Source organism: Plantibacter sp. 2H11-2, from assembly GCF_050031945.1.
GTDB lineage: Bacteria > Actinomycetota > Actinomycetes > Actinomycetales > Microbacteriaceae > Plantibacter > Plantibacter auratus.
The window spans coordinates 112304-167871 of the sequence record NZ_JBNBBL010000005.1 but is presented as its reverse complement, the minus strand read 5'-3'; the positions used below and the strand labels follow the sequence as shown (position 1 = coordinate 167871).

56 protein-coding genes and 1 pseudogene (2 of these 57 running past the window's edge) are annotated in these 55568 nt (G+C 70.2%); 26 read left to right on the top strand and 31 right to left on the bottom strand.

Annotated elements, in window-relative coordinates; all coding sequences use genetic code 11:
- Window positions 1-285: the 5' portion of a winged helix-turn-helix transcriptional regulator gene (locus ACQG07_RS11940; protein ID WP_064294176.1), read on the bottom strand. It extends 87 nt beyond the left edge of the window; only the first 285 of its 372 coding nucleotides appear in the window; the start codon lies at window positions 283-285; the stop codon falls past the left edge of the window.
- 116 nt (window positions 286-401) lie between these two features.
- On the opposite strand from ACQG07_RS11940, the gene ACQG07_RS11935 reads away from it, so the two are divergent.
- The 5 genes from ACQG07_RS11935 (at window position 402) to ACQG07_RS11915 (ending at window position 5817) form a co-directional block, all read left to right on the top strand.
- Window positions 402-1259, top strand: a complete 858-nt coding sequence (locus ACQG07_RS11935) for an SDR family oxidoreductase (protein ID WP_426738398.1) — start codon at window positions 402-404, stop codon at window positions 1257-1259.
- 212 nt (window positions 1260-1471) lie between these two features.
- Window positions 1472-3175, top strand: coding sequence for an amidohydrolase (locus tag ACQG07_RS11930; RefSeq protein WP_426738397.1), 1704 nt, complete (start codon window positions 1472-1474; stop codon window positions 3173-3175).
- Window position 3176: 1 nt separating this feature from the next.
- Entirely contained in the window at window positions 3177-4070 is an 894-nt protein-coding gene (locus tag ACQG07_RS11925; RefSeq protein WP_192018789.1) for an ABC transporter substrate-binding protein, read from the top strand.
- A gap of 2 nt (window positions 4071-4072) precedes the next feature.
- Window positions 4073-5044 carry an amino acid ABC transporter permease gene (locus ACQG07_RS11920; RefSeq protein WP_079705041.1) on the top strand — a complete coding sequence of 324 codons (972 nt, stop codon included), beginning with the start codon at window positions 4073-4075 and terminating at the stop codon, window positions 5042-5044.
- Window positions 5041-5817, top strand: coding sequence for an amino acid ABC transporter ATP-binding protein (locus ACQG07_RS11915; RefSeq protein ID WP_274598595.1), 777 nt, complete (start codon window positions 5041-5043; stop codon window positions 5815-5817). The genes ACQG07_RS11920 and ACQG07_RS11915 overlap by 4 nt, the downstream gene beginning before the upstream one ends.
- Before the next feature lie 75 nt (window positions 5818-5892).
- On the opposite strand, the gene ACQG07_RS11910 is transcribed toward ACQG07_RS11915, so the two are convergent.
- The 6 genes from ACQG07_RS11910 to ACQG07_RS11885 all read right to left on the bottom strand — a co-directional run bounded on the left by ACQG07_RS11910 (window position 5893) and on the right by ACQG07_RS11885 (window position 8541).
- Window positions 5893-6111, bottom strand: coding sequence for a hypothetical protein (locus tag ACQG07_RS11910; RefSeq protein ID WP_064294172.1), 219 nt, complete (start codon window positions 6109-6111; stop codon window positions 5893-5895).
- Between the two features lie 151 nt (window positions 6112-6262).
- Window positions 6263-6886 (bottom strand): hypothetical protein, encoded by a 624-nt coding sequence (locus ACQG07_RS11905; RefSeq protein WP_426738396.1) that lies wholly within the window; start codon window positions 6884-6886, stop codon window positions 6263-6265.
- Complete coding sequence (locus ACQG07_RS11900; protein WP_137242342.1) at window positions 6883-7488, bottom strand: DUF6286 domain-containing protein; 606 nt, start codon at window positions 7486-7488, stop codon at window positions 6883-6885. Before ACQG07_RS11900 ends, ACQG07_RS11905 begins: the two co-directional genes overlap by 4 nt.
- Window positions 7485-7898 (bottom strand): hypothetical protein, encoded by a 414-nt coding sequence (locus ACQG07_RS11895; protein WP_124768637.1) that lies wholly within the window; start codon window positions 7896-7898, stop codon window positions 7485-7487. The genes ACQG07_RS11900 and ACQG07_RS11895 overlap by 4 nt, the downstream gene beginning before the upstream one ends.
- Window positions 7895-8086, bottom strand: a complete 192-nt coding sequence (locus ACQG07_RS11890; RefSeq protein WP_056008790.1) for a DUF2273 domain-containing protein — start codon at window positions 8084-8086, stop codon at window positions 7895-7897. Before ACQG07_RS11890 ends, ACQG07_RS11895 begins: the two co-directional genes overlap by 4 nt.
- A complete protein-coding gene (locus tag ACQG07_RS11885; RefSeq protein ID WP_079001390.1) occupies window positions 8083-8541 on the bottom strand; it encodes an Asp23/Gls24 family envelope stress response protein in 459 nt (152 codons plus the stop codon). Before ACQG07_RS11885 ends, ACQG07_RS11890 begins: the two co-directional genes overlap by 4 nt.
- 241 nt (window positions 8542-8782) lie before the next feature.
- Between ACQG07_RS11885 and purL the strand changes: the two genes are divergently transcribed.
- Window positions 8783-11116, top strand: coding sequence for a phosphoribosylformylglycinamidine synthase subunit PurL (gene purL / locus ACQG07_RS11880; protein WP_079705037.1), 2334 nt, complete (start codon window positions 8783-8785; stop codon window positions 11114-11116).
- Between the two features lie 264 nt (window positions 11117-11380).
- Here purL and ACQG07_RS11875 read toward each other — a convergent pair whose 3' ends face one another.
- On the bottom strand, window positions 11381-11821 hold the full coding sequence (locus ACQG07_RS11875) for an FCD domain-containing protein (RefSeq protein WP_192004513.1): 441 nt from the start codon (window positions 11819-11821) through the stop codon (window positions 11381-11383).
- Window positions 11822-12002: 181 nt separating this feature from the next.
- Here ACQG07_RS11875 and ACQG07_RS11870 point away from each other — a divergent pair, with 181 nt between their 5' ends.
- Together ACQG07_RS11870 and pnuC are read left to right on the top strand one after the other, a co-directional pair.
- The gene (locus ACQG07_RS11870; protein ID WP_426738395.1) at window positions 12003-12689 is read left to right on the top strand and encodes a GntR family transcriptional regulator; all 687 of its coding nucleotides are present in this window, start codon (window positions 12003-12005) and stop codon (window positions 12687-12689) included.
- Window positions 12690-12826: 137 nt separating this feature from the next.
- Window positions 12827-13492, top strand: coding sequence for a nicotinamide riboside transporter PnuC (pnuC, locus tag ACQG07_RS11865; protein WP_229940466.1), 666 nt, complete (start codon window positions 12827-12829; stop codon window positions 13490-13492).
- Here the strand turns inward: pnuC and ACQG07_RS11860 are convergent.
- The gene (locus ACQG07_RS11860; RefSeq protein WP_426738394.1) at window positions 13423-14757 is read right to left on the bottom strand and encodes a sensor histidine kinase; all 1335 of its coding nucleotides are present in this window, start codon (window positions 14755-14757) and stop codon (window positions 13423-13425) included. The genes pnuC and ACQG07_RS11860 overlap by 70 nt on opposite strands.
- Window positions 14757-15419: a response regulator transcription factor gene (locus ACQG07_RS11855; RefSeq protein WP_079705033.1), complete on the bottom strand. Its 663-nt coding sequence runs from the start codon at window positions 15417-15419 to the stop codon at window positions 14757-14759. The genes ACQG07_RS11860 and ACQG07_RS11855 overlap by 1 nt, the downstream gene beginning before the upstream one ends.
- 190 nt (window positions 15420-15609) lie before the next feature.
- Here ACQG07_RS11855 and ACQG07_RS11850 point away from each other — a divergent pair, with 190 nt between their 5' ends.
- The 5 genes from ACQG07_RS11850 to ACQG07_RS11830 all read left to right on the top strand — a co-directional run bounded on the left by ACQG07_RS11850 (window position 15610) and on the right by ACQG07_RS11830 (window position 19676).
- Window positions 15610-16137 (top strand): hypothetical protein, encoded by a 528-nt coding sequence (locus ACQG07_RS11850; RefSeq protein ID WP_274499361.1) that lies wholly within the window; start codon window positions 15610-15612, stop codon window positions 16135-16137.
- Entirely contained in the window at window positions 16134-17198 is a 1065-nt protein-coding gene (locus tag ACQG07_RS11845) for a peptidoglycan-binding protein (protein ID WP_426738393.1), read from the top strand. Before ACQG07_RS11850 ends, ACQG07_RS11845 begins: the two co-directional genes overlap by 4 nt.
- Window positions 17195-17926, top strand: a complete 732-nt coding sequence (locus tag ACQG07_RS11840) for an ABC transporter ATP-binding protein (RefSeq protein ID WP_240043950.1) — start codon at window positions 17195-17197, stop codon at window positions 17924-17926. Before ACQG07_RS11845 ends, ACQG07_RS11840 begins: the two co-directional genes overlap by 4 nt.
- Entirely contained in the window at window positions 17923-19134 is a 1212-nt protein-coding gene (locus ACQG07_RS11835; protein ID WP_426738392.1) for an ABC transporter permease, read from the top strand. The genes ACQG07_RS11840 and ACQG07_RS11835 overlap by 4 nt, the downstream gene beginning before the upstream one ends.
- Window positions 19135-19220: 86 nt before the next feature.
- Window positions 19221-19676 carry a VOC family protein gene (locus ACQG07_RS11830; protein ID WP_426738391.1) on the top strand — a complete coding sequence of 152 codons (456 nt, stop codon included), beginning with the start codon at window positions 19221-19223 and terminating at the stop codon, window positions 19674-19676.
- Between the two features lie 2 nt (window positions 19677-19678).
- Here ACQG07_RS11830 and ACQG07_RS11825 read toward each other — a convergent pair whose 3' ends face one another.
- On the bottom strand, window positions 19679-20365 hold the full coding sequence (locus ACQG07_RS11825) for a TetR/AcrR family transcriptional regulator (RefSeq protein WP_137242351.1): 687 nt from the start codon (window positions 20363-20365) through the stop codon (window positions 19679-19681).
- A 151-nt stretch (window positions 20366-20516) separates the two neighbouring features.
- Here ACQG07_RS11825 and ACQG07_RS11820 point away from each other — a divergent pair, with 151 nt between their 5' ends.
- The 3 genes from ACQG07_RS11820 to ACQG07_RS11810 are packed head-to-tail and all read left to right on the top strand — an operon-like array spanning window position 20517 to window position 25577.
- Complete coding sequence (locus tag ACQG07_RS11820) at window positions 20517-23363, top strand: MMPL family transporter (RefSeq protein WP_426738390.1); 2847 nt, start codon at window positions 20517-20519, stop codon at window positions 23361-23363.
- On the top strand, window positions 23360-25402 hold the full coding sequence (locus ACQG07_RS11815; protein ID WP_426738389.1) for a YhgE/Pip family protein: 2043 nt from the start codon (window positions 23360-23362) through the stop codon (window positions 25400-25402). The genes ACQG07_RS11820 and ACQG07_RS11815 overlap by 4 nt, the downstream gene beginning before the upstream one ends.
- A 34-nt stretch (window positions 25403-25436) precedes the next feature.
- Window positions 25437-25577 (top strand): hypothetical protein, encoded by a 141-nt coding sequence (locus tag ACQG07_RS11810; RefSeq protein ID WP_162852291.1) that lies wholly within the window; start codon window positions 25437-25439, stop codon window positions 25575-25577.
- 194 nt (window positions 25578-25771) lie between these two features.
- Here ACQG07_RS11810 and ACQG07_RS11805 read toward each other — a convergent pair whose 3' ends face one another.
- The 5 genes from ACQG07_RS11805 to ACQG07_RS11785 all read right to left on the bottom strand — a co-directional run bounded on the left by ACQG07_RS11805 (window position 25772) and on the right by ACQG07_RS11785 (window position 31374).
- Window positions 25772-26764 (bottom strand): NADP-dependent oxidoreductase, encoded by a 993-nt coding sequence (locus ACQG07_RS11805; RefSeq protein WP_085511877.1) that lies wholly within the window; start codon window positions 26762-26764, stop codon window positions 25772-25774.
- A 146-nt stretch (window positions 26765-26910) separates the two neighbouring features.
- Window positions 26911-27747: a carbohydrate ABC transporter permease gene (locus ACQG07_RS11800; protein WP_192004504.1), complete on the bottom strand. Its 837-nt coding sequence runs from the start codon at window positions 27745-27747 to the stop codon at window positions 26911-26913.
- The gene (locus tag ACQG07_RS11795) at window positions 27744-28724 is read right to left on the bottom strand and encodes a carbohydrate ABC transporter permease (RefSeq protein WP_079705023.1); all 981 of its coding nucleotides are present in this window, start codon (window positions 28722-28724) and stop codon (window positions 27744-27746) included. Before ACQG07_RS11795 ends, ACQG07_RS11800 begins: the two co-directional genes overlap by 4 nt.
- Before the next feature lie 6 nt (window positions 28725-28730).
- Entirely contained in the window at window positions 28731-30029 is a 1299-nt protein-coding gene (locus ACQG07_RS11790; protein WP_064294151.1) for an ABC transporter substrate-binding protein, read from the bottom strand.
- Window positions 30030-30141: 112 nt separating this feature from the next.
- A complete protein-coding gene (locus tag ACQG07_RS11785; protein ID WP_426738388.1) occupies window positions 30142-31374 on the bottom strand; it encodes an aminotransferase class V-fold PLP-dependent enzyme in 1233 nt (410 codons plus the stop codon).
- A gap of 237 nt (window positions 31375-31611) precedes the next feature.
- Here ACQG07_RS11785 and ACQG07_RS11780 point away from each other — a divergent pair, with 237 nt between their 5' ends.
- On the top strand, window positions 31612-32304 hold the full coding sequence (locus ACQG07_RS11780) for a FadR/GntR family transcriptional regulator (RefSeq protein ID WP_079705021.1): 693 nt from the start codon (window positions 31612-31614) through the stop codon (window positions 32302-32304).
- Between the two features lie 186 nt (window positions 32305-32490).
- On the opposite strand, the gene ACQG07_RS11775 is transcribed toward ACQG07_RS11780, so the two are convergent.
- The 3 genes from ACQG07_RS11775 to aztA form a co-directional block, all read right to left on the bottom strand.
- Complete coding sequence (locus tag ACQG07_RS11775) at window positions 32491-33432, bottom strand: SDR family NAD(P)-dependent oxidoreductase (protein ID WP_426738387.1); 942 nt, start codon at window positions 33430-33432, stop codon at window positions 32491-32493.
- Window positions 33433-33709: 277 nt separating this feature from the next.
- Window positions 33710-34054 (bottom strand): chorismate mutase, encoded by a 345-nt coding sequence (locus tag ACQG07_RS11770; RefSeq protein ID WP_064296108.1) that lies wholly within the window; start codon window positions 34052-34054, stop codon window positions 33710-33712.
- A 61-nt stretch (window positions 34055-34115) separates the two neighbouring features.
- Complete coding sequence (gene aztA, locus ACQG07_RS11765; RefSeq protein ID WP_426738386.1) at window positions 34116-34808, bottom strand: zinc ABC transporter ATP-binding protein AztA; 693 nt, start codon at window positions 34806-34808, stop codon at window positions 34116-34118.
- Window positions 34809-34858: 50 nt separating this feature from the next.
- Here aztA and aztB point away from each other — a divergent pair, with 50 nt between their 5' ends.
- From aztB to aztD, 4 genes are read left to right on the top strand one after another with little or no spacing between them, the layout of a single operon-like run.
- Complete coding sequence (gene aztB, locus ACQG07_RS11760) at window positions 34859-35857, top strand: zinc ABC transporter permease AztB (RefSeq protein ID WP_426738385.1); 999 nt, start codon at window positions 34859-34861, stop codon at window positions 35855-35857.
- Complete coding sequence (locus ACQG07_RS11755) at window positions 35749-37074, top strand: hypothetical protein (protein WP_426738384.1); 1326 nt, start codon at window positions 35749-35751, stop codon at window positions 37072-37074. Before aztB ends, ACQG07_RS11755 begins: the two co-directional genes overlap by 109 nt.
- 2 nt (window positions 37075-37076) lie before the next feature.
- Entirely contained in the window at window positions 37077-38009 is a 933-nt protein-coding gene (aztC, locus tag ACQG07_RS11750) for a zinc ABC transporter substrate-binding protein AztC (protein WP_426738383.1), read from the top strand.
- Window positions 38010-38037: 28 nt separating this feature from the next.
- Window positions 38038-39285: a zinc metallochaperone AztD gene (gene aztD, locus ACQG07_RS11745; RefSeq protein ID WP_192004497.1), complete on the top strand. Its 1248-nt coding sequence runs from the start codon at window positions 38038-38040 to the stop codon at window positions 39283-39285.
- Between the two features lie 85 nt (window positions 39286-39370).
- Here aztD and ACQG07_RS11740 read toward each other — a convergent pair whose 3' ends face one another.
- The 3 genes and pseudogenes from ACQG07_RS11740 to ACQG07_RS11730 form a co-directional block, all read right to left on the bottom strand.
- Entirely contained in the window at window positions 39371-40765 is a 1395-nt protein-coding gene (locus ACQG07_RS11740; protein WP_426738382.1) for an FtsX-like permease family protein, read from the bottom strand.
- A 200-nt stretch (window positions 40766-40965) separates the two neighbouring features.
- Window positions 40966-41661, bottom strand: a pseudogene (locus ACQG07_RS11735) (ABC transporter ATP-binding protein); the annotation flags it as partial.
- Between the two features lie 102 nt (window positions 41662-41763).
- Window positions 41764-42078 carry a hypothetical protein gene (locus tag ACQG07_RS11730; protein ID WP_426738381.1) on the bottom strand — a complete coding sequence of 105 codons (315 nt, stop codon included), beginning with the start codon at window positions 42076-42078 and terminating at the stop codon, window positions 41764-41766.
- Window positions 42079-42205: 127 nt separating this feature from the next.
- On the opposite strand from ACQG07_RS11730, the gene ACQG07_RS11725 reads away from it, so the two are divergent.
- A complete protein-coding gene (locus ACQG07_RS11725; protein WP_124768621.1) occupies window positions 42206-43360 on the top strand; it encodes an AI-2E family transporter in 1155 nt (384 codons plus the stop codon).
- Between the two features lie 66 nt (window positions 43361-43426).
- Here the strand turns inward: ACQG07_RS11725 and ACQG07_RS11720 are convergent, their stop codons facing one another.
- The 8 genes from ACQG07_RS11720 to ACQG07_RS11685 all read right to left on the bottom strand — a co-directional run bounded on the left by ACQG07_RS11720 (window position 43427) and on the right by ACQG07_RS11685 (window position 51092).
- On the bottom strand, window positions 43427-44524 hold the full coding sequence (locus ACQG07_RS11720; RefSeq protein ID WP_426738380.1) for an ABC transporter ATP-binding protein: 1098 nt from the start codon (window positions 44522-44524) through the stop codon (window positions 43427-43429).
- Window positions 44521-45333 (bottom strand): ABC transporter permease, encoded by an 813-nt coding sequence (locus ACQG07_RS11715; RefSeq protein WP_426738379.1) that lies wholly within the window; start codon window positions 45331-45333, stop codon window positions 44521-44523. Before ACQG07_RS11715 ends, ACQG07_RS11720 begins: the two co-directional genes overlap by 4 nt.
- Window positions 45330-46298 (bottom strand): ABC transporter permease, encoded by a 969-nt coding sequence (locus ACQG07_RS11710; RefSeq protein WP_426738378.1) that lies wholly within the window; start codon window positions 46296-46298, stop codon window positions 45330-45332. Before ACQG07_RS11710 ends, ACQG07_RS11715 begins: the two co-directional genes overlap by 4 nt.
- Window positions 46298-47407: an ABC transporter substrate-binding protein gene (locus tag ACQG07_RS11705; protein ID WP_079705012.1), complete on the bottom strand. Its 1110-nt coding sequence runs from the start codon at window positions 47405-47407 to the stop codon at window positions 46298-46300. The genes ACQG07_RS11710 and ACQG07_RS11705 overlap by 1 nt, the downstream gene beginning before the upstream one ends.
- A gap of 231 nt (window positions 47408-47638) precedes the next feature.
- The gene (locus tag ACQG07_RS11700; RefSeq protein ID WP_079705011.1) at window positions 47639-48271 is read right to left on the bottom strand and encodes a GNAT family N-acetyltransferase; all 633 of its coding nucleotides are present in this window, start codon (window positions 48269-48271) and stop codon (window positions 47639-47641) included.
- Window positions 48272-48320: 49 nt separating this feature from the next.
- Complete coding sequence (locus ACQG07_RS11695; RefSeq protein WP_274499344.1) at window positions 48321-49436, bottom strand: lactonase family protein; 1116 nt, start codon at window positions 49434-49436, stop codon at window positions 48321-48323.
- Between the two features lie 42 nt (window positions 49437-49478).
- The gene (locus ACQG07_RS11690; protein ID WP_079705009.1) at window positions 49479-49772 is read right to left on the bottom strand and encodes a winged helix-turn-helix transcriptional regulator; all 294 of its coding nucleotides are present in this window, start codon (window positions 49770-49772) and stop codon (window positions 49479-49481) included.
- Between the two features lie 33 nt (window positions 49773-49805).
- Entirely contained in the window at window positions 49806-51092 is a 1287-nt protein-coding gene (locus ACQG07_RS11685) for an adenylosuccinate synthase (protein ID WP_064295554.1), read from the bottom strand.
- 252 nt (window positions 51093-51344) lie between these two features.
- Between ACQG07_RS11685 and ACQG07_RS11680 the strand changes: the two genes are divergently transcribed.
- The gene (locus tag ACQG07_RS11680) at window positions 51345-52097 is read left to right on the top strand and encodes an HAD-IIB family hydrolase (protein WP_064295553.1); all 753 of its coding nucleotides are present in this window, start codon (window positions 51345-51347) and stop codon (window positions 52095-52097) included.
- Between the two features lie 120 nt (window positions 52098-52217).
- Here the strand turns inward: ACQG07_RS11680 and ACQG07_RS11675 are convergent, their stop codons facing one another.
- A complete protein-coding gene (locus ACQG07_RS11675; protein ID WP_064295552.1) occupies window positions 52218-52694 on the bottom strand; it encodes a DUF3151 domain-containing protein in 477 nt (158 codons plus the stop codon).
- A 125-nt stretch (window positions 52695-52819) separates the two neighbouring features.
- Between ACQG07_RS11675 and ACQG07_RS11670 the strand changes: the two genes are divergently transcribed.
- From ACQG07_RS11670 to ACQG07_RS11660, 3 genes are all read left to right on the top strand, one after another.
- Window positions 52820-53515 carry a TetR/AcrR family transcriptional regulator gene (locus ACQG07_RS11670; RefSeq protein WP_137242368.1) on the top strand — a complete coding sequence of 232 codons (696 nt, stop codon included), beginning with the start codon at window positions 52820-52822 and terminating at the stop codon, window positions 53513-53515.
- Window positions 53505-54161: a hypothetical protein gene (locus tag ACQG07_RS11665; protein WP_064295550.1), complete on the top strand. Its 657-nt coding sequence runs from the start codon at window positions 53505-53507 to the stop codon at window positions 54159-54161. The genes ACQG07_RS11670 and ACQG07_RS11665 overlap by 11 nt, the downstream gene beginning before the upstream one ends.
- Window positions 54162-54231: 70 nt before the next feature.
- Window positions 54232-55568 carry the 5' portion of a YhgE/Pip family protein gene (locus ACQG07_RS11660; RefSeq protein ID WP_079705006.1) on the top strand. Its footprint extends 541 nt past the window's final position, so only the first 1337 of its 1878 coding nucleotides appear in the window; it begins with the start codon at window positions 54232-54234; its stop codon lies beyond the right edge, outside the window.

Below are 55568 nucleotides of genomic sequence, written 5' to 3'. Positions count from 1 at the left end.
CAGGCTGTACTCGACGCGAGGCGGGATCTCGGGGTGCGCGACGCGGACGACGAGGCCGTCCTCCTCGAGCGTGCGGAGCGTCTGGGCCAGCATCTTCTCGCTGATGCCCTGGACCACCCGTCGCAGCTCACCCCAGCGATGGGTGCCGTCGGACAGCGCCAGGAGGACGAGGACGCCCCACTTGCTGGTCACGTGGTCGAGCACCGTGCGCGAGGGGCAGGCGGCAGGCAGGATGCCGTCGGTGAATCCGGGGCGTCTTCCCAGCTGCGTGTCTACGCTCGTCATGACTCATTCCTTACTTATTGGACAGTAGCTTACCTCAAAGTGGGTACTGCAGATCGGGAAGTAATGTGATCGGAAGCGGGTTCCTCCTCAGCGAACCCCATCGAAAGGACCCTCACATGTCTCTCGTCGTCACCGGAGCCACCGGCCAGCTCGGCCACCTCGTCGTCGAGCACCTGCTCGCCCGCGGCACCGACCCCGCCACCATCGTCGCCACCGGCCGCCGGACCGAGGCGCTCGCCGATCTCGCTGCGCAGGGCGTCCGCACCGCGAAGGTCGACTTCGCCGACCCGGCCACCCTCGACGCCGCCCTCGAGGCCGGCGACACGGTCCTGCTCGTCTCCAGCAGCGAGGTCGGCCAGCGCGTCGCCCAGCACGCCGCGGTCATCGACGCCGCCAAGCGCGTCGGCGTCGCCCGCCTCGTCTACACGAGCGCGCTCCGGGCCGACACCTCCCCGCTGATCCTCGCCCCCGAGCACAAGGCGACCGAGGAGCTCATCCACGCGTCCGGCCTCCCCTTCACCATCCTCCGCAATGGCTGGTACACCGAGAACTACGGCCAGTCCGTCGACCAGGCCAAGGCGACCGGATCGTTCGTCGGGAGCGTCGGCGACGGTCTCGTGTCGAGCGCGTCGCGTACCGACTACGCGGAGGCGGCCGCCGTCGTCCTCACCACCGACGGCCACGAGGGCAAGGCTTACGAGCTCGCCGGCGACGTCGCGTGGTCGCACAACGAGCTGGCGCAGGCGATCGGCGAGGTCGTCGGCCGCGAGGTCGCGTACCAGGACCTCTCCCCCGAGGACCACCTGACGGCCCTGCTGGCCGCCGGTCTCGATGAGGGCACCGCGGGATTCGTCGTCGCCCTCGACGGCAACACCCGTGACGGGCTCCTCGCCGACACGAGCGGCGACCTCGGTCGGCTGATCGGGCGTCCGACCACGCCCCTGATCGAAGGACTGCGCACGCTCGTCGCCTGAGCCGCGTCACACCTCCTGCAATCAGCCGGGCCCGGAGCACATGCTCCGGGCCCGTTCGCGTGCACTGACGCCACGGCTGGAGGAATCCGTTGCAGAAACGCGATCCGACGCACGAATCCGTCACCTCGATCCGGGTTATGCTCTCGATACCGCTAGCGCGCCGAGGATGACGCGCCGGCCAGACGGCACCACCGACGCTTCGAGCAGGTGATATGACGAGCAACGCGGACACGGTCTTCACCGGAGGCACCGTCTTCCGGAACGCCCTGCTCACGCCGCAGACCGGTGCCGTCGCCGTCTCCGACGGCCGGATCGTCGCCCTCGACGCCGACGCGCGCGCGGCGATCGGTCCCGACACCGAGATCGTGGACCTCCGAGGCGGTCTCCTGCTCCCCGGCTTCGTCGACGCGCACGTCCACCCCGTCGAGGCCGGACTCGAACAGCTCGCGTGCGACCTGTCGGCCGAGCGCACACCCGAGGGGTACCTCGCCACGATCGCCGCCTACGCCGAGGCCCACCCCGAGCGCCCGTGGGTCGTCGGCGGCGGCTGGCAACAGGCCGCCTTCCCCGGCGGCACCCCGCTCGCCGCTGACCTCGACCGGGTGGTGCCGGACCGCCCCGTCTTCCTCCAGAACCGCGACCACCACGGCGCCTGGGTGAACACCGCGGCACTCCGTCTCGCCGGCATCGACCACACCACACCGGACCCCGCTGACGGCCGGATCGAGCGGGACGCGGACGGCACCCCGAACGGCATGCTCCACGAGGGTGCCCGCTCGCTCGTGTCCCGGTTCGTCCCCGTCGACACCGATGAGGACGTCGCGGCCGCCCTCATCGCAGCTCAGCAGACCCTCCACGGCTTCGGCGTCACCGGCTGGCAGGATGCGATCGTCGGCGACTACGGCAGTCACACCGACACGAGCGACGCCTACCTGCAGGCGATGGCGGACGGGTCACTCACCAGCGACGTCGTGGGGGCGCTCTGGTGGGACCGGGATCGTGGACTCGAGCAGATCGACGAACTCATCGCACGCCGCGACGCGATCGCACGCCGCGCCGCAGCCCTCGGGACGACGACCGGGCGCTTCACGGCGGGCACCGTCAAGATCATGCAGGACGGCATCCCCGAGAACCGGACCGCCGCGATGATCGACCCCTACCTCCGCACCTGCCACTGCGGTGACACCGCGCCCGAGCGCGGCATCTCCTTCCTGGAGCCCGCGATCCTCGTCGAAGCGGTCACGAGGCTCGACGCCGCCGGATTCCAGGTCCACTTCCACGCGATCGGCGACCGGGCGGTCCGCGAGTGCCTCGACGCCCTCGAGGCCGCGCGGGAGCGCAACGGCGAGACCGACAACCGGCACCACATCGCGCACGTGCAGATCGTCCACCCCGACGACCTGCCGCGGTTCGCCCGACTCGGCGTCACGATGAACATGCAGGCGCTCTGGGCCACGTGGGAGCCCCAGATGGTCGAGCTGAACCTGCCCCTGCTCGGCGAGGATCGCGCCTCCTGGCAGTATCCGTTCGGCGATGCGGCACGACTCGGCACCCTGCTCTGCGCCGGATCGGACTGGCCCGTCACGACCCCCGACCCGTGGCAGGCCCTGCATGTGGCGGTCAACCGGACGCTCCCGGCCGACGATCCCGACCACCACCCCGAACCGCTCAACCCGGGACAGTCGCTGACGCTCGGGGCGGCGATCGCCGCGTACACGCACGGGTCCAACCGGATCGACCACCGCGACGACACCGGAGTGATCGAGGTCGGCGCCGTCGCAGACCTCGTCCTCGTCGATCGCGACCCGTTCGCCGGCCCCACCACCGAGATCGCGCACACCAGGACCGTCGGGACCTGGATCGCCGGACGCCGCGTCTTCACCTCCACCACCACATCAACCGAGCAAGGAACCTGACATGAAGAACCGATACCTGCTCCCGGCCGCACTCACGGCCGCCGCCGCGCTGCTGCTCACCGGCTGCGTCAACAACGAGGTCGCCACACCCGACGCCACCGGCTCAGCTGCCGCGGTGACCGTCGACAAGGCCGCCGAGGCACTGCTCCCCGACGACATCCGTCAAGCCGGCAAGCTCATCCTCGGCACCGACGCGACCTACGCGCCCAACGAGTTCAAGGACGCGAACGGCGACCCGATCGGTTGGGAGATCGAGCTCGCCGACGCGATGGCCGGCAAGCTCGGCCTCACCACCGACTACCAGGTTGCGAAGTTCGACAACATCATCCCGAGCATCACCGGTGGCAAGTACGACGTCGGGCTGTCGTCCTTCTTCGACACCAAGGAGCGTCAGCAGCAGGTCGACATGGTCGACTACTTCACGGCCGGGATCCAGTGGGCGACCCTCGCGGGCAAGTCCGTCGACCCCGACAACGCCTGTGGGCTGAAGGTCGCCGTCCAGAACGGCACGACGGAGGCCCTCGACGACGTCCCCGCCAAGTCACAGGCCTGCACGGACGCCGGCAAGCCCGCGATCGAGGCCCTCGGCTACGACACGCAGGACGAGGCGACGGCAGCGGTCACGCTCGGCCGCGCCGACGCGATGACCGCCGACTCCCCGGTCGTGCAGTACGCCGTCCAGCAGAGCGACGGGAAGCTCGAACTCTCCGGTGACGTCTACTCCACGTTCCTCTACGGCATGCCGATCGCCAAGGACCGTGGCGACCTCGGCAAGGCCCTCCAGGCCGCCCTGCAGTCCCTCATGGACGACGGCACCTACGGCTCGATCCTGAGCAAGTGGGGCGTCGAGTCCGGCGCCATCGACAAGATCGACATCAACGGCGCGACGAGCTGACCGTGAGCGACTCCAGAACCACCGGAACGGCGTCCGCGCCCCCGGTGCCGTTGAAGGTCGTCAAGCTCCGCCATCCCTGGCGGAACGTGTTCGCCGTCATCATCGTGCTGTTGCTCGTCGCTTTCGTGGTCGACGCGGCGACGCGACCGGCGTACGACTGGCCGGCCGTCGGCAAGTACGTCTTCGACCGGCGGATCACCATGGCAGCGCTCATCACGCTGCAGCTGACGGTGTACTCGATGATCGGCGCCATCGTCCTCGGCGTCGTGCTCGCGATCATGCGACTGTCGCCGAACCCGGTGCTCAAGGCCATCGCATGGGGCTTCGTCTGGCTGTTCCGCGGGACGCCGGTCTACGTGCAGCTGGTCTTCTGGGGCCTGCTCGCGACGATCTATCCGACGCTCAACATCGGCCTGCCGTTCCTCCCGCCGATCGCGCAGCTGCCGACGGACGCCGCGCTGAACACGTTCTGGATCGCCGTCATCGGGCTGGCGCTCAACGAGGCCGCCTACATGTCGGAGATCGTGCGCGCCGGTCTGCTGTCGGTGGACCGCGGGCAGGAGGAGGCGTCGACGGCGCTCGGGATGAGTTGGGCGCAGACGATGCGGCGGGTCATCCTGCCGCAGTCGATGCGGATCATCATCCCGCCGACGGGCAACGAGGTGATCTCGATGCTCAAGACCACCTCGCTCGTGACGGCCGTCCCGTTCACGCAGGAGCTCTACACGAGGTCGCGGGACATCTCGTCCGAGACGTTCAACCCGATCCCGTTGCTCATCGTCGCGTCGCTCTGGTACCTGCTGTTCACCTCGATCCTGATGGTGGGTCAGTACTTCCTGGAGAAGCGGTTCGCGCGCGGGCTCACCCGGATCGACGCGGGGGCACCGGTCACGACCGAGGCCATCCAGGTCCAGGAGGCCGAGGCGCGCGCCAAGCAGAGTCCTGCCGACGGCGAGAGCGGAGAACGACGATGACGATCACGGACACGACCGACATGGTCCGCGCGGAGGGCGTGGTGAAGTCCTTCGGCTCGAATACGGTCCTCAAGGACATCTCGCTCACGGTACGACGCGGCGAGGTGATGTGCCTGGTCGGGCCGTCGGGCTCCGGCAAGTCGACCTTCCTGCGCTGCATCAACCACCTGGAGCGGGTCGACGGCGGACGGTTGCTCGTCGAGGGTGACCTCATCGGATACCGCGAGCGGGGCGACAAGCTCTACGAGTTGAAGCCCAAGGAGGCGGCGAAGCAGCGGCGCGACATCGGCATGGTGTTCCAGCGGTTCAACCTGTTCCCCCACATGACGGCGCTCGAGAACATCATCGAGGCACCCATGCAGGTGAAGGGCCAACGGCGCGCGGTCGCCGAGCAGCGCGGCCGGGAACTCCTGGACCGGGTCGGTCTGAGCGACAAGGCGGCTGCGTACCCCGGTCACCTGTCGGGCGGTCAGCAGCAGCGGGTCGCGATCGCGCGGGCCCTCGCGATGGACCCGAAGCTCATGCTGTTCGACGAGCCGACCTCGGCACTCGACCCGGAGCTGGTCGGCGAGGTCCTCGACGTCATGAAGGGACTCGCGAAGGACGGCATGACGATGATCGTCGTCACGCACGAGATGGGGTTCGCCCGGGAGGTGGCCGACTCACTCGTGTTCATGGACGGCGGCGTCGTCGTGGAGACGGGAGCACCTCGCGAGGTGCTCGCCAACCCGCAGCACGCCAGGACGCGGGCGTTCCTCTCGAAGGTGTTGTGAGCACGAACGCGGCCCGCTCCCCCAGACCTGGGCGAGCGGGCCGCGTTCCACCCGAGGACGGGCGGGCGAAGGGGCTCAGTGCAGCTTCTTCTGGACTTCCTTCTGCGCCTTCGCCGTGGCCTTCTTCGCGTTCTTCACGGCCTTCTTGCGCGCCTTCTCGACGCGAGGGTCGTTCCAGAACTCTTCTGCGGCGTGCTTGATCTCGCGGTACCGGGTGCGTCCAGCCTTCGCGCCGAGCGTGTAGGCACCGAAGGCGATGAGGCCGACGATGATGAGGAGGATCTTCTTACCCATGGTGTTGCTCCCTCTCCCACGGATCGCCGTGGGGCGTTGATGTGTCCCGATGGTTCTTCCCGCGACACTGGCATTCTGCGACGCGCGGCTGCGGATCAGCCGATTCGGACGGGGGCTTGCAATTGCGCCGGCACGTCCGGATCAGTGACGGTCACTGGAGGACGCGCTTCGGCTTGGCGGCGCGGAAGCCGCCACCGACCTCGACGAGGACGGGGAGCTCGACGCCGAGCAGGCGGTCGAGCGACTCCAGCGCCGTGCTGACGGTCTCCACCGCCGTGCGGGGCGAGACGCCGCGCCGGCAGGTGACGGCGACCTTGAGCGCCTGCGCCCGGTTCACGTCCCAGGCGGAGACGCGGACGGATGAGAACGCTTCGGTGTCGTCGAGCGCATCGCCGAGCGCGTTGGCCGCGACGTCCGTCTCGAGCACGATGTCGCCGTGCTCGACGGTCGCGCGATGCACGACGCCGGAACGGCCACGACCCTGGCGTAGGACGAACGAGATGAGCAGGGCGGCGACGAGCACCAGCAGTACGATCCCGGCGATCGGGACGAGGACCGGGGCCGTCTGTCCGGCGTCCGCGCCGGGCACAACGGCGAACGGGTTCCAGGCGAACCAGCCGTCGATCGTGTCGAGCACGGCGGCACGGTTGTCGCGCCACCAGTCGGCGACGACGGGCACGGTGACGACGGCGAGCGCCGCCGCCCCGATCACGACGAACACGAGTCCGATGAGGAGGATGAGCAGACGGTTCAGTCCGCGGTTGGTGGAGTTCACTGTCCGACCTTCCCGTTCGACGAGATGGAGGTGGTCGCCCGGAGCGACGGCTGCAGGCCGAACGCGTCGAGGTCGGCGGCGACGGCGCGGTCGACCTCGGACCGGTCGACGGGCATGCCGCTGGCGGGGGTGATCCGGATCGCGGCGCTCCGCCGGCCGACGGCCACGGAGGTGCCGTCAGGATGCGTGGCAGCCGTCGTCGAAGCGCGCTGTGCGAGGGCCGACGCGATGACCTCGTCATCGACGACCGCGAGTACGCGCCCGGTCGACAACAGATGGCGGTGACGACGCCCCGGTCCGAGCGCGATCCCGATGAGGACCACCCCGAGCAGGAGCACGAGTGCGCCCGCGACGGCGAGGATGACGGGCTGCGTCGTCGGCAGGCTGGCCGCGGCTCCCGGGATCTCACCCGGGGCGACGAGGAGCGGGCGGACGCCGATGAGGGCGAGCACCGTCTCCACGGCGATCCAGAGCGCGACGAGCACGAGCAGGACCGCGAGGAGGATCGCGGCGGTCGAGCGCGGCGAGTGCAGTTCGCGGCGAGCCAGGCGCCGGAGCACCCGCGTCGGGCCGGTGACCGGGGTCGTGGCTGTGGGGGTCATGACACGCGTCCTTCCTGGTCGATCTCGAGTCCGCTCACGCGGATGGAGACGCGCGAGACGCTCGAACCGGACAATTGCTCGACGCGAGCGGCGATGGCACCGGTGGCGGCCGAGACGCGCTCGACGATGGAGCCCCCGGAGCGCTGGAGCGCGTCGGGGGTGGCCGAGACGCGCGCCAGCGGGATCGCACGCATCGGCGAGGTGACGATGAGCGCGAGTGCGCCCCGGTCGTCGGCCAGCTCGACCTTCACGCGTCCCGCCGGGACCCCGAGCGATTCGGCCGCGATGTTCACGGCGACGTGCTCGAGGGCCTTCGCGGTGATCCGCGTCCGGCCCGGCCCGCCGTGCGGGTGCACGACGGGAGCTTCGGCGACCGAGGGGACACCCCGGTCGAGGACGGCGGTGGTCATGACGAGACGCGCTTCCCGCGGACGGCGTCGACGATCGCGTTCAGGTCGGTCTGGCCGGTGACGATGCGGGCCACGAGGGCGCCGATCCCCATCGCGACCGCGACGAACACGAACGCCCAGAACCCGAAGGCCACCCAGCTGAGTGCGAGGACGGCACCGATCAGGATGCCGGTGTTGGTGGCGGTCACTGGACTCGCGCCTCGGCGTTCTGGTCCTCGTCGTCGGACGGGATGAAGACGTCGCTGACGGTCACGTTGACCTCGGTGACCTCCATGCCGACGAACTGCTCGATCGCGCGGATGATGGAGGCGCGGACCTCGCTCGCGACGGCCTGCAGGTCGACCGGGTAGTCGGCGACGATCACGACGTCGACGGCGACCTGGGTCTCGCCGACCTCGACGCGGATGCCCTGCGACAGGTCGGAGGAGCCGATGGCGTCGCGGATGGCACCGAAGGCACGGGCTGCGCCACCACCGAGGGCGTGCACGCCGCGGACCTCGCGGGCTGCGATGCCGGCGATCTTCGCGACCACGCCGTTGTCGATGACCGTCTTGCCGTGGGTGTTCGTCTGCGTGGCGGCGTTGTTCTCGCCGACGACACCCTTCGTGACGGTGGGCTTCGGGGAGTTGGTGGTGTTCGACATGGTGTTGCCCTTCCTGGTTCGTCTCGAGCGAGCGGTTGATCGCTTCGTTGGTGATAGGACGCAACCATCGCACCGATCGTCACGGTCGATCTCGAAGCTCGTGAAGAGACCGCGAATCAGGCACCGCACCGTGACGAATCGGCGTCGACCTCCGACGCCCATCCGAGGATCTGTTCGTCGCCGCGCGCCGCTAAGATTGGTGGGTCCGGCATCCCACCACTTCCTTTGGAGTCCTGCCCTCGTGACGACCACCACCCCCACCAGCTCCGCCGTCGCCGACACCGTCGAGAACGCCGTCGCGACACCGGACCGCGAGCAGCCCTACGGCGCCCTCGGCCTGAAGGCCGACGAGTACGCGAAGATCCGCGAGATCCTCGGCCGTCGTCCCACGAGCGGCGAGCTCGCCATGTACTCGGTCATGTGGAGCGAGCACTGCTCCTACAAGTCCAGCAAGATCTACCTGCGCCAGTTCGGCCAGAAGGTCACCGACGACATGAAGAAGAACCTCATGGTCGGCATGGGCGAGAACGCCGGCGTCATCGACGTCGGCGAGGGCTGGGCCGTGACCTTCAAGGTCGAGAGCCACAACCACCCCTCCTACATCGAGCCCTTCCAGGGTGCGGCCACGGGCGTCGGCGGCATCGTCCGCGACATCATCTCGATGGGTGCCCGACCGGTCGCCATCATGGACCAGCTCCGCTTCGGCGACATCGACCACCCCGACACCGCGCGCGTCGTGCACGGTGTCACCGCCGGCATCTCCTCCTACGGCAACTGCCTGGGCCTGCCGAACATCGGCGGCGAGACCTACTTCGACAAGGTGTACCAGGGCAACCCGCTCGTCAACGCCCTGTCGGTCGGTGTCCTGCGTCACGAGGACCTCCGCCTCGCCAACGCCTCGGGCGTCGGCAACAAGATCGTCCTCTTCGGTGCCCGCACCGGTGGCGACGGCATCGGCGGCGCCTCCATCCTCGCGTCCGACTCCTTCGACGCGAACGGCCCGACGAAGCGTCCGGCCGTCCAGGTCGGCGACCCGTTCGCCGAGAAGGTGCTCATCGAGTGCTGCCTCGAGCTCTACCGCGACAGTCTCGTCGAGGGCATCCAGGACCTCGGTGCCGCCGGCATCTCCTGCGCCACGAGCGAGCTCGCAGCGAACGGCGACGGCGGCATGTTCGTCGAACTCTCGCACGTGCTGCTGCGCGATCCCTCGCTCACGCCCGAGGAGATCCTCATGTCGGAGTCGCAGGAGCGCATGATGGCCGTCGTCGAGCCGGGCAAGCTCGACGCATTCCTCGCGGTCACCGACAAGTGGGACGTCGAGACCTCCGTGCTCGGCGAGGTCACCGACACCGGTCGCCTCGTCATCAACTGGCACGGCGAGGAGATCGTCAACGTCGACCCCTCGACCGTCGCGGTCGACGGCCCGGTCTACGAGCGCCCGGTCGCCTACCCCACCTGGATCGACGCCCTGCAGGCCGACTCCGCGTCGGCCCTCCCCCGCACCGACGCCCCCGCCGAGCTGGAGCAGCAGTTCCGCTCACTCCTCGGCTCGGCGAACCTCGCCGACAAGAGCTGGATCACCAACCAGTACGACTACTACGTCATGGGCAACACGGCGCTGTCCTTCCCTGACGACGGCGGCATGATCCGCGTCGACGAGGAGTCCGGCCTCGGCTTCGCCATCGCGACCGACGCGAACGGCCGCTACTGCCAACTCGACCCGCGCCAGGGCGCGCAGCTCGCGCTCGCGGAGGCCTACCGCAACGTCGCCGTCACCGGTGCCGTCCCGGCCGCCGTCACCGACTGCCTGAACTTCGGCTCGCCGGAGAACCCCGAGGTCATGTGGCAGTTCTCGGAGGCGGTCGCCGGCCTGTCGGACGCCTGCCTCGAGCTCGGCGTGCCGGTCACCGGCGGCAACGTGTCGTTCTACAACCAGACGGGCGACGTCCCGATCTTCCCGACGCCCGTCGTCGGCGTCCTCGGCGTGATCGACGACGTCGCGCGTCGCATCCCGAGCGGATGGCAGGACGAGGGCGACAACCTCTACCTCCTCGGCACCACGTCACTCGAGCTCGACGGCTCCGCCTGGGCCGGGACGATCCACGACCACCTCGGTGGCCTGCCGCCGAAGGTCGACCTCGCCGGTGAGAAGACGCTGGCCGAGCTGCTGCACGCCGCTGCCAAGGAGGGCCTCGTGTCCTCCGCCCACGACCTCTCCGACGGTGGTCTCGCTCAGGCGCTCGCGGAGAGCGTCATGCGCTTCGGTGTCGGTGCCCGGGTCTTCCTCGGTGAGCTGCTCAGCCGCGACGGCGTCGACCTCACGACCGCGCTCTTCTCCGAGTCGACCGGTCGCGTCATCGTGTCCGTGCCGCGCGAGGACGACGTCAAGTTCCAGGGCCTGTGCGAGGGCCGCGGCTACCCGGTGCTGCGCATCGGCGTGACCGACGCCTCCGCCGTGGGCGACGCGACGGAGCCCGCCCTCGAGATCCAGGACGTCCTGACCATCCCGGTCTCCGAACTGCGCCGCGTCTCCAAAAGCGTCCTCCCGGAGCGGTTCGGTCCGGTCATCGGCTGAGCGACCCGCCTGCACACAGCCCCTGCGCCCGACGGTGTGGGGGCTGTGCTGTGTCAGGAGCGGCCAGCGCGGCACCGACGCGTGAGCTGCATCGAGGTGGCCGCTCCGTCGCCAAAGGATCAGATCGCCGGGTGGGCGGATACCCGAAACCCACCCACCCGACTCACCACCGGGCGCTCAAGCCAGGAACCCGAATGTCCTGACCGGCGTCTCCGGCAGTGGTGTCGCAAGCGACAACCTCAGCATATCAGCATTTGGAATGCTTCACGGAAGCGTCGCGGCCATGCCCCAGAGTCGTTCTACGGCCAGTTCCGCGGCGATCGCGTCCCCCTCCGCGACCGCGTCCCGGAGGATCGGGAAGTCCACCGCGAGTGACGGCCAATCGAGCCAGTCGGTGTCGGCGGTGACCTCGAGTTGCGGCGAGAGCAGCGCGAGTGCGTCGCGAGCGGTCGTGACCAGGATGCGATTCGGACAGAGGGCGACGAGATGGTCCATGAGCGGCCACGAGAGCTCGGCGTAGGCGACCGGGTCCTGCAAGCCGATCACTCGCGACACCTCGCCCAGCTCGGCGACGAGCGCCGCTCGGTCGGCGTCCTCGAGGACGGGCACGGTCACCCGCGTCACGCCGCCCAGCAGCGCCCCGAGCGTCTGGAAGAGATGGATCCGCCGATGGCGGGGCCTGCTGGCCGTCGAGTCCGTCGACATGGGTCTCACCTTCCTGCCGCTCCGAGGTACGCCGTGCGCGCCAGGATAGCAAGGCTCGGCGCACCCGGCTGCACCTGTGCATCCGGCATGTTCACCAACACATGAGGCACAAAACTATCCAACACACCTTGGATATCGGTATTCTGAACTGGTCATATCCCAGCTCGACGATCGGAGTCCCATGCCTGTTCCCAAAACCGTCGAGACGAGCCCTCGGAAGCTCCTGCGCGACATCGTCTTCGAGCAGCTCCTGACCGCGATCGAAGACGGCACCCTCGAGCCCGGCGAGCGCCTCAACGACGAAGAGCTCGAGAAGTGGCTCGGCGTCTCGAGGACCCCGATCCGCGAAGCGATCAGCAAGCTCGCCGACATCGGACTGGTCGAGACCGCACCGCAGCGGTACACCCGCGTCGCGAAGCCCACCGCCGAGCAGTACGCCGAAGCACTGCGCCTCCTGAACGGCTTCCACGAGCTCAGCGCGCGGTGGAGCATCCCGCAGTTCACCGACGAGGACGTCGCGGCGTTCCGCGAACTCGGCGACGCCGTGCTCGCGGACATCGAAGCGCGTGACAAGCATGTCCTCCGGTCGTCCTCCGCCTTCGCCGACTTCATGGTCGAGCGTTCGGGCAACTCGCTGCTGCAGCAGGTCGCCCGTCAGATGAACACCCGGGTGACCTACACCTCGCTGCCGACGATCGACTTCTTCCAGTGGGACATCTTCGCCGCGTACGTCACCGGGCTGGTCTCGGCCGCCGAGGCACGTAGCGCCGAGGAGGCCGAGCGCGTCATGCGCAAGCAGGCCGAAGCCACCGACGCCTTCCTCGAGCAGGTCATCGCCGCCGGTGGAGGACTGCCCGCCGCGAGCTAGCCGGCGAACAGGGCCATCGAGCCGCAGAGCGTCACAGAGCCGCCTCCCGATCGGGAGGCGGCTCTGCACGTTGTACGGTGGACCGTCGGTCGCGTGACCGCGCATCATCTGGCAACGGACCCGATCGGAGCACTGCAGTGGGGATCCTCCTCTGGCTCTTCGACGCGACGTTCAGGGTCGGCGACCAGGTGGTCCTCTGGCGGGAGGTCGTCGGCAACCTGTTCGGCCTGGCGAGCGCCCTCGGCGGCATGCGTCGCCGTGCCTGGGCCTGGCCCGTCGGCATCATCGGCAACGCACTCCTCCTGACCGTCTTCCTCGGCGCGGTCTTCCACACGCCGAATCCGACCAACCTGCTGGGGCAGGCGGGCCGCCAGCTCATGTTCATCGTCGTGTCGATCTACGGCTGGGTGCAGTGGCGACGGGTCGAGCGGGTCGAGGCGACGACCGGTCCGGTCGCCGTGATCCGGCCCCGCTGGGCCGGCTGGCGGGTGCGACTCGTCCTCGTCGGCCTCCTGCTCGGCGGCACGCTGCTCCTGATCCCCGTGTTCCGGGCACTCGGTTCCTACGAGCCGGTCTGGGCCGACGCGTGGATCTTCATGGGCTCCCTGCTCGCGACCTGGGGGATGGCGAAACGCTGGGTGGAGTTCTGGCTCATCTGGGTCGCGGTCGACCTCGTCGGCGTACCGCTCCTGTTCGGCGCCGGGTACTGGGTCTCGGCGTCGATGTACCTGTTCTACGGGGCGTTCACCCTGGCCGGCTTCTTCGTGTGGGCTCGCGGCGAGCGCGTCGCCACGGCGCGCTGAGCTGACGCCTCGGTGCCGGCGTCCGGGCCGCTCGGCGGGAACGTGACCGTCACCACCAGCCCACCCTCCGACCGCGCGGCGAGCTCGAGCGCAGCCCCGTGCACCTCGGCGATGCTCTCCACGATGGCGAGTCCGAGCCCGCGTGACCGCTCCGGACCCCGCGCGACCCGGCCGCCGGCGCGGTAGAACGGTTCGGTGAGCCTCGAGACCACGTCCGCCGGGATCGACTCCCCGGAGTTCTCGACCCGGAGGACCACCGCGCCGCCCGCCGGACCGCCCGACCGGCGCACCGAGACCCGCACGAAGCCACCGTCGACGTTGTGCCGGACGGCGTTCTGCAGGAGGTTCCCGCACAGCTGGTGCAGCATGGCCTCGTCGCCCCAGACCGCGACGTCCTGCACCTCGGCCGTGCAGTCGATCCCGCGCGCTCGAGCCGCGGAGGCTGCGGCGACGCATGCCTCGGAAGCCAGCTCTCCGAATGCCACGTTCTCACCCCGCAGCTCCGAGTGCTCGAGGTCGGCGAGGTCGAGCACGGCCTCGACGGTCTGGATGCTGCGCGTGTTCGTCTCACGGAGCCGGGCGATGAGTCCCCTGACGGTGTCGTCGTCGAGGTCGTCGCTGGTCGAGGCGACGTCGAGCATCGCCTGGGTCGTCGCGAGCGGGGTCCGCAGCTCGTGCGAGGCGTTCGCCGCGAACCTTTGGTGGGCGCGGAACGACCGGTCGAGCCGCTCGAGCATGTGGTCGAAGGTGTCGGAGAGGTCGGTGATCTCGTCCCGCGGGCCGGCGAGGGCGACCCGATGGTCGAAGGATCCCGTCGCCGCCCGCTGCGCGGCCACGTTGATCGCGTGCAGCGGGCGCAGCAGCCGGCCCGACAGGATCCAGCCACCCCACGCGCTCGCCGCCGCGAGGACGACGAGCACGATGAGCGACCAGACGAGGAGCGTGTTCAGGATGTCGCTCTGGTCCGAGACGACGAGGGCCGCAGTACCGTTCGCCGAGGTCAGCCCCTCGGCCGGCTGATAGGTGGCCGCCCCGGCGACCTCGGTCGGCGCGGTCGCCCGCCAACGGGTCGCGCCGTCCATGGCCTCGTCGGCCCGTACCGCGGTGATCGCGTACGTCGGGACGTACCGCATGAAGGCGTAGATGAGCGCGAGCATGATCGAGCCGGCGACGGTGAACAGCAGCGCGTACGTCAGCGTCAAACGCAGACGCACCGTCAAGCGGTTCGGGCGGCTGAGCAACCCCGCGGCGTCGGAACGCGGCATCAGTCGCCCTCGATCCGATAGCCCGCCCCCGGGACGGTCGTGATCACCCACGGCGAGCCGAGGCGTCGGCGGAGGTTCGAGATGGTCACGCGGATGGTGTTCGTGAACGGGTCGACGTTCTCGTCCCAGGCCTTCTCGAGGAGGGTCTCGGCGCTCACGACCCCGCCGTCGGCGAGCAGCAGCTGCTCGAGGACCGCGAACTCCTTCCGTGACAGCTTCACGTACACGCCGTCGCGGAAGACCTCCCGCCGGAACGGGTCGACTCGCACTCCGGCACGCTCGAGGACCGGAGGGCGCGACTCCGCCGTGCGCCGGGCGAGCGCGCGGAGCCTGGCCACGAGCTCCGGGAATTCGAACGGCTTCACCAGGTAGTCGTCGGCGCCGAGGCCGAGGCCGGACACGGTGTCGTCGAGTCGGCGTGCCGCCGTCAGCATCATGACGCGGACACCGGGATGCTCGGCGACCACCGTTCGGCACACCTCGTCGCCGTGGGTGCCCGGCAGGTCCCGGTCGAGGAGCAGGACGTCGTAGTCGTTGATCGTGAGCGCCTCGAGCGCTGCGTCGCCGTCGTGCACGACGTCCGCGGCGATCGCCGCCTGCCGGAGACCGGCTCGGACCGCCTCGGCGAGGTAGACCTCGTCCTCGGCAACCAGGACGCGCATGATGTTCCTCTCGATGGGGTGTGGGGACTCCGTGATCGTACGGACGCTGATCGAGCAACCCCCGAGTGTCGGTTATCTATCGTGCCGTTCGAGACGTTCAGAGAACGTCAACGTTTTCCTTGACGCCTGGACAACGCGCCGCCGAGTGGACTGGTCGTCACCAGTCAGCCCCACCCACTGAGGAGAGCAGATGTCCGACATCACCATCACCCGTTCCGTCCGCCGCCCGGCCGGCAGACTCGCCGCATTCATCGCGATCCCGTTCCTCATCGGATCGTTGGCGGCCTGCAGCTCGGGCTCGCCCGACTCGAGCAGCAAGACCCCGAAGGCTGTGCAGTCGTTCGACGACTGGCAGGTCGCCTTCGCCTCATGCATGCGCGATGAGGGGGTCGACATGCCCGACCCCGAGCAGAACGGCTCCGGCGGTACATCCGTGACCCTCGGCGACGGAGACCAGGATGCCTTCCAGGACGCCTCCGCGACCTGTATCGACCGTCTCGGGACGCCTCCGGCACCCGCCGGAGGAAACCCCGCGGTCGCCGACGCCTTCGAGCAGCAGCTCGAGATGGCCGAGTGCTTCCGCGAGCACGGATACGAGATGGCCGACCCGGTGAAGGGGCAGGCCATGCAGATCCCCTCCGACGTCACGGAAGAGGTGATGGAAGCCTGCGGTCTCTCGTCCGACTCGAGCGCGCCGCTCGGCTCCACCGGCCGATGAGCAACCGACGACGCGGGGTCATCGTGGCCGTCTGCGTCGGCGCCGTCCTGCTTGCAGGCGGCGCCGTCGCGGCGGTCACGCTGGTACCGACGCAGGGGACGAACCAGGAGGAGCCGGTCAGCAGCATCCGCACCGGCACCGCTCCGATCACCGGCGGCGACCTGGCCGGCACGACGCGGGCGAGCGGCACCCTCGACTACGCGGACCAGCGCACCATCGGCGGTGGAGCCGGGATCGTCACGGCGGTGCCCGCTCCCGGCAGCACGGTCTCGCTCGGCGGCACCCTCTACGCCCTCGACAACGTCCCGGTCGTGCTCCTCCACGGACCGCTCCCGACCTGGCGGGCGTTCGAGTCCGGTATGACCGACGGACCGGACGTCCGGCAACTCGAGATGAGCCTCGCGGCCCTCGGCTACTTCGACCGTGAACCGGACGACGAGTTCGCCGCGTCGACCGTGCGTGCCATCGAGCGGTGGCAGAAAGCCCTCGGCGTCGAGGAGACCGGACGCCTGGAGCTCGGATCGGTCGTCTTCATGACGGGCGACGTGCGGATCGCATCGATCGACGCCGCGGTCGGCACCACCGCCTCGGACAAGATCGTCACCGTCTCGTCCCTCGTGAAGCGCATCGACGTCCCGCTGAAGCTCGCCGATCAGCGGCTCGGCGTCGTCGGGACGAAGGTCGACGTCAACCTCCCCGGCGGACAGCGGACGACCGGCACGGTCACCGATGTCGGCGTCCCCACCGAGTCGGATGCGGACGGACAGAAGAAGGTCACGATCCCGGTCGGCATCACGCTCGACGATCCGGCGGCCGCAGCCGATCTGCAGCGCGCGACCGTGACGGCCGGCTTCCCGACGGAACGACGTGAGAACGTCCTCTCCGTCCCGGTGGAAGCGCTCATCGCGATCGATGACACGACGTTCGGCGTCGAGGTCGTCGAGGGGAACGGGAAGCGCCGTCAGGTCCCGGTCACGACCGGTCTGTTCGCCGATGGTCGGGTCGAGGTCTCAGGCGACGGCATCCGCGAAGGTCTCGACGTCGTGGTGCCGGTGTCATGACCGAGACCATGACGGCATCGTCCGCCGCAGCCGATCGGCCGGCCTGCCCACCGATCATCCACCTCGAGGGCGTCACCCGCGAGTACGGTGAGCCGCCCACGCTCGCGCTCGCGGGTGTCGACCTGACGGTCGAGGAGGGTGAGTTCGTCGCCATCGTCGGACCGAGCGGCTCCGGGAAGTCGACGATGCTCAACCTCATCGGGACCCTCGACCGACCGACCGGTGGGACCGCCCGCATCGCGGGTTCGGACGTCGGACGCCTCTCCGACGCGAAGCTCTCGGCCCTCCGCGCGTACCGCATCGGCTTCGTCTTCCAGCAGTTCCACCTCGCCGACGGCTCGACCACGGTCGACAACGTCGCCGACGGCCTCATCTACGCCGGGGTCCCCCGGGCCGAGCGCCGTCGTCGCGCGGTCGTCGCCCTCGAACGCGTCGGCCTCGGCCACCGTCTCGGTCACCGCCCGACCCAGCTCTCCGGCGGTGAGCGCCAGCGGGTCGCGATCGCACGCGCCGTGGTCGGTGACCCGCCGTTGCTCCTCGCCGACGAACCCACCGGCAACCTGGACTCCGTGTCCGGCGCGAGCATCGTCGAACTGCTGCACGAACTCCACGAGGCCGGCACGACCATCGTCGTGATCACGCACGACGCCGAACTCGCTGCGCGACTCCCCCGCCAGGTGGCGATCCGCGACGGCCGGATCGTGAGCGATTCGGGGCTGGCCGCATGAACGAGGACCACATGAACGCCGACCACGATCGACGGTCGCGGCTCCTCGGTCGCGACATCCTCCGGCTCGGGACGACGGGTCTGCGGGCACGGCCGACGCGCGCGGTCCTGTCCGCCCTCGGGATCGCGATCGGCATCGCGGCGATGATCGCGGTCGTCGGCATCTCCTCATCCAGTCAGGCCAAACTGCAGGCGCAGCTCTCCGCTCTCGGGACGAATCTGCTGACCGTCCAACCGGGCCAGAACCTCTTCGGTGAGGCAGCGACCCTGCCCACGAACACCGTCGGCAAGGTGGGACTGGTCGACGGTGTGGAACAAGCCGGCTCCGCCGCAGTGCTGAACGGCGTCCTCGTCTACCGCAGCAGCCTCATCGACCGGGCGTCGAGTGGGGGCCTCGGCGCAGCGGCGGTGACGGAGAGCCTGTTGGACGTCGTGGGCGGTACCCTCGCCACCGGTGAGTGGCTGAACCGGGCGACGGCGAGCTACCCCGCGGTCGTCCTGGGGTCGAAAGCCGCGGAACGGCTGGGTATCGCTACGGTCGGCTCGATGATCCAGCTCGGCGACCAGTACTTCACGGTGGTGGGCATCCTGGATCCGCTCGACCTCGCCCCGGAACTCGACACCACGGTGATGATCGGTGAGACCGTCGCCGCCGAACGCTTCGGGTACGACGGCAAACCGACCACGGTCTACGAACGGTCCTCCGACGAACGCGTCGAGGCCGTCCGCGAGCTCCTCCCCCGCACCGTGAACCCTGCTGCACCCGAGGAGGTCGAGGTCTCCAGGCCGTCGGACGCCCTCGCCGCCAAGCAAGCCGCCGACCAAGCCTTCACCGGTCTCCTCCTCGGACTCGGTTCCGTCGCCCTGCTCGTCGGCGGCATCGGGGTGGCGAACACGATGGTCATCTCGGTCCTGGAACGCCGACGCGAGATCGGCCTCCGTCGCGCCCTCGGGGCCACGCGGGGCCACATCCGGTCCCAGTTCCTCACCGAGGCACTCCTCCTCTCCGCCCTCGGCGGGGTCGCGGGCGCCGCGATCGGTACCGGCGTCACGAGCGTCGTCGCCGCGGTGAACGACTGGCCGACCGCCGTACCGGCGGAGGTGCTGCTCGCGGGCGTCGGCGCGACCCTGGTGATCGGGGCGATCGCCGGCCTCTACCCGGCGATCCGAGCCGCCAGGACACCACCGACCTCGGCCCTCAGCGGCTGAGTCGGAGCCGCCGCCGGACTGCTCCGACGCGGGCCCGCTCCAGGAGACCCGGGATCGGGCCCCCGCCGCCGGGTAGCGTGCAGCCCATGGACATCAGACTCGAGAACGTCGGGATCGCGGTCCGCGACCTCGAGGCGACGATCGCCTTCTTCACCGACCTCGGCCTCACCGTACTCGGCCGCGACACGGTGAGCGGCGAGTGGGCCGACACGGCCGTCGGCCTCGACGGAAATCACGCCAGGATCGCGATGTTGCAGACGCCGGACGGTCACGGACGCCTCGAACTCTTCGAGTACCTCCACCCGGCCGCGATCGAGACGGAACCCACGCTGCCGAACGAGATCGGCATGCACCGCGTCGCATTCGCCGTCGACGACATCGACGAGGCGCTGGCGATCGCCGCCAGACACGGCTGCTTCCCGCTCCGCGGCGTGGCGGACTATCAGGGCGTCTACAAGCTCAGCTATGTGCGCGGGCCGAGCGGCATCATCGTCATGCTGGCCCAGGCGCTGCAGCCGGATCGAGCCGGCGAGTCGGCCTGAGGTCAGTCGGCGATCGACTCGGTGAGGGCGCGGACGATGGCCGGGAGCGTGCGCATCGCGAGCTCGCGCGGTGAGCCCTCATCGCCGTCCGGGTCCATGAGCACGGCCGTCTGGATGGCCGACTCGTAGAGGGCGACGACGATGTTCGCGATGTCGGGCGTCGGGATCGTGAACCGGACGTGTGCGAGTCCGGCAGCCTGGTCGAGCCACGCGGCGAGCTGTCGGCCGGCGCTCTCCTGGTGCTGCAGGTAGCGGGCTGCGACGTCGGCGTCGCGCATCGCCAGCATCCGGAACTCCGACTGCACGAGGCACCAGCGGCGGTCATCGGGCTGGAGTTCGAGGAAGGCACGGATCAGGGCCTCGAGCGAACCCTCGGTGTAGCGGCCCGCTGCGTCGAGGAGCGACGGACTGACCGCCTGCAGTCCGGCCTCCAGGCGATCGAGCCGGAGCTGGTTCTCTCGTGACTCGAGAGCGAAGAACAACTCCTCCTTCGAATCGAAGTTGGAGTAGAAGGCGCCACGGGTGAAGCCAGCGCGCTCACTGATCTGCTCGACGGACGCCGCGTGGACGCCGAACTCGGCGAAGACCTCGTAGGCGGCGTCGACGAGCCGCTCGCGTGTCCGCTGCCGACGCGCGGACTCGACGGGTGCCTCGTCGCTCGGGGACTCGACCGCTTCGTGCACGCGCATCCTGACACCTTACTGACAGCTCGACCGACTTCTTGCCGATACACCACTGTATCCAATACAGTCGTGTATCGGATACACCGCTGTATCGATCCTGTTCGAATATCTCCGTCGGCTCGCCTGCAAGCAGCGCCGACCACCCTAGGAGCGACGCGTGTCCTCACTGCTCTACACCCTCGGCCGCTGGGCGTTCGGCGCCCGCAAGCTCGTGCTGATCCTCTGGATCGCCGTGCTCGCCCTGGCGGGTGGCGGCGCGCTGCTCTTCAACCAGGGAACCGACAACGCCTTCTCCATCCCCGGCACGGAGTCGCAGGAGGCGCTCGACTCGCTCGACCACACCTTCCCGCAGGTGGCCGGTGCCTCGGCACAGATCATCGTCGTCGCACCGAAGGGCGACACCGTCGAGGACGCCGGGGTCCGGTCGGCGATCGACGACGCCGTCACCGCCCTGGGCGACATCGGGCAGGTCGAGCAGGCGGTCTCCCCCTTCGACGAGAACGTGACGGGGGCGGTCTCGGAGGATCAGCGGGCGGCGCTCATCTCGATCCAGTTCGACGGCGCGCAGACCGACATCACCGCCGCCACGATCAGCGACGTCGAGGACGCGGAGGCGAGCCTCGCGAAGGCGCTCCCGGCCGGCGCCGAGTCGTCCCTCGGCGGGCAGCTCTTCAGCAACAGCCTCCCGACGCTGAGTGTCATCGAGCTCGTCGGCGTGGTCGTCGCGCTCGTCGTCCTCATCCTCACCTTCGGCTCCTTCCTCGCCGCGGGCATGCCGCTCATCACCGCACTGCTCGGGGTCGGCATCTCGATGGCGCTCATCTTCGTGGCGACGGTCTTCGGGCCGATCTCCTCCACGACACCGATGCTCGCGCTCATGCTCGGCCTGGCCGTCGGCATCGACTACGCGCTGTTCATCATCTCGAGACACCAGGACGGCCTGCGCAGCGGGCTCGACCCGGCCGAATCAGCCGCCCGCGCGACCGCGACGGCCGGTTCCGCCGTCATCTTCGCGGGCCTCACGGTCATCATCGCCCTCCTCGGGCTCGCGGTCGCGAACATCCCGTTCCTCACGACGATGGGTGTGGCCGCGGCGGTCGGCGTCGCGATCGCGGTCGTCATCTCGCTCACCCTCATCCCGGCCATGCTCGGCTTCGCCGGTGAACGTCTCCGGCCAAAGGCGAAGCGGGCCAGGGAGCGCGCGGCGGCCCGGGGCGCTGCCGAGCCGGTCGACGGCCCACAGGACTCGGTCCCTGAGCCCCACAACCCGGTCCCTGAGCACAACACCGCGGTCCCTGAGCCTGTCGAAGGGCACCCCAACCGCTTCTTCCTCGGCTGGGTGCGCGGCGTCACGCGACTCCCCATCGTCACGATCGTCGCCGTCGTCGCCGTCCTGGGCGCCCTCGCCATCCCCGCCCTGTCACTCCGACTCGCGCTTCCCGACGCCGGTTCCCTGCCGGAGGGCGACGGAGCCCGCACGACATACGACCTCGTCTCCGAGCACTTCGGTGAGGGCTTCAACGGGCCGCTCATCGTCACCGGCGGCATCGTCGGCAGTACCGACCCGCTCGGACTCATGGCCGACCTCAAGCAGGAGATCGAGGGACTCGACGGCGTCGCCGCCGTCCCGCTCGCCACCCCCAACGCGACGGCCGACACCGGGATCATCCAGGTCATCCCGAGCGGCAGTCCCGACTCCCAGGCGACGAAGGACCTCGTCGCCGAGATCCGGGGACTGCACCAGTACTTCCAGGACGAGTACGACGTCGACCTGCAGGTCACCGGGTTCACGGCCATCGGCATCGACATCTCCGACCGCCTCGGCGGCGCCCTCCTCCCCTTCGGCCTGATCGTCGTCGGCCTGTCGCTCGTGCTCCTGACGATGGTCTTCCGCTCGATCTGGGTCCCGATCAAGGCGACCCTCGGCTACCTGCTGTCGGTCGCCGCGTCGTTCGGCGTCGTGGCCCTCGTCTTCGAGCACGGCGTGTTCGCCGAGGCCCTCCACGTCGCCAGGACCGGTCCGGTGATCAGCTTCATGCCGATCATCCTCATGGGTGTCCTGTTCGGGCTCGCGATGGACTACGAGGTCTTCCTCGTCTCCCGGATGCGCGAGGACTTCGTCCACTCGGGACTCGCGAAGCGATCCGTCGAGACCGGCTTCCTCGGCTCGGCGAAGGTCGTCACCGCCGCCGCCGTCATCATGTTCGCGGTCTTCGCCGCCTTCGTGCCGGAGGGCGACACGAACATCAAACCGATCGCCCTCGGGCTCGCGGTCGGCGTCTTCGTCGACGCGTTCATCGTGCGCATGACCCTCGTGCCGGCGGTGCTCGCGCTCCTCGGCGACCACGCCTGGTACCTGCCGAAGTGGCTCGACCGCATCCTGCCGTCCTTCGACGTCGAGGGCGAGGGCCTGCAGCGCGAACTCGAGCTGCGCGAGTGGCGCAACGGTGACGAGGTCGCCATCGCCGCCGCCGGGGTCACCCTGGCCGGTGCGGACGGCCCGCTGTACGAGGACGTCGACACGACGGTCGCCGTCGGTGGCGTGCTCGCGGTGCAGGGCGCGCGCCCGGTTTCGGTCACCGCCCTCCTGCTGACGCTGGCCGGTCGCCTCGAACCCGACCACGGTCGACTCAAGGTCGCCGGTCTGGTCCTGCCGGTCCGCGCCGGGGCCGTCCGGTCCCGCGTCGCGTACGTCCGTCTCGACCACGGCGAACCCGTCGGGACGCTCGCTTCGGCGCTGGCCGAACGTCCCGCCGTCATCGTCCTCGACGGGGTCGACACCGTGCCGGACGACGACACGAGACGCGGACTGTACGAGCACATCCTGACGGCGACCAGAGCCGCGGAACGCTCGCGTCGGCCGCTCACGATCGTCGTCGGCACCGCGGACGCGTCCTCGCTCGCCGACGTCCTGCCGACCACGGCGCCGGAGGTACTCGACCTCGACCGCGCCGCCACCTCCTCAACTCCCACCGTCATCGCTGAATCGAAGGTCGACGCATGAGTACCATCCTGAACCGCCTCGAACGGGCCCGCTCCGGCAAGGGCATCACGGTCGTCTCGATCATCGGCCTCATCCTTGTGCCGCTCGTCATCGCCGGCGGACTCGTCTGGGCGCTGTGGAACCCGGCGGAACGACTCGGTCAGGTGACCGCCGCCATCGTGAACGACGACAAGCCGGTGACCGTCAACGGCCAGACCGTGCCGCTCGGACGCCAGCTCTCCGCGGGCCTCGTCGACGGCGACCAGAAGACCAACTACACCTGGGTGATCACCGACGCGTCCGACGCGAAGGCGGGCCTCGCCGACGGTTCGTACACGGCCGTCGTGACGATCCCCGAGAACTTCTCGAAGGCGGCGACCTCGTTCTCCGGCGACGCCGCCGACGCCGAGCGCGCCCGCCTCGACGTGACGACGAGCGACCGCAGCAAGCTCGTCGACGACGCCATCTCCCAGACGATCACGCAGACCGCGGCCTCGCTCCTCGGTCGACAGCTCACCACCACCTACCTCGAGAACGTCTACGTCGGGTTCAACACCCTCCACGACCAGCTCGGTGAGGCCGCCGACGGTGCGAAGCAGCTCTCGACGGGCGGACTCTCGCTCGCGCAGGGTGCGCAGCAACTCGCGAACGGCACCACGCAGCTCGCCACGGGCGCGACGCAGTTGTCGTCGGGTGCGACGCAGCTGAGTGACGGCGTGGATGCGCTGGCCGACGGCGCCAAGCAGCTGTCCGCCGGTGCGACGCAGCTGAGCGACGGGGCGGCCCCGCTCGCGAGCGGAGCCGCGACGTTGTACGCCGGGACGCAGGGTGACGGGAGCGCGGAGAACCCGGGGCTGGTCGGCGGAGCCAATGGGCTCGCCGAGGCGGCGATCGGAACCTCCCGCGTCGCCGACGCGACGAAGGCTGCGGCGACGTCCGTGGCGGCTCGCTGCCTGGACCCGGTGAAGGCGGCAGCGCTGACGGCGATCGACCCGACGCTGTGCAAGGACATCCTCACGACCTTCGGCACCGCCACCGCCCTCACCGACGGCGACATCTCGACCGGATACCCCGGCACCACCTCCCTGGCGACGAAGACCAAGCAGTTCTCCGGCCAGATGCCCGCACTCGTCGACGGCATCGCGCAGATCAACACCGCGGCGGCACAGATCGCGGCGGGCGCAGCAGGCCTTGCCGACGGCGCTTCCAAGGCCGCCTCCGGGACGGCGCAGTTGCAGACGGGTGCATCCGCCCTGGCCGACGGCGCCGCGCAGTCGGCGACCGGCACGACCCAGCTCGCCGACGCGTCGAACCAGCTTGCTTCGGGCGCCGGAACGTTGTCCGGCGGGATCACCTCGCTCGCGTCCGGTCTGCAGAGCGCGGTCGACAGCCTGCCGACCTACACGAGCTCCGACCGGCAGACGCTCGCGGACGTCGTCGCCGACCCGGTCTCGGCCGGCGATTCGGCGACGGTGTCCTTCGGCACGAACAGCGCTCCCTTCTACGCCGTCCTCGCCCTCTGGCTGGGTGCGCTCGCGAGCTTCCTCGTGCTGCGGCCGGTCCCCTCGCGGGCGTTCGGGTCCACCCGCTCCTCGCTGCGGCTCGCGCTCGGGGCCTTCGTCCCGGCCGGCGCGATCGGGATGCTGCAGGGCCTGCTCGTGGCCGTGATCACCGCACCGCTGCTCGACCTCGACGCGGGCGGCTGGCTCGCCTTCGCCGGGGCCGCCGTGCTCGCGGGCCTCGTGTTCGCCGCCGCCAACCAAGCACTGAACGCCCTCTTCGGCGGTGCGGGACGGTTCATCTCGATGATCGTCGCCATCATCGGCCTGGCGACCGGGATCATCGCGACGGTTCCCCAGGTGCTCGACCAGATCCTCACCTTCCTGCCGATCGCACCGGCGCTCGGTGGCCTGCAGGCGATCGCGATCGGCGACGCGGGAGCAGCGGCCGGCGTCGTCGGCCTCGTCCTCTGGCTTTTCGGATCGCTCGCCGCGACGACGTTCGCGATCGCCCGTGCGAGGACCACCTCGGTGAAGGCGCTCGTCCCGGCCGTCGCCTGATGCCCGGCGAGAACCTCGCCGGTAGGCTGGGGTGATGAGCAGCAGCGAAGACCGGGAACTGGCCGAATGGGGCGAGCAGCGCAAGCGTCGTCAGCGGCTCATCGCCTGGGTCCTCGTCGTCGCGCTCGTCCTCGGTGGAGGCGGCGCGACCGTCCTCGGCTTCATCTTCAACTAGCCCCCGCCCTCCCCTTCCGGTCGCCAGCGCGGTGCGCTGACGCGAGCGCGCCGCATACCCGCGAGCGCGGGTCTCCGGAGGGTCGCGCTCACGCCGTGGACCCGCGCCCGCGCCGGAACAGAGCATCTCGGGTCAGCGCACCGCGCTGGCGCCGGAACCCGACGTCTCGGGTCAGCGCACCGCGCTGACCGTCGTCAGGGTCGGGCGTCGTGCAGGTCTCGCTGCTTGACGATGCGCTCCGGGTTCGCAGGGCGCATACCGACGATGATCTTGCCCCGCGCGTGCAGCCGCTCGAGATCCTCGAACGCGTCGATGATCAGGTCGAACGGGTAGAACGCCGAGACGACGACCTTCAACGCGTGGTCGGCGGCATACTCCGCGAGACGTTGCAGCTGCTTCGTGGCGTGCGCGGCGAACTCCTCGTCCGGCTCGAGTGCGGCGAGCTCGATGGCCTTTCGATCCTCGCTCGACCGGTACTTCTCCGGTGGAACACCGAGCTCGAACGCGAGCTCCTGGCCGTCCTGACCGAAGTTGTCGATGAACGCCGTCACACCTTCGGGCGCGAGCTTGCGGATCCGATCCGCCATGCCCTCGCCGTAGACGACCGGCTTGACGCCCTGTTCACGGAGGAAGTCGTGATTGCGCTCACCGCACGTGCCGATGACCCGCACGCCCGCGAACTTCGCCAGCTGCGCCTCGATGTTCCCGACCCCACCGGCCGCCGCCGAGATGACGAGGGTGTCACCCTGCTTGAGGTGCAGCCCGTCGAGCGTGTCGAGCGCCGTCAGGCCAGCGAGATAGAGCCCGCCGGCCTCCTCCCAGCTCACGCGCTTCGGCTTGCGGACGAGGGATGACGCCGGGACGACGACCTGGGTCGCGTGCGCGCCACGGACGGCGTGACCGATCACCTCGTCGCCCCGCTTCCAGCCCTCGACGCCGGTCCCGACCTCGCGGACCAATCCGGCGAAGTCGCTCCCCTGCCCCGTCGGCAGCTCGATCGGCACCGTCTCGGCGAGGTGCCCCTCGCGGACGAACGCCTCGATGTGGTTGATGCCGCTCGCGAGGACGTCGACCACGACCTCGCCCCATCGTGGATGCGGCATCTCGGACTCGATGAACTCGAGTACGTCGGGCCCGCCGTAGCGGGCGTAGCGGAGTGACCTCGTCGTCTGCTTCGAACCAAACATGGTTCATCTTCCACCTGTCGGTCGCTAGTCGATCGAACTATCAGCTGGCTTACAGGTTCACCGGACGGCTTCGCATGACGACGCCCGCTCGCCCAGGCATGGGCGAACGGGCGTCGGCTCGCCCATTCTTGGGCGACTGAGACGGGTCAGCCCTTCACCGCTCCAGCGGTCAGGCCCTGCACGATGTACCGGCTCGCGAACGCGAACAGCACCATCGTCGGGATGATCGTCAGCACGGCGGCCGCCGACATGGAACCCCAGTCGATGTTGTAGCTCGTGATGAAGCCGTTGAGCGCCGTCGGGATCGTCTTGTTCGCATCGCTGTTGATGAGCGTCACCGAGAGGAACAGCTCGTTCCAACAGTTCACGAAGTTGAAGATGAACGCCGCCACGATCCCGGGCTTCAGCACCGGGACGAGCACCCGGAAGAGCGCGCCGAACCGCGAGCAGCCGTCGATCATGGCCGCCTCCTCGAGGGCGTCGGGGATGTTCTCGAAGAATCCCCGGAGCATGACGGTGCAGAACGGGATGCACACCGCGATGTAGATGAGGATGAGCCCGAACCGGTTGTCGACGAGCTTGAGCTGCGTCATCAGCAGGTACAGCGGGCCGAGCGCGATGAACGACGGGATCATCTGCGTGGCGAGGAACGCCAGCAGGATCGCCCCCTTGCTCCGGAACTCGAACCGCGCCAACACGTATGCCGACAGCATCGAGATGAAGGTCGCCACGACTGCTGCGATCGTCGCCACGATGAGGCTGTTGACGACGTAGGTGCCGAACTGCGCCTTGCTGAACAGGCCGAGGTAGTTCTCGACCGAGAACACCTCCGGCCAGTACGTCAGCGGGTAGGAGAAGATCGCGCCCGGCTTCTTGAAGGAGGTGACGACGATCCAGTACAGCGGGAACACCGTGATGACGAGCCAGAGCCCGAGGAAGAGGAACTTGACGACCTTCGCCGTCCGGGTCTCCTGGTCGATCATGCCTTCACCTTCTTCTCACGCATGGACAGCAGGTAGAACGCGGTGAACACCAGCAGGATCGCGACGACGATGAGACCGATCGCGGAGGCCCGGCCGTAGTCGCCGCGCTGGGTGGTCGCGATCATCCAGGTCGTCAGGATGTGGGTCTGGTTCGCCGGACCACCGCCCGTCATGCCGTAGATGATGTCGGGGAAGTTGAAGATCCAGATGACCCGGAGCAGCACCGTGAGGGCGAGCGTCGTGCGGATGTACGGGATCGTGATCTGGAAGAGCATGCGCGCCTTACCCGCGCCGTCGAGCGCTGCGGCCTCGAAGAGGTCCTCCGGCACCGACTGCAGGGCGGCGAGGATCATGATCGCGAAGAACGTGACGCCGTACCAGACGTTCGCCACGATGACGGCGAACATCGCGGTGTTCGGGTCCGCCAGCCACGGGATCGGGGTGTCGATCAGCCCGACCTTCTGGAGCAGGTCATTGATCACGCCGAACTCGCTGTTGAACATCCAGCGGAACAGGATGCCGATGAGGAAGCCCGAGATGGCCCACGGGAAGAAGATCATCGCCTGGTAGAGACCGCGGAACCGGAACTTCCGGCGCAGCCACAGGGCGATGCCGAAGCCGATGACGAACTGCGGGACGATCGAGGCCACGACCCAGAGCACGGTGTTCGCGACGACCTTGCCGAAGGCCGGGTCGGCGAAGACGGCCAGGAAGTTGGCGAATCCCACCCAGGAGGTGTCGGTGAGGTTGGCGAGGTTCCAGTTGCGGAACGCCATCTGCGAGCCGGCGATCATCGGGTAGTAGATGAAGATCGCCACGAAGATGAACGCGGGGGCGAGGAAGGCGAGGAGGCCGAAGCCGCGGCGCACCGTGAAGGTGCGCCGCCGACGCCCGCCGGCGGTCCGCGAGGGACCGGCCGGGGGTGTCGGGGTCGCACGCTGCTGCGTGCGACCCGCTTCGTCAGTGGTGGTCGTCATGGACGGTTACTCGCTCTTCCACTTCTCGGTCCAGTACTCGTCCCAGCCCGCGAGGAGCTTCTCCGGCGTCAGCTGGCCGATGAGGACCTGCTGGATCTCCGAGTCGGACTTCTGGATCCACTCGGTCCACCAGGAGGAGCCGCGCGGCTGCGTGACGCTCAGGTAGGTGTCCGGGTTCTCGTTCATCGTGACGTAGCTGGCCCATGGGCCGGTCTTGTAGAAGTCGCTGTCCGCCGCGCTCTTGACGATCGGGACGAGGCTGTTCTCCTGGGCGAAGGTGGTGGCCTGCTTGTCCTCGGAGAGGAACTCGATGAGCTTCGCGGCCTCGGCTTTGTGCTCGCTCGACGCCGCCGTGCCCCAGCCGGCGGTCGCCATGGGCTGCGCAGCCTTGCCGGTCGGACCGGTCAACAGCGGAGCGGTGCTCCACTGCTCGGCCGTGATCGCCTCGGACTGCTCGACGGTCGCGATGACCTCCGGGTCCTGCAGGAGGAACGCGGTCGAACCGTTCGAGAAGCCTTCGACCATCTCGGGGTAGCCCCACGCGACGGACGACGGCGGCGAAGCCTCCTTGAAGAGGTCGAAGTAGGTGTTGACGGCATCGAGCGCCTCCGGTGCGGAGAAGATCGTGTCGCCGTTCGTCAGCTTGAACGCGTTCTCGGTGTCGAGGTCGTCGGCGACGTAGGCCTCGATGGCCGCGACGACGTTGCTGTTCGCGTTGGTGCCGCCCCGGAAGGCGTAGCCGAACTGGTTCTTCGAGGGGTCCTGGATCGCCGAGGCCTGCTCGAGGAGGTCGTCCCAGCTCGTCGGGGGCCCGTCGAAACCGGCTTCCTTGATGAGGTCGGTGCGGTAGAACAGGCTCAGCCCGTAGAAGCCGTAGGGCACGTAGTAGACCTTGCCGTCCTCGCCCTTCGCGTACTTCGTCGCGTTGTCGGTGAGGTCGTCCCAGCCCTTCCAGTCCTCGAGCTCGCCGCTCATGTCGTCGAGCCAGCCGTTGGTGGAGAAGGGGCCGACGGTGATGTCGCGGACCTCGAGCACGTCGACGCCCGAGCCGGACTGCAGCATCTGGGTGATCTTCTGGTCGGCCTGGTCGGTCGGCGGCGAGATGAGCTCGACCTTGATCTTCGGGTTGTCGGCCTCGAAGTCCGCGATGAGCGACTTCAGGACCTCGGTCCGGGCGGGGTTGGTCAGGCTCTCGACCATCTGCAGGGTGACGGTGCCGTCGCTCGCGCCGCCGGCACAGGCCGACAGGGCGAGGCCGGTGACGACGGACAGGCCGATGGCTGCCGTTGCGCGTGACTTCCTCATGCTCGCTTCTCCTTTGAGTGGTGCTGGTGGGGGTGCTGCGGGGGTGGGTGCTGTGGTGCCGGTGCGGTGCGGTGGTGCTGGTGTGGTGGTGTCGGGTCGGGCGGTTCCGCGCTCAGCTCATGGCCGCGCGCTCCTCGTCGGCCCATCGCGCGAGCACCGGGACGGCGTGCTCGGCGAAGTGTTCGAAGTCCTCGGGGGTGTTGTAGACGTGGGTGGAGAGTCGGACGTAGCCGATCCCGTCGAGGCTCGTGAACGCGCCCTCGACACCGAGCTCGGCGGAGACGCGGTCGCGGAGGCCGTCGGCGGTAGCGTGGGTCGTCGCGAGGCCGGTCGGGAGCTTGACGAGCCGGAGGGCGTTGACGGGCATGCCCACGTCGACGTGGCTGTCCTCGCCGGTGATGGTGGTCACGGCGTCGGCGACCACCTCGACGGCGTAGTCGGCGAGCTCGGTCATGTAGTCCCTGGCGGCCGACCAGCCCCACACGTCCTCGATGAACCCGAGCGAGGTCGCCGCGGCGAGGTAGCTCGTGACGTCGACCGTGCCCTGGGTGTCGAAGCGCTGCGGGAACGGGTACGGCGAACCCCAGGAGTCGATGAGCGGGTAGAGCTCCTGCGCGAGCGGGCTGCGGGCGACGAGGACGGCGGCACCGCGCGGGGCGCACCCGAACTTGTGCAGGTTGCCGACCCAGAAGTCGCAGTCGAGGTCGCGCATGGGGTCGGCGTAGAGGCCGGGGACGTGGGCGGCGTCGACAAGCGTGGGGATGCCGGCGGCACGGGCGGTGGCGGCGATCTGCTGGACCGGCAGGAGTCGGGCGGTCGGCGAGGTGATCTGGTCCATGACGATGAGGGCCGTGCGGTCGCTGAACTCGGCGACGACGGCGTCGTGGGCGGTCTGCGCGTCGGCGTCGAGCGGGATGCGGGCGGTCCGGACGGTGCCGCCCCAGCGTCGCGCGAGGCGCTCGGCACCCATCGTGACGGCGCCGTAGCCGTGGTCGGTGACGATGATCTCGAGGCCGCGCTGCACGGGGAGGCTGGAGAAGACGACGCTCGCTCCGGCACTCGCGTTCGGAACCATGGCGAGCTGGTCGACCGACGCCCCGAGGAAGTCGGCGATCCCGACACGGGCCGCGCCGACCTTGGCCGGGAGGGCCGGGAACCAGGTGAGGGGTGCCGCCTCCATCTCGCGGCGGAGGGCCTGCTGGTGCTCCTGCGCGACGATCGGGACCGCCCCGAAGGATCCGTGGTTGATGTGACGCTTGGTCGGATCCAGCGTCCACCCGGCCGTTGCCGGTCGGCCGTCGCCGAGCGTGAGCGGCGCTGGCCGTGCGATGGTGCGAGTGTCCACAGTGACGTTCCTCCGAGTCGATTATGCAGTGGATTGTCCGATAACCATAGGGGCAACGTTTGATGACTTGGGTTTCTGTCGTGTTACAAGTGATCACTCAGGTCGTTTCGGGATCGACTCATCGGATGACTTGACGTTCGAGCATGGATTCATCGGACGTCTCGCAGCCCAGGGCGGCTCACGGATCACCGGTGAGGGCCCGCTACGATGGCGGGACGACCCCTGAGGAGGAGCCGCATGTCCGCAGTCGACACCGCGTTCCACGGCCTGCGACACATGATCGCGTCGGGACGGCTCGTGGCGGGGCAGCGGTTCCCGGCCGAGAACGAGCTCTGCGACGAACTCGGCGTGTCCCGCGGGTCCCTGCGTGAGGCCGTCCGCATGCTGGCCGCCCTCGGGATCATCGAGTCGCGGCACGGCTCGGGCACCTACGTGTCGATGCTCCGGCCCGAGGAGATCATCGGCAGCCTGTCGCTCACGGTCGACCTCCTCCCCCTCGACGGTCTCCTGCAGATGTACGAGCTGCGGCGGGTGCTCGAGACCCATGCCACTTCGCAGGCGGCTGCTCGCGCGAGCGACGAGGTGCGCGCCGAACTCGCCGAACTCGTGGAGGCGATGGAGCGGACGACCGACCCCGCCGAGTCGAGCGAGCTGGACCACCGGTTCCACGAACTCATCGCACGGACGGCCGGGAACGCCACGCTGACGGCCCTGCTGCAGGTCTTCCGGTCGCGCTCACGTGCCTACGACGTCTTCAGCCTGCCCGCCGGCGACGAGCTGCGTCGGGTCAGCAACCGCGGCCACCGGGCGATGACCGAGGCGATCCTCTCGCGCGACCCCGTCGGGGCGGCCGGGGCGGCGTCAGCCCACGTCGCGCAGACCGAGGAGTGGTTGCGCGTCCTGCAGCCGCCGGCGACCCCCGCCGACTGAGGTCTGGTTGCGCCAGCGCGGTGCGCTGACGTCAGCGCGGGTCTGTGGCGCGAGCGCGGGTCTCCGGAGGGGTGCGCTCAGCGCCATGCCCTGCGGTCATGCCGGTTGAGGCGCAGTCACGCGAGCGCACCGCGCTGGGGCCGATTCCCCCGCGCTCGTGCCGGCGCGGTGCGCTGACGTCTGTGCTCAGGAGGTCGGGAAGATGGGCGTGCCGATGAGCCGCTCGAGGTCGGTCCAGAGCGCCGACGCGACGTCTCGATCGGTCGTGATCGCTGCCGGGGGCTGTCGGACGGCGTCACCCTTCGTCAACCACCGGGGACCGTAGAACCAACCACCGTCGGCCGCCTCGTCGGTGACCGCTCGGAGCGTCGGCTCGGCACCCCGCTGTTTGCTCTGCGCGTAGACGGACTGCAGGGTGTCGGAGAAACGGCGCCCGCGGGTCGGCTCGTTGACGCCGGGGACGCGACGGTCGAGTCCGTTGACCGAGTAGCCGGGGTGCGCGACGAGGGCCCGGACGGTGCTGTGCGACGCCGCGAGCCGACGGTCGAGCTCGAAGCCGAGCGATGAGAGGGCGATCTTCGACTGGGCGTACGCCTGCCAGCCGCTGTACCCGTCGCGGAGCTGCAGGTCGTCGCCGTGGAACCGGACGAGCAGGGTGGAGAGGCTTCCGAGGAGCACGACGCGCGGCGCGCAATCGTGCGCATCCGCCGTGCGCTGCAACACCGGCAGGGCCTCGGCGAGCAGGGCGGCGTGGCCGACGACGTTCGTCGCGAAGACCAGCTCGATGCCGTCGGACGTCTCCTGCCGCTCCTTCGGCATGTGCACCATGCCGGCGTTCGCGACGAGGGCGTCGAGACGGTCGAGGTCCGCGAGTCGCTCGCCCGCCGCGCGCACCGAGTCGAGCGAGGAGGTGTCGAAGGGGAGGTGGCTGAGTCGGGCATCGGGCACCTTCATCCGGATCGCCCGCATCGCCGCCTGGGTCTTGGTCGCACTCCGTGACGCGAGAATGACTTCCGCACCGGCTCGCGCGAGCCCGAGGCTCGTCCAGAAGCCGAGGCCGGCGTTCGCTCCGGTGACGAGGACGACGCGTCCGGTCTGATCGGGCAGGGAGTCGGCGTTCCAGGTCATGGACTCATGATGGCGCAGGACGCTGGACACCGCCCGAAGAAGCGTCACCCCTTGCCCTGGTTCACCCGAGGTGTCAGCGCGGTGCGCCGACGTGACCGCGCGCGAATCGGGCCGAGCGCGGACGAACGGGCCTGACCGCACACGAACGGGCGTGACCGCGGGCCACACGCGTGGGCGCGACCCTCCGGAGACCCGCGCTCACGCCACAGACCCGCGCTCACGCCACAGACCCGCGCTCGCGTCAGCGCACCGCGCTGGCGGAACGGAACACACGGGATCAGTGCTGGTTGGCGAGACGCTCGTGGTGGTGGATGACCTCGGCGACGACGAAGTTGAACCACTTCTCGGCGAAGGCCGGATCGAGGTGCGACTCCTCGGCGAGCGCCCGGAGACGGGTGATCTGCCGCTGTTCGCGAGCCGGGTCGCTCGCAGGCATGTCGTGCTCGGCCTTCAGGCGACCGACCTCCTGCGTGCACTTGAACCGCTCGGCCAGCAGGTGGACGAGTGCCGCGTCGATGTTGTCGATGCTGCTCCGCAGGCGGCCCAATCGCTCGGTGGCCGCCTGGGCGTCCGCCGCAGCGGCGCCGGTCGTGGGTTCGGGTTGCTGCTCGGCCTGGCTCATGCGAAAACTCTAGCAACGCGCCGGGGGCCGGAGACGGGTCGCCGGGCGATCCCCAGCCGGTTCACCGCGGATCCTCGACGAGACATCCCGCCTCGAGGTGCACCCGCGCGTCGGCCTCCGCGACCGCGACCGGATCATGCGTCACCTCCACCACCGTCGTGCCACGGTCGGCCTCCGCCCGGAGCACCTCGCGGATCGCCAGCCCAGCAGCACGGTCGAGGCCGACGGTCGGCTCGTCGAGCAGCAGGAGGTCGGCCTCACGCGCGAGCGCCTGCGCGACGAGGACCCGCTGGCGCTGCCCGCCCGACAGCTCGCCGAAGGAGCGCCCGGCGAGGTGCAGGACGTCGAGGCGGGCGAGGCTCTCGTCGACGATGCGTCGGTCCCGAGCCCCGAGTCGACCCCACCAGCGACGCAGCGTCGGCCAGCGTCCCATCGACGCGACGTCGCGCACCGTGACCGGGAAGCGCTCAGGCACGGCGCTGCGTTGCGGGACGTAGGCGGCCGACCGACCGTCGAGGCCGTCGACGCCGCCCGAGGTCGGTCGGTGGAGGCCCGCGATCACCGCGAGCAGCGTCGACTTCCCCGCGCCGTTCGCCCCGGTGACGACGGTGATGGCCGCCGCCCCGACCTCGGCTGAGATCCCGTGCAGGACGCGCGCGCCGTCGTACTCGGCCGACACGTCGTGGAGTCGGATGCCGGACACGACGGACCGTCCCGCCATCGGAGGGCGAGGGGTGCTCGTCGCGGATCGCATGTCATCACCCTATCAATACTGAGAATCATTTTCATGTAGAGTGCTCGACCATGACCTGGATCACCGAGCCGTTCACCGCGGCCTTCCTCCTGCGCGCCCTCATCGGCGGTCTGCTGGTGGCGGCCGTCTGCGGTGTCGTCGGCACCTGGGTCGTCCTCCGCGGCCTCGCGTTCCTCGGGGAGGCGATGGCCCACGGCATGCTGCCCGGCGTCGCCACCGCGGCACTCCTCGGCCTGCCGCCGGTCGCCGGCGCGGCCGTCAGCGCGGTCGTCATGACCGCCGGCGTCAGTCTCGTCTCGCGGCGCGGCAGGCTGTCCCACGACACCTCGATCGGTCTCCTCTTCGTCGGCATGCTGGCCCTCGGGGTCATCATCGTGTCGTCGAGCAGATCGTTCGCCACCGACCTCACGGCGATCCTCTTCGGCGACATCCTCGCCATCCGGCCCGCGGACCTGGTGGGCCTCGCCATCGCCCTCGTCGTCACCGTGGGCGTCGCGGTCGCCTTCCACCGCCCGTTCGTCGCGCTCGCCTTCGACCGCCGGGTCGCTCAGACCATGGGCCTCCGGCCGCGACTCGCCCACGCGATGCTCGTCGGCCTCGTGACCCTCGCAGTCGTCGCCTCGTACAGCGCCGTCGGCACCCTGCTCGTCGTGGCGCTCCTCCTCGGGCCGGCCGTCGCCGCGGCCCACTGGGCGCGTCGCATCCCGCTCATCATGCTGCTCGCCACGGGTTTCGGCGGCCTGGCCGTGCTGCTCGGCCTGCTCCTCTCCTGGTACGGCGACACCGCGGCCGGAGCGTCCATCGCCGCCTGCTCGATCCTGCTCGCCACGGTGTCGTGGGGCGCGCGAGCGCTCGTCGGACGGCTCAGGCGGCCCATCGACCGACACCTCGACCACCCCGACGACCACCTCACCGAACCGACCCACCTGGAAAGCGCACCGTGCACCGACTCCTCCGACCGACCATCCGACCAGGCGGCGCCCGCCCGACCGACGACCGGCTCCCCCGCGCCACACGCACCGCGCTCGCTCTCGGCGCCCTCGCACTGACGCTCAGCGCCTGCGCGCCGCAGGGGTCGGCCTCACCCACCGCGACGGCCTCGGACGAACCTCGCGGACACGGCTACGTCGAGGGCGCGAGCGAGCTCCCCGAGCCGCAACTGCACCTCGCGACCGCCGACGTCGACGGCACCGTCGAGCTGACCGACCTGCTCAGCGAGGAGCGCACGACGCTCGCCGAGCTCGGCCCGATCTCGGCGCTCACGGGCGACGGCCGGTTCGTCGCCGCGCAGTCCGAGCCCGCCGGCACCGTGACGATGATCGACACCGGTGTGTGGACGGTCGACCACGAGGACCACCAGCACTACTACCGCGCCGAGGCGCGGGTCGTCGGCGAGATCGAGGGCGACGGACCAGCGACGATCACCGCCGGTTCGACGACCACCGCCGTGCGGTTCGCCGATTCGGGCGAGACACTCCTCCTCGACACCGCCGCACTCGGCACGGGCGACATCACGCAGTCCGGTCGGATCCGGACCTCGCCCGGTGCTCCCGGAATCACCGTGCCAATCGGCGAGACGGTCGTCGCGACCGACGGGACCGGCAAGCTGCATCTCCATGGCATCGACGGCGACCTCCTCGACCCCTCGTCGGCGTCCGTGACCGCTGCCGACACTGTGCTCGCCGGGTGCACCGATCCGGCCGGCAGCATCACGACCAACGTCGGCGTCGTCATCGGCTGCGCGGAGGGCGCGCTCCTCGCCGTCGTCGACCGTGGCTCGAGCGAGGCCGACCCGGTCCCCACGTTCGAGGCGATCCCCTACCCGCAGGCTGTCGCCGCCGCCGACCGCGCGACGTCCTTCCACGCGCGTCCCGGCCGTCCGACGGTCGCCGCCGTCGCCGGCGCCTCCGGCGCATGGTTGCTCGACACCCGCGAGCGCAGCTGGGCGCTGCTGCCGACCCCCGCACCCCTGCAGCTGGTCACCGCCGTCGACGACCGCGACCAGCACGTCGTCGGCCTCACGACGACCGGCGACCTCCTCGTCCTCGATGGTGCCACCGGCGCCGTGACGGGGACCGCGGCCGCACTCGTCGGTGCAGCCGACCTCGCCACGGGCGTCCAGCTGGAAATCGACCAGAACCGCGCCTACCTGAACACCCCGGGCACGCGCACCGTCTCCGAGATCGACTACGGCGACGCCGCGCGGATCGCCCGCACCTTCACCTTCGACACGGCACCGGCGTTCCTCGCCGAGACGGGACGCTGACCATGCGAGCGACCATCCCCCGGACGACCGTCCTCCTGCGCACGACCGCCGTCCTCACGGCCGGCCTCGTGCTGGGCACCGGCCTGACGAGCTGTGCGGCGAGCGCCGACGACCGCCCGCTCGTCGTCGTGACCACGAACATCCTCGGCGACGTCGTCGGTGAACTCGTCGGTGACCAGGCCGAGGTCCTGACCCTCATGCCGCCCGACGCCGATCCGCATTCTTTCGAGATCTCCGCGCGGCAGGCGGCACGCATCACCGGTGCGCAGCTGCTCGTGTCGAACGGCCTGGGACTCGAGGAGGGACTCACCCAGCACCTGGAGACCGCGGCCGACGAGGGGGTGCCGATCGTCGAGGCCGGCTCGCTCGTCGACGTCCTCGAGACCGTGTCGGGCGCGACCGATCCGCACTTCTGGACCGACCCGACGCAGATGACGTCGGTCGTGGACGGGGTCACCGAGGCGTTGCTCGAGGAGATCCCCACGCTCGACGCGGCCGAGCTGCAGGCGAACGCCGCCACGTACACGGCCGAGCTCGAGGCGCTCGACGCCGAGATGGCCGAGGCGTTCGCCGCCATCCCGGCCGAGCAGCGGAAGCTCGTCACCAACCATCACGTGTTCGGGTACCTCGCCGCCCGCTACGACTTCCAGGTCATCGGCGCCGTCATCCCGAGCGGCACCACGCTCGCGGCCCCCAGCGCCTCGGACCTCGACGAACTGTCGACCGCGATCGAGGAGGCCGGCGTCCGGACGATCTTCGCCGACTCCTCGCAACCCGACCGGCTCGTGCAGGTGCTCGCCGACGAGGCGGACGTCGACGTCGCCGTCGTCCCGTTGTTCACCGAGTCGTTGACCGCCGAGTCGGGCGACGCCCCCACCTACCTCACCATGATGCGCGCGAACACCGAGCGCATCGCCACCGGACTCTCGCCCTGAGCGGGCGTCCACGAACCGATAGGAAACCATGCAGCAGCACCACCGCAGTCCCCTGGCATCGCGCCTGAAGCGCGGCCGGGTCCCGTTCCTCGCCGTCGGCACCGCCGCGGCCCTCCTCCTCACCGGATGCTCGACCGCGAGCGGCTCCGCGCCCGACCCGAGTGCGTCGACCTCCGCCGACCCGCAGCGTCGGATCACCCTGACCTACGACGGCGGCCTCCTCGTCCTCGACGCCGCATCCCTCGAGGTGGTCGGCGACCTCCCCCTCGACGGGTTCAACCGGGTGAACGCCGCCGGCGACGGGCGGCACGTGCTCGTCACCACGACGAAGGGCTTCCAGGTCCTCGACACCGGGACGTGGACGGACGAGGACGGCACCTCGAAGCAGGCCGACCCGGTCCTGACCGACCTCGTCTTCCCCGCCGACACCGCAGGCCACGTCGTCCGTCACGCCGACAAGACCATCCTGTTCGCCGACGGCTCCGGCGACACGACGATCTTCGACAGCGCTGACCTCCTCGAAGCCACCGACGAGCTGCCCGAGACCGAGACGATCCCGTCGGAGGCCGCGCACCACGGTGTCGCCATCGAGCTCGAGGACGGCACCGTGCTGTCCACGATCGGCACCCCGGACGCCCGGACCGGTGTCCGGGTGCTCGACGACTCGCGCACCGAGATCGCCCGCAACGAGCAGTGCCCGTCGGTGCACGGTGAAGGCACCGTCAAGGACGAGGTCGTCGTGTTCGGCTGCAGCGACGGCGTGCTCGTCTACGACAGTGGCGTCTTCACGAAGATCCAGGCGCCGGACGCCTACGGGCGCACGGGCAACCAGTACGTCAGCGAGACGTCCTCCATCGCGGTCGGCGACTACAACAGCGACCCCGACGCCGAGGGCTACGACCTCCGCCAGCTCGCGTTCACCGACACGGTCGCGAAGACGACGAAGATCGTCGACCTGCCGGAGGGCGTCGGCTACACCTGGCGCGACGTCGCCCGAGGGCCGAGCGACGAGGTCATCGTGCTCGGCAACGACGGTTCGCTGCACATCCTCGACGAGCAGACGGGTGCCGTCACCGACACCATCGAGGTCATCGACGCCTGGGAGCCGCCGGCCGAGTGGCAGGACGCCCACCCGGCGCTCGTCGTCCAGGACGGTGTCGCCTACGTGACCGACCCGGCGACGAAGTCGATCCACGCTGTGGATCTCGCGTCGGGCGACATCACGACGGGTGAACTGCCCGGCGTCCCGAACGAGATCGCGGTCGTCACGGGCTGACCCGACCTCCCCGAGAGCGCCCGTTCCGTCCTCCCCGCGTCATGCAGGGGACGGAACGGGCGCTCTCGTCGTGCGGGCAGGGCGGTCAGACGCGCTCGGGCGCTCGGAGCACCCCGGAGACGACTGGACGGGTCGCGCGAAGGGCCGCCCACACGAGCCCGATGCCGCAGGCGAAGCACCCGACGATGACGAGGACCGACAGCGGGGCGAGGATGACGCTGATGCCGGCCATCGGTAGGACGAGCAGGACGCCCAGTCCGGCCGAGCCCAGCGCGACCACCCGCAGGGGCAGCATGACCGCGCGACCGCGAGCCCGTTCCATGACGTCCCGCGGCACCCCCAGGCGGTCGAGGCTGACGTACAGGTCTCGCCGGTCGAGGACCGCCGACGCCTGGTTCACCCCGACGGAGCACGCGACCATGAGGAACGACGCGACGAGCGTGATGATCACGCCGGTGCGGATGTCGTCGATGAGGATGGCGCTCTCGCGGTCGAGGTCGGAACCTCCGGCGGCGTCCATGAGCGCCACCCCGGTCCCGGCGACGACGGCGACGAAGCTCGTCATCGCCACGCCACTGACCTGACGCCACGCCGCCTTCGGCGACTCCAGGATCGTGCGGGCAGCGAGGAGCCGCTCCGGTGTCTTGGCACGCTTGGCCGACCCACGGCCGATCACCCCGACGACCCAGGGGCCGATCAACCCGAGCACCCCGACGCCGGCGGCGAACCCCACCCCCAGGACGGCGATCATGACGGCGACCTCCTGCAACCCCGTCACGACGGAGAGCATGCCGTAGGCGACGATCACGACGATGACCCCGACGACGATGCGCAGCCAGTGCACGGTCGGCGCCTGCTGCTTCGTGCGGACGCCGAGCGGGCTCACGTTCACCGCGCGGAGACCGATGGCGGCACTCGCTGCTGCGAGCAGCACGACACCGAGGACCACCGCGGCGATGATCGGGACACCGACCCAGACGCCCTCGACCCCGATCGGGGAACCGCCGAACGGGATGAGCCCGACGAGCGGCAGCATGCCGAGGTACAGCAGGATCCCGGCGAACGCACCGAGGAGGGCGACCCCGGCCGACTCGAGGACGGTCATCGCCGTGACCGTGCCAGGTGTCGCGCCGAGGAGTCGGAGGGTGGCGAGTCGGTCGTCGCGGCGCCGGGCGGAGAGCCGCGCGGCCGCCCCGCCGAGCGAGCCGAGCGGGACGAGCAGCAGGGCCAGCGCCAGCACGCTGAGCACCTGGTAGATGAAGGCCGTCTCGCCGGTCCACCGCCAGAACATCAGGGCGCCACCGAGCACGGTGAGCACGAGTGCCGTGGTCACGGCGAACGCGACCGCCGGGAGCACGATCGTCGCAGGGCTCTGCGCGCCCGGGCGGGCGAGCATCCAGGTGAGACGGACGACGGGACTGCGACCGCTGCCGGCGGGGACCGGGATCCGGGTCGGTGCGACCCCGACTGCGGCGGTCACGGTCGGGCTCCGTTCGGGACGACGCCGGTCGCCTGACCCGGGTAGGCCTGCGGCGGGTACGGCTGCGCAGCGGGCTGGGCGTACGGCTGCTGCGGGAACGGCTGCCCGGCCGGCTGCTGCTGGTACGGGAGCTGCTGCGGCGGGTACGGCTGCTGCGGCACGGGTGCCTGCCCGGGCGCGAACTGCTGCGGCGGGGTCGGCGCGCCGACGCCGCCCGGCTGCCCGACGATCCGACCGTCGGCCAGGCGGATCGTCCGGGAGCACCGCGCGGCGACCGTCTCGTCGTGCGTCACGAGGACGAGCGTGCGTCCCTGCCCGGTCGTCGCGTGGAGCAGGGCCCCCATGACGTCGGCCGAGGTCCGGGAGTCGAGCGCGCCGGTCGGCTCGTCGGCGAAGACGATGGGGGCGCCGGTCACCTGGGCGCGGGCGATCGCGACGCGCTGCGCCTGACCACCGCTCAGTTCGCCGATCCGACGGGTCTCCATGCCGGCCAGTCCCAGGGCGGCGAGCCACGCCGCCGCGCTCGTCTCAGCGGCGATGCGCGGTGTCCCGCCGAGCATCAGCGCGATCGCGACGTTCTCGACGGCGGTCAGCTCGGGGATGAGCAGGCCCTGCTGGAAGACGAAGCCGAAGGACTCGCGCCGCAGCTGCGAGCGGCGGCGTTCGTCGAGCTGGTCGACGCGGATGACGCCCGTCGGGGTGCTGAAGGCGATCGAGCCGGTGTCGGGGGTGACGATCCCGGCGAGCGCATGCATGAGCGTGGTCTTGCCGGAGCCGGAGGCGCCCATGATGGCGACCGACTCACCGGGGAGGATGTCGAGGTCGACGCCGGCGAGAGCGACGGTCGGCCCGTACTGTTTCGTGAGTCCGCGAGCGGAGAGGATCGAAGTGTTCATGCTCCCATCGTCGGCGGCGGGTGTCCCTCGTCGCGTCGGCCGGGCGATGCAAGCTCCGCCGTGCGGGTCATCCGCGAGGTGGACCCGGCGTGGACCTCGCGGTCAGTTGCCGCGGCGGCGGTACTGGGCGAAGACCGCCGCGTCGGCTGCCCAGCCCGCGCCGAGGAACCGGAGGCCTGTTCCGGCGTCGGTCCCGTCGGCTGGGGCCGCGGGCGCCTGCGCCGGCTCGACCGAGGCGGTGAGGTCGACCCCGGCAGCGCCCGCGGCGACGTGCGCCGTAGCACTGACGCGCTCGGCGACCACTCCCTGCTCCGCGGCCTCGTCGCGCCGACTCGGCATCGGCTCCGTCAGTGGGACCGCCCGCAGCGGTGCGGTGACCCGGGTGTGGACGGCGTGCGAGCGGGTGATCGATGACATGTTCCCATCGTCCTGAACCCGAGCACCCGGCACATCCCGCAGCCGGGTGATCCTCCGGGGCCCGGTCTCATCCTCCGGTACCACGACAGCTGTCGGGCAAACGGGCGGTGGGCAATACGCTTGCGGCATGACGAGTGCACCCCATCGCCACCAGCCGCTGCGCCCGGCGGCACGTCAGCAGCGGGTCCGGTTCCGCGCCCATCGCCCGGCCGAGGTGACGACCACCGTCAGGACGACGCTCCAGCGCCCCTTCGCGATCGGCTTCGTCGGAGCGCTCGGTGCCCTCGCGGCCATCCTGCTCGTCCTCACCCTCGGCTCACTGTCGACCATCCTCGTCTCCATCGCGGTCGGCCTCTTCATCGCGCTCGGCCTCGACCCGGTCGTCGTGCGGCTCGAGGCACGCGGCATCAAGCGCCCGTTCGCGATCGCGATCGTCTTCGCCGTCTTCGCCGTCCTGCTCGCGCTCCTCCTGGCCCTCGTCATCCCCGTCGTCACCCGGCAGGCCGTCGAGCTCGTGAGCAACGCCCCGACCTTCCTGACCGGCATCCAGGACCAGGAGTGGTTCCGGTCCTTGAGCGACTACCTCGGTCCGGGCGTCGACCTCCAGGGCGCGCTCGACTGGCTCTACGGGGTGGCCGCCGACCCGAAGACGTGGGTCGTCCTGGCCGGCGGCGCCCTCAACCTCGGCGTCGGCATCGCAAACGGCTTCTTCGGCGGCTTCATCGCCCTCGTCCTCGCGCTCTACTTCCTCGCGTCCATGCAGGCGATGAAGAACGCCTTCTACTCCTTGGTGCCCCGTCGCTCCCGGCCGCGCGTCGTGTCGATCACCGACCAGATCACCGCCTCGATCGGCGGATACGTGAGCGGCATGGTGGTGCTGGCCGGGATCAACGCCGTCCTCGGGCTCATCATGATGCTCATCGTCGGGGTGCCGTACGCCGGGATCCTCGCCGTCGTCATCTTCTTCGTGACGCTCATCCCGCTCGTCGGCTCGATCATCGCGACCGTCGTCGTCGCGACCGTCGGGCTGTTCGACTCACCGACGACGGCACTCATCGTCATCGTCTACTACCTGGTCTACATGCAGATCGAGTCGTACGTGCTGACCCCGCGGGTAATGAACAAGGCGGTCGCGGTGCCCGGCGCCCTCGTCGTCATCGGCGCGATGGTCGGCGGTTCGCTCATCGGGCTGCTCGGCGCCCTCGTCTCCATCCCCGTGACGGCGTCGATCCTGCTGATCATCAAGCAGGTCGTCGTGCCACGGCAGAACGCGAAGGCGTAGCCCTTCGACAAGCTCAGGGACCGGTGGTGGGCTCAGGGGACCGGTGGTGGGCTCGGGAACCGGTGCTCAGGCCGCCTGCACCGGGACGGGACGACCGGCGAAGCGGATGCGGACGGACTCCCCCGCGTCCAATCGTTCCGTCGCGCCGTGCTGCACCGCGACCAGCGTGCCGTCCGGCAGCTCGACGGTCGTGCGACGCACCGGGCCGAGGAAGCTCGAGGTGAGCACGACCGCGGCGGACCCGACCGCGGGCGCCGTCGCGTCGGTGAACACGACGTCCTCAGGCCGGACGAGCGCGACGACGGCCCCGTCCCCCGGCTGCTCGCCGATCACCGGCAGCACCTGCCCGAGCACTTCGACCCCACCGGGCACGAGCTCCCCCGGGATCCGATTGCTCAGGCCGATGAACTCCGCGACGAACGGCGACGACGGCCGCGAGTAGAGCTCCTCCGGCGTCCCGATCTGCTCGATGACACCGGCGCGCATGACGGCGACCCGGTCGGCGACGGCGAGCGCCTCCTCCTGGTCGTGCGTGACGAAGAGGGTCGTGATCTGCAGCTCCGACTGGATCCGACGGATCTCGTCGCGCAGCTGGACGCGCACCTTGGCGTCGAGGGCGCTGAGCGGCTCGTCGAGGAGGAGGACCCGAGGCCGCGTGACCAACGCCCGGGCGAGGGCGACGCGCTGCTGCTGCCCGCCCGAGAGCTGGTGGGCGTAGCGGGCGGCGAGGTGGCCGAGGCCGACGAGGTCGAGGCTCTCGGCGGCACGCGTCCGTCGCTCGGCCGCGGGCACCTTCCGCATGCGCAGGCCGAACTCGACGTTCTCGAGCACCGTGAGGTGTGGGAACAGCGAGTAGGACTGGAACACCATGCCGAGGTCGCGCCGGTTGGTGGGCACGGACACGACGTCGACGCCGTCGATGAGCACGCTCCCCGACGTGATGTCCTCGAGTCCCGCCAGGCTGCGGAGCGCGGTCGTCTTCCCGCACCCCGACGGCCCCAGCAGCGCGACGAACTCGCCGGGCGCGAGGTCGAGGCTCACGCCGTCGAGGGCGCGGGCACCCGAGCCGTAGTCCTTCACGACGCGATCGAACCGCACCGCTGCGCCGGCCGGGCGTCCGTCTCCGGGCGTCGCTGCCGGTGCCGACTGGTCGATGGTGGTCATGGTGTCTCCCTGATGCGTCGGATCGATCCGACGCGGCCGATGATGAACAGCAGGACGAATGCGAAGGCGAGCGCCAGCAGAGCGAAGGCCACCGCGACGAAGGGGTCGCTCTTCGACACCTGCACGAGCGAGGTCTGCAGCGTGTTGCGTCCGAGGAGCGAGGCGATCGTGTACTCACCGAGGACGACGGCGACCGAGATGACCGACGCCGTCAGCACGCCACGACGCAGGTTGGGCAGCAGGACGCGGACGAGGACGGTCCCCCAGCCGGCGCCGAGCGTGCGCGCGGCCTCGGCAAGGGTGCCGACGTCGACCGACTGCAGGTTCGCGGCGATCGCCCGGTAGGCGTACGGCAGCACCGTGATCCCGTAGGCGAACGCGAGCGTCCACGGCGCACTGCCGAGGAGCCTGGCCACGACGGAGTAGACCGGTGCGAGTCCGACGACGAGCACGATTGCCGGGACGGTGATCGGGATGATGCAGACGAACTCGAGGACGCGCTGCAGCTTCGGGAAGCGGAGCTTGACGAGGATCATCGTCGGCAGCAGGAGCACCACGACGATCAGGACCGTCACCGCGGCGAGCACGACGGAGTTGCCGATGCCTTGGAAGAGCACCCGGTACTTCCGCGAGTTCTCCGGGTCGAGGATCGCGGCCCAGTGCCCGAGGTCGTGGCCGCCGTCGATCCCGGCGCGCAGGGTGAACTCGACCATCGACAGGATCGGGACGGCGAACACCACCGCGACGACGACGAGGATGATCCGGCTCGCGAGCTTGGACGGCGTGGCCGAGTCGCGGACGGCGCTCATCGCTGCCACCGTTCCGTCCGCGCCTGCAGGGCGGAGTAGGCCGTCATCATGACGACCATCACGACGATCATGCCGATCGCGAGCGAACCGGCGAGGTTCTCGCGGCCGAGGACGGTCTCGCTGATGAGCGCACCGCGGATCTGCAGCGGCACGATCTGCGCACCCTGGCTGATGAGCGCGGCGGCGGTCGCATAGCTCGAGAACGCGTTCGCGAACAGCAGCAGGAGCGACCCGAGGAAGGAGGGGGCGAGGATCGGCATCGCGATGCGGGTCCAGTAGGTGAAGCGCGTGCCGCCGAGGGTCGCGTTCGCCTCGCACCAGGTGCGCTTCAAGCCCTCCATCGCGGGCATGAAGGTGATGACCATGAGCGGCACCTGGAAGTACAGGTACGGCAGGAGGAGGCCCGGAACCTGGTAGAGCCAGACGCCGTCGGCGAAGAGGTCGACCCCGAGGCGGTCCTTGAGGAACACGGTCACGAGCCCCTGGATGCCGATGGTCGCGATGAAGGCGAAGGCGAGCATGACGCCGCCGAACTGGGCGAGGACACTCGAGGCCGCATCGACGAAGGTGCGGATGAGCCCGTCGGGTCGGACCGCGAGGAGCGCGTAGCAGACGAGGGCTCCGATGACGGCTCCGGCGACCGCGGTGACGGCGGAGACCCAGAAGGAGCTGGCGAACGCCCCGAGGACCGCCGGCTCGGCGAGCGCCGTGAGGTTGTCGAGCGTGAACGCGCCGTCGCCGTCGAAGAAGCCGGTGGCGAGGGCGAGGAACGTCGGGACCGCGAGGAAGAGCAGGGTGTACAGGGCGAACGGCGTCAGGCCGAGGAGCGCCCAGCGCGGACGGCGGCGGGGGCGCGCCTCGGCGGGGGCGGCCGAGGCGTCCGATGCGTCGGTCGGCGGGAGCGAGACGGCGGGGCCGGCGTGTGCCGACCCCGCCTCACTCCGCCGGGTGGCGGAGGCACTCATCAGGAGATCGCTGCCGCCCACTTCTCGGCGAGCAGCGAGGTGGCCTGCTCGGTCTGCTCGGGGGTGAACTGCACGAGGTCGGCGGGCATCTCGCCCACGGCGTCGAGGGCCTTCTGGTCGACGGTGTCGGCCTCGACCATCGCGGCGAGGGTCGACGGGTACGCGCCGGCGGCGAGGTACAGGTTCTGCGCCTCGGGGCTGAAGATGAACTCCTGCCAGAGTCGCGCGGCCGCGGGGTGCGGGGCGTCCACGTTGATGGCCTGGTTGTAGTAGCTGCCGACGGCCGAACCCGGGAGGACGGTGGTCTTCCAGTTGCGCTGGCCCTCGTTCTCGGTCGCCGCGGCGAGGTTGTTGTAGCTCCAGTCGATCACGACGGGGGTCTCACCCGAGGCGATGGTCGCGGGGGTCGGGTCGAGGGGCAGGAAGTTGCCCGCCTGGTTGAGCTTCTGGAAGAAGTCGACACCGGGCTGGATGTCGTCGGCCGAACCACCGGACTGCAGGGCGGCGAGGTAGACGCCGGCTGCGGCGGCACCGGCCTGGGTCGGGTCGCCGTTCAGCGCGACCTTGCCCGCGAACTCGGAGCCGAGGAGGTCGTCGAGCGACTTCGGTGCCGGGACGGCGTCCGCGTCGTAACCGATGGAGACGAGGCCGGTGTAGTCGTAGACCCACAGGCCGGTCTTCTCCTTCGAGCCCTCCGGGATGTCGTCCCAGTTGGCGACCTGGTACGGCGCGAACTGGTCGAGGTTGTCGAGGGCGACGGCGGAGCCGAGGTCGAAGACGTCGGGAGCGGTGTCCTGACCCTGCTGGTTCTTCGCTGCCGTGATCTCCTCGGCGCTCGAGACGTCGGGGTCGGCCGAGTTGACGGTGATGTCGTACTTGTCCTCGAACGCGGAGATGATCTTCCCGTAGTTCGCCCAGGTGTCGGGGAGGGCGATGACGTTCAGCTGGCCCTCGGCCTTCGCGGCCTCGACGAGTGCGTCCATCCCGCCGAAGTCCTCAGCGGAGGTCGCCTGCTTGGCGTCGACGTCGGAGCCGGCTCCGGTGTCCGCTCCGGCGGAGCATGCGGTGAGCGCGGTCGCTGCGAGTGCGACGATGGCGAGGGCGGTCATACGCCTGGTGTTCACGGTTCCTCCAGTGACGTCGGCGGCCGCCCGTGCTGTCGGGCCGTCGGATACCGCGTCCGTCGTCTGGAGGACAAGCTAGGGTCGCGACGTAGCGCGATCGGGGCCTGCCGGTGTCGCGCAGGTGAACAGTGCCCTTCGACAAGCTCAGGGACCGGGCGCGGGGCTCAGGGACCGGGCTGGGGGCTGAGGGACCGGGCGGGGGGCTCCGGGGCCGCGTCAGCCGCGGAGGGCGACGGGGCCGGGGCTCCTGGCGAGGCGCTCCTCGAGACCGGACCGGACCTCCGGCCACTCCTCGGCGAGCACGGAGAACAGCGCGGTGGTCCGCCACGTGCCGTCGGCCCGCTGCTTGTCGCGGCGGATGAGCCCCTCGAACGTGGCCCCGAGGCGCAGGATCGCGGTCCGTGAGCGTTCATTGCGCTCGTCGGCCTGGATCTTCACCCGGCCGAAGCCCGCGTCGAAGGCGAGCCCGAGGAGCAGCAGCTTCGTCTCGGCGTTGACGGCGGTGCCCCAGACGCGCGGGTCGTACGCCGTCCACCCGAGGTGGGCGGCCTCCCCCGGCTCGTCGAAGTCACCGAGCGTGGACGTGCCGACGAGGAGTCCGTCGTGCTCACCGCCGACGAGCCGGATGACGTAGGTGTTGCGCACGCCGGTCGTGAAGTAGCCGTCGGCGAAGGCGTCGAATTCGGCCTGCGTCGTCGGCAATCCCGCCGGCCCGCCGCCGTAGCCGCCGGCGAAGACCTCCGGGTGCGCGATCGCCGTGAACAGCTCCGGATAGTGCGCGCGGTCCAGCGGTTCGAGGCGGATGGTCCGGCCGTCGATGGGGCGGGGCTCAGGGCGTCGTGCGGTCACCGTTCCACCGTATCCGGTGACGGGCGTCGCGCGAGGACCGGTCTCGCGGTCAGGCGAGGATGAGGCAGGTGGGCGAACCGGCGTCGAGCGTCCCGAGGAGCGTCGTCGGGACCCCCGTGCGCTCGTCGAGCCGGAAGCTCGCGATGGAGTTCGACAGCTGGTTCGCGACGTGCAGGAAGCGACCCGACTCCCGGTGGTGGCGCGGCATCGTCCCGCCACACTCGACGTCGGCCACGGCCTCGACCCGCGAACCGTCGCCGGTGACCCGCAACGTGGCGATGCGGTCGCTCCCGCGGACGCCGACGTGCAGCTGCTCGCGCGAGGCGGCGAGACTGATCTCAGCACCCGTGTCCCCCTCGGACACGCCCTCCGAGGTGGCGACGGTCGCCGCGAGGATGTGCCAGTGCCCGTCGGTGCCGTCGACACCGAGCGTGAAGACCTCGACCGAGTACTCGGTGATGACGTGGAGGTGGCCGCTCGGGTGGACGACGAGGTGTCGCGGACCCGTGCCGCGCGGGAACACGACGGTGTGGTCGAGCACCAACCGCGACCCACGGAGCTGCCAGATGCGGACCGTGTCGTGGCCGAGGTCGGTGGTCGCGATGCGGCCGTCCGGGAGGAGCGCTGAGGCGTGCGCCCGCGACGGTCGGGACGGCAGCGCCTCGCCGACAGCGGCCTCCAGCGCGAGGAGCGTGAGCGCGTCCTCGCCGGCGTCCGCGGACTCCGCCGCGAGCGCGGTGGGCGACGCCCAGGGGTCGACGGACGCCTCGCCGAGACGCGGGTCGCCTGCGAACGCCGCGTTCTCCGCGAGCGGCACCGTGACGACCCGACCGTCGCCGTAGCAACTCGCGATGAGGACGTCGGCACCGGGGACCGTCGCGACGTGGCACACCGAGTCGCCGGCTTCGATGGGTTTGCCGAACGGCGCGAGCCCGAACTCACCCGAGCGTTTGAACGCTTCGACGGCGCCGGTCGACTCGCTCGCCGCGTAGACGATCGGCAGCGTCGGGTGCAGGGTGAGGAAGGACGGCGACTGCGCCTCCGACGACTGCACGAGGCGGAGGGTGCCCGCCTCGTCCTGGCGCAGCAGGCTGATGCCGGCACCGGTGCCGTCGGCCTCCGAGGTGTAGGAACCGAGCAGGAGGTAGGGGTTGTCGTCGCTCACCCCCACAGTCTCCCACCTGCGCCGTCTCGCACCGGCGCCCGCTCAGGAGATGCGGCGGGCGCGGACGCCGGCCGCGTACTCCTTCGGGGTCATGCCGATCGCCTCACGCACGATCCGGATGAGCGTCGCGCGGGTGATCCCGAGCGCGTTCGCTAGGGTGACCAACGAGAGGTCGGGATCGTCGTCGAGGGTCGCCAGAGCGCGCCGGACCCGTGGGTCGAGCGCACCGGCGTCGCGCTGGGCACGCACCGCCGGGCGAGGCCTGACCTCACCGCTCGTGAGCTCCTCGACCGGTGGCAGCCCGGGCAGGGACGGCTGACTGGATTCGTCCACCATGGCGCGTTCGACCCTCGTCGTTCGCTGCTCGGGTCAGTCGACGAGGTCGTGACGCACGACGATCGCGTCGCGGCCGGGACCCACGCCGATCGCGGAGATGCGCGAACCGCTCATCGCCTCGAGCGCCAGCACGTAGTCCTGGGCGTTCTTCGGCAGGTCCTCGAAGCGGCGGACACCGGTGATGTCCTCCTGCCAGCCGGGGAACTCCTCGTAGATCGGGACGGCGTGGTGGAAGTCGGTCTGCGAGACCGGCACCTCGTCGACCCGGACGCCGTCGACCTCGTAGGCGACGCACACCGGGATGGTGGCGAGGTCGTCGAGGATGTCGAGCTTCGTCAGGACGAAGTCGGTGACGCCGTTGATGCGCGCCGCGTACCGGGCGATCGGGGCGTCGTACCAGCCGACGCGACGCGGGCGGCCGGTCGTCGTGCCGAACTCGAAGCCCTTCGAGCGGAGGTAGTCGCCGGACTCGTCGAACAGCTCGGTCGGGAACGGGCCGGCGCCGACGCGGGTCGTGTAGGCCTTGACGATGCCGATGACGCGGTCGAGACGGTTCGGGGCGACACCGGAGCCGGTGGCCGCACCACCCGAGGTCGCGTTGGAGGAGGTGACGAAGGGGTAGGTGCCGTGGTCGACGTCGAGCATCGTGGCCTGGCCACCCTCGAAGAGGACGATCTTGCCATCGTCGAGCGCCTCGTTCAGCACGAGCGCGGTGTCGGCCACCATCGGGCGGAGTCGCTCGGCGTAGGCGAGGAGGTCGGCCACGATCTCGTCGACCGTGATGGCGCGGCGGTTGAAGACCTTGACCAGCAGGTGGTTCTTCTGGTCGAGGGCGCCCTCGACCTTCTGGCGCAGGATGTTCTCGTCGAAGAGGTCCTGGATGCGGATACCGACGCGGTTGATCTTGTCGGCGTAGGCCGGGCCGATGCCACGGCCGGTGGTGCCGATCTGGCGCTTGCCGAGGAAGCGCTCCGTCACCTTGTCGATGGTGCGGTGGTACTGGGTGATGACGTGCGCGTTGGCGCTCACGAGGAGGCGCGAGACGTCGATGCCGCGGGCCTGAAGTGCCTCGAGCTCATGGAACAGCACCTCGATGTCGATGACGACACCGTTGGAGATGACGGGGACGACGCCGCTCGTCAGGATGCCGGACGGCAAGAGGTGGAGCGCGTACTTCTCGTCACCGATGACGACCGTGTGCCCCGCGTTGTTGCCGCCGTTGAACTTCACGACGTAGTCGATGCGGTCACCGAGCAGGTCGGTGGCCTTCCCCTTGCCTTCGTCGCCCCACTGGGCGCCGACGATCACGATTGCTGGCATCTGGATGCCGCCCCTTCCGGATTCTCGTGTGCCCGGCGGATCCGCTGGGGAACCTCGCCCTGACAGGCCGGACGCCCACCCTCTGCGGGCGGGCGTCTCGTGCACGCACCCCTCCATCGTACCGGAGGAGGGTCACGGGCACCGAGTCCCAGGCTGCGCTCGATACCATGAGGGGATGTTCAGGCCTCGGGCGGCCGTCCTGCCTGCCGATCGCCCTCGACGACCGTCCTCTCGACCGACCGAACGGAACCCATGACCTCCCTGCCGCGCCTCGTCGCCTTCGACCTCGATGACACCCTCGCCCCGTCGAAGTCCGCGCTCGACCCTCGCATGGCCGAACTGTTCGTCGCGCTCCTCGAACGCACCTCGGTGTGCATCATCTCGGGCGGCCAGATCGTGCAGTTCCAGAACCAGGTGCTCGACCGGCTCGGAGCGGCGTCGCCCGAGGCCCTCGGCCGACTGCACCTCATGCCCACCTGCGGCACCCGGTACGACCGCTTCGACGGCACCGCGTGGGTCACCGTCTACAAGCACGACCTCACCGACGATCAGAAGGCCCGCGCCATGGGCGCGCTCGAGACCGAGGCCAAGCGACTCGGTCTCTGGGCCGACGAGACCTGGGGCCCGATCCTCGAGGACCGCGGCTCGCAGATCACCTTCTCCGCCCTCGGGCAGGCCGCGCCGGTCGCCGAGAAGACCGCCTGGGACCCCGACGGCGCGAAGAAGGAGTCGCTGCGCGCCGCCGTGCAGGCGCTGCTTCCCGACCTCGAGGTCCGCTCCGGCGGCTCGACCTCCGTCGACATCACCATGGCGGGCGTCGACAAGGCGTTCGGCATGACACGGCTCGCCGAGCACACGGGCATCCCCCTGGAGGAGATGGTCTTCGTCGGCGACCGTCTCGACGAGGGCGGCAACGACTACCCGGTCCTCGCGCTCGGGGTGCCGTCGGTGGCCGTGCACGGCTGGCAGGACACCGCGGCCTACCTGGAGTCGCTCGGCCTGTAGGGCGTCGGTTCGACCCTTCGACAGGCTCAGGGACCGGGGATGGGGCTCAGGGACCGGGGACGCGGCCTGCCCTTCGACAGGCTCAGGGACCGGGGATGGAGCTCAGGAGCCGTGGAAGGGCTAGTCGGAGCCGAGGATGACGATCGCGGAGGTCGGCGGGGCCGCCGCCGCGACGAGGTACTCGATCTCCTCGGACGCGGTGGGGTCGGCCTCACGCAGGAAGGTGTCGAGACGCTCGACCTCTTCGGTCTCGCCGATCGCCTTCGCGGAGCGGCGGAGCGCGTAGAGCGAGCGCAGCACCCCGCGGTTCGGCGCGTGCGACCACGGGATCGGGCCCTGACCGCGCCAGCCCGCGGCACGGAGCGAGTCCAGGCCGCGGTGGTACCCGACCCGAGCGGCCGCGTAGCCGGGGATCGGCGACTGGGGGTCGTGGACCGCGTCGGCGAGGAGTGCCCAGCCGAGCGAGGAGCGGGGGTGGGCCGCGAGGAGGTCCGCCAGCGCCTCGATCGAACCGACGGCCGCGTGGAACTCGGCATCGGTGGCGCTGTCGTCCGGCAGCAGTGTCGGAGGGGTTGCCATCAGATTCTCACCGGTCATCGTTCAACCATAGCTCCGTTCCCATGCCCTGGCGTGGGAGGAAGCTGGCAGCCCTCGCTGAGAGCTCGCCGCATCCGCCGACATCGATATTGCACACCGCTGTGCAAGATAGTACGATCGCTGTCATGACCACCACCCAAGCGCCCGCGAGCGGATCGCGAGCCCCTCGTCGCGACGCCGCCGAGAACCGCGTCGCGCTGCTCGAAGCCGCCCGCCTGGCGCTCCGCAGCGACCCCGACGCCAGCCTCGAGACCATCGCGGCGGCCGCCGGCCTCACCCGCCGTTCGGTGTACGGACACTTCGCCACGCGTGACGAGCTCGTGAACGCCGTCGTCGTGGCGGGGGCCGAGCGCGTCGCCTCGTCGATCACGGCCGTCCAGGGCGACGACCCGCTCACCACCATCGCGCTCATCGGCGACGTCCTCTGGGCCCAGGTGGACCACGTCCGCATCATGGCGCCGCTCGCCGTCCGCGGGCCGCTCCGCGCCGTCACGGCGGCCGCCCTCGAACCCGTTCGGACCCTCCTCCTCCGCACCGTCGAGGCCGGTGTCGCGGACGGTTCCATCCGCCCCGACATCGACGCCGGCGTGCTCGCCCGACTCGTCGAGAGCACGGCCGTCGGGGTGCTCGAAGAGGCGACCCGGTCCGGCCTCTCGACGAGCGCCGGCCGCCGCCTCGTCATGCTCGCGACCCTCGGGGCGGTCGGCCTGTCGTGGCAGGACGCCACGGCGGTCGCCGACCGCGCCGACACCGAACACGCAGACACCCACCGCCACACCACCGGCACCGGTACGAACGAGGAGTCCTCCCATGCGCGTTGAACTCGACGGCGTCTCCAAGGGCAAGGGCGGCATCGTCCTCGAGCCGACCTCCCTCTCCTTCCGGACGGGCGAGGCGACCTTCGCCCGCGCCGAGACCGAGCAGCGGCCGACCGTCCTCGGCCTCATCGCCTCCGGCCGCATGAAGCCCGACACCGGGACCGTCCTCGTCGACGGAGCGACCGACCGCAAGACGATGCGACGCGTGATCGCGCTCATCGACGCCCCCGACGTCTCCGAACCGGCCAGCGGCGTCGCGGTCTCCGGCGTCGTCGCCGAGGAGCTCATGTTCGCCGGCCGGGCGAGCCACCCCTTCGCCGTCGCGCGGTTCCTCGAGTCGCTCGACCTCGCGCACCTCGCGAAGCAGCCGATCTCGACCGTCGCGCCGACCGACCGCGTGCGGCTCCTCACCGAGCTCGCCGTCCTCCGGGAGGACGTCACCGCGCTCGTCCTCGTCTCCCCCGACCGCCACGGCGGCGACCCGCTCGAGTGGTGGAACCTCGCCCGCAAACTCGCCGCCCGCGGGTACGGCGTCCTCGTGATCGCCGGTGACGCCTCGGCGACAGCCATCAACGCCACCGCCGACGCCCCGGTGTCCGAGAACGCCACGGACGAACTCGTCCCCCTCTTCCAGCAGGACTGGTCGTGACGCACACCGTGCACCACGACCGTCCAGCCCTCCCCTCATCCCGCACCACCCGTCCCCAGAAGGACCTCCTGTGAAGATCTTCGCGATGATCCGCGCCGAACTGTCCCGCCTGTGGGCCACGCCCATGTCGCGGCTCGCCCTCGTCGCCCTCATGTGCGTCCCGCTGCTCTACGGCGGCCTGTACCTTTGGGCGAACCAGGACCCGTACGCCAAGCTCGACCAGGTGCCCGTGGCGCTCGTCGTCGAGGACACCGGTGCGCCGGCGACCGACGACACCACCGGCGACGCGACCGGCGAGACGGAGAACTACGGCGACGACATCGCCGACCAGCTCATCGAGGACGGATCGTTCGCCTGGCACGAGGTCAGCGCGGCCGACGCCGCCCGGGGCGTGAACGACGGGACCTTCGACTTCAGCGTCACGATCCCCGCCGACTTCTCGACCTCACTCACCTCCGCATCGGGCGACGCCCCGCAGCAGGCGACGGTCCAGCTCACGACCAACGACGCCAACAGCTACCTCGCGACGACGATCGGCGAGCAGGCCGTCAAGCAGATCAAGGCGACCATCGTGCAGACGGTGAACCGCCAGGCCGCGGGCCGGTTCCTCATCGCCCTCGACACGATCAAGACGAAGCTCGTCGACGCCACCTCGGGCGCGACGCAGTTGGCCGACGGCGCCCAGCAGGCCTTCGACGGTGCCGGGACGGCCCAGGCCGGCGCGGCGACCCTCGCGTCCGGCACCGCGCAGATCGCCTCGGGGACGGCCAGCCTGCCCGCCCAGACCGACCAGCTGGCCTCGGGTGCCGAGCAGGTGGCGTCCGGGACCTCGACCCTCGCCGGCAAGGGCGACGAGGTCGGAGCAGCCGCCCAGCGGCTCGTCGACTCGATCCCCACGGCCCGCGCGCAGATCTCGCAGACCCTCGCGGAGAACGGCTTCACCCCCGAGCAGATCGCCCAGGTGCTGGCACTGCTCGACCCGGTGGCCGCTGACGCCACGACGGCGAACGAGCGCGTCCAGACCGTCGTGTCGCAGGTCGACCAGTTGAACAGCGGCGCCCAGCAGGTCGCGGGAGGTGCCCGGAAGCTGAGTGACGCGATGCCCGCGCTCGCCTCGGGGACGCAGCAGGCCGCCGACGGTGCCGCATCGCTGCAGACCGGCCTCACGAGCCTGCAGACGGGGCTCGGCACCCTCCGTGACGGCATCGTCACCCTCCGCGACGGTCTGCAGTCGGGCGCGGACGCCATCCCCGCGACCACGGCGGACTCCCGCGAACTCCAGGCCAAGACGATCGCCGATCCGGTCAAGCTGACCAACTCCTCCGTGACGAGCGCGGGCACCTACGGAGCCGGACTCGCGCCGTTCTTCGTCAGCCTCGCCGCCTGGATCGGCATCTACGCGCTCTT

Bases quoted from the DNA above. Each gene is read 5' to 3' on its own strand.
- ACQG07_RS11790 (WP_064294151.1), bottom strand. From the start codon at position 30,029: ATGAGGAAGTCACGCGCAACGGCAGCCATCGGCCTGTCCGTCGTCACC.
- ACQG07_RS11935 (WP_426738398.1), top strand. From the start codon at position 402: ATGTCTCTCGTCGTCACCGGAGCCACCGGCCAGCTCGGCCACCTCGTC.
- ACQG07_RS11815 (WP_426738389.1), top strand. From the start codon at position 23,360: ATGAGTACCATCCTGAACCGCCTCGAACGGGCCCGCTCCGGCAAGGGC.
- ACQG07_RS11850 (WP_274499361.1), top strand. From the start codon at position 15,610: ATGTCCGACATCACCATCACCCGTTCCGTCCGCCGCCCGGCCGGCAGA.
- ACQG07_RS11860 (WP_426738394.1), bottom strand. From the start codon at position 14,757: ATGCCGCGTTCCGACGCCGCGGGGTTGCTCAGCCGCCCGAACCGCTTG.
- ACQG07_RS11795 (WP_079705023.1), bottom strand. From the start codon at position 28,724: ATGACGACCACCACTGACGAAGCGGGTCGCACGCAGCAGCGTGCGACC.
- aztB (WP_426738385.1), top strand. From the start codon at position 34,859: ATGACCTGGATCACCGAGCCGTTCACCGCGGCCTTCCTCCTGCGCGCC.
- ACQG07_RS11710 (WP_426738378.1), bottom strand. From the start codon at position 46,298: ATGAGTGCCTCCGCCACCCGGCGGAGTGAGGCGGGGTCGGCACACGCC.
- ACQG07_RS11770 (WP_064296108.1), bottom strand. From the start codon at position 34,054: ATGAGCCAGGCCGAGCAGCAACCCGAACCCACGACCGGCGCCGCTGCG.
- ACQG07_RS11725 (WP_124768621.1), top strand. From the start codon at position 42,206: ATGACGAGTGCACCCCATCGCCACCAGCCGCTGCGCCCGGCGGCACGT.
- ACQG07_RS11680 (WP_064295553.1), top strand. From the start codon at position 51,345: ATGACCTCCCTGCCGCGCCTCGTCGCCTTCGACCTCGATGACACCCTC.
- ACQG07_RS11900 (WP_137242342.1), bottom strand. From the start codon at position 7,488: ATGACCCCCACAGCCACGACCCCGGTCACCGGCCCGACGCGGGTGCTC.
- ACQG07_RS11690 (WP_079705009.1), bottom strand. From the start codon at position 49,772: ATGGTGGACGAATCCAGTCAGCCGTCCCTGCCCGGGCTGCCACCGGTC.
- aztA (WP_426738386.1), bottom strand. From the start codon at position 34,808: ATGCGATCCGCGACGAGCACCCCTCGCCCTCCGATGGCGGGACGGTCC.
- aztD (WP_192004497.1), top strand. From the start codon at position 38,038: ATGCAGCAGCACCACCGCAGTCCCCTGGCATCGCGCCTGAAGCGCGGC.
- ACQG07_RS11705 (WP_079705012.1), bottom strand. From the start codon at position 47,407: ATGACCGCCCTCGCCATCGTCGCACTCGCAGCGACCGCGCTCACCGCA.
- ACQG07_RS11840 (WP_240043950.1), top strand. From the start codon at position 17,195: ATGACCGAGACCATGACGGCATCGTCCGCCGCAGCCGATCGGCCGGCC.
- ACQG07_RS11830 (WP_426738391.1), top strand. From the start codon at position 19,221: ATGGACATCAGACTCGAGAACGTCGGGATCGCGGTCCGCGACCTCGAG.
- ACQG07_RS11910 (WP_064294172.1), bottom strand. From the start codon at position 6,111: ATGGGTAAGAAGATCCTCCTCATCATCGTCGGCCTCATCGCCTTCGGT.
- ACQG07_RS11720 (WP_426738380.1), bottom strand. From the start codon at position 44,524: ATGACCACCATCGACCAGTCGGCACCGGCAGCGACGCCCGGAGACGGA.
- ACQG07_RS11775 (WP_426738387.1), bottom strand. From the start codon at position 33,432: ATGACCTGGAACGCCGACTCCCTGCCCGATCAGACCGGACGCGTCGTC.
- ACQG07_RS11925 (WP_192018789.1), top strand. From the start codon at position 3,177: ATGAAGAACCGATACCTGCTCCCGGCCGCACTCACGGCCGCCGCCGCG.
- ACQG07_RS11895 (WP_124768637.1), bottom strand. From the start codon at position 7,898: ATGACCACCGCCGTCCTCGACCGGGGTGTCCCCTCGGTCGCCGAAGCT.
- ACQG07_RS11845 (WP_426738393.1), top strand. From the start codon at position 16,134: ATGAGCAACCGACGACGCGGGGTCATCGTGGCCGTCTGCGTCGGCGCC.
- ACQG07_RS11855 (WP_079705033.1), bottom strand. From the start codon at position 15,419: ATGCGCGTCCTGGTTGCCGAGGACGAGGTCTACCTCGCCGAGGCGGTC.
- ACQG07_RS11825 (WP_137242351.1), bottom strand. From the start codon at position 20,365: ATGCGCGTGCACGAAGCGGTCGAGTCCCCGAGCGACGAGGCACCCGTC.
- ACQG07_RS11800 (WP_192004504.1), bottom strand. From the start codon at position 27,747: ATGATCGACCAGGAGACCCGGACGGCGAAGGTCGTCAAGTTCCTCTTC.
- ACQG07_RS11875 (WP_192004513.1), bottom strand. From the start codon at position 11,821: ATGTCGACGGACTCGACGGCCAGCAGGCCCCGCCATCGGCGGATCCAT.
- ACQG07_RS11805 (WP_085511877.1), bottom strand. From the start codon at position 26,764: ATGTTTGGTTCGAAGCAGACGACGAGGTCACTCCGCTACGCCCGCTAC.
- ACQG07_RS11810 (WP_162852291.1), top strand. From the start codon at position 25,437: ATGAGCAGCAGCGAAGACCGGGAACTGGCCGAATGGGGCGAGCAGCGC.
- ACQG07_RS11885 (WP_079001390.1), bottom strand. From the start codon at position 8,541: ATGTCGAACACCACCAACTCCCCGAAGCCCACCGTCACGAAGGGTGTC.
- ACQG07_RS11730 (WP_426738381.1), bottom strand. From the start codon at position 42,078: ATGTCATCGATCACCCGCTCGCACGCCGTCCACACCCGGGTCACCGCA.
- ACQG07_RS11685 (WP_064295554.1), bottom strand. From the start codon at position 51,092: ATGCCAGCAATCGTGATCGTCGGCGCCCAGTGGGGCGACGAAGGCAAG.
- ACQG07_RS11870 (WP_426738395.1), top strand. From the start codon at position 12,003: ATGCCTGTTCCCAAAACCGTCGAGACGAGCCCTCGGAAGCTCCTGCGC.
- ACQG07_RS11835 (WP_426738392.1), top strand. From the start codon at position 17,923: ATGAACGAGGACCACATGAACGCCGACCACGATCGACGGTCGCGGCTC.
- ACQG07_RS11930 (WP_426738397.1), top strand. From the start codon at position 1,472: ATGACGAGCAACGCGGACACGGTCTTCACCGGAGGCACCGTCTTCCGG.
- ACQG07_RS11675 (WP_064295552.1), bottom strand. From the start codon at position 52,694: ATGACCGGTGAGAATCTGATGGCAACCCCTCCGACACTGCTGCCGGAC.
- ACQG07_RS11665 (WP_064295550.1), top strand. From the start codon at position 53,505: ATGCGCGTTGAACTCGACGGCGTCTCCAAGGGCAAGGGCGGCATCGTC.
- aztC (WP_426738383.1), top strand. From the start codon at position 37,077: ATGCGAGCGACCATCCCCCGGACGACCGTCCTCCTGCGCACGACCGCC.
- ACQG07_RS11715 (WP_426738379.1), bottom strand. From the start codon at position 45,333: ATGAGCGCCGTCCGCGACTCGGCCACGCCGTCCAAGCTCGCGAGCCGG.
- ACQG07_RS11780 (WP_079705021.1), top strand. From the start codon at position 31,612: ATGTCCGCAGTCGACACCGCGTTCCACGGCCTGCGACACATGATCGCG.
- ACQG07_RS11670 (WP_137242368.1), top strand. From the start codon at position 52,820: ATGACCACCACCCAAGCGCCCGCGAGCGGATCGCGAGCCCCTCGTCGC.
- ACQG07_RS11915 (WP_274598595.1), top strand. From the start codon at position 5,041: ATGACGATCACGGACACGACCGACATGGTCCGCGCGGAGGGCGTGGTG.